Here is a 55,819-nt window from a genome sequence, read left to right as displayed (position 1 = left end):
CGGCATCCTCGAAGCCACCCGGGCCGCCGACGGCGACCTGCTGCTGTTCGGCGCCGGTGCGTGGGGCGCGGTCAGCGACTTCATGGGCGCGCTGCGTCTGAAGGTCGGCAAGGACCGCGGCTTGGTCGAGAACAGCTGGAAACCGCTGTGGGTCACCGACTTCCCGATGTTCGAGCACGACGCCGAAGCCGGCCGCTTCGTGGCCCTACATCACCCGTTCACGGCGCCGAAGGTCGACGACGAGGCCGCGCTCAAGGCCGATCCGCACAACGCCGTCAGCCGCGGTTACGACATGGTGCTCAACGGCGCCGAGATCGGCGGCGGCTCGATCCGTATCCATCGCCCGGACATGCAGAACGCGGTGTTCGAGTTGCTGGGCATCGGTCCGGAAGAGGCCGAGGCCAAGTTCGGCTTCCTGCTCAAGGCGCTCAAGCTCGGCGCCCCGCCGCATGGCGGCATCGCCTTCGGCATCGACCGTATCGCCGCGTTGATGGCTGGTACCGAGTCGATTCGCGACGTGATCGCCTTCCCCAAGACCACCAGCGCGCAGGACCTGATGACCGACGCGCCGTCGCCGGTGTCGGCGGCGCAACTGGACGAACTGCACGTCCGCGTCGCGCCCAGCGCCTCGGACGACTGAGCGCGTCGGCAAAACGTGCGGCTTGCCGGGCCGGAGCGGCGTTCGCTCCGGCCGCGCGGCGCGCTTGCGTGGCCGTGGTGCATGACGCGTTCACGCAAACCCTACGTTCGACGCAGTAAGCTGCGGGCTGTTTTCGTCCGGCTCCGAATCTACGCATGTCCGACCACCTCATTCTGCTGCACGGCCTGTGGATGCGCGGCATCGCGCTGGTCATGCTGCGGCGTCGCTTCGAGAGCGAGGGCTTCGAGGTCGACGTGTTCGACTACCTGAGCGTGGCCGCGCCGCTGGAACGCACCCTGGAGCGTCTGCGCAAGCAGCTGCGCGAGACCGAGGGCACGGTGCACGTGGTCGGGCACAGCCTCGGCGGCCTGGTCGCGCTGCGCGCTTGTCGCGGGCAGGACGATCTGCCGCCCGGCCGCATCGTCTGCATGGGCTCGCCGCTCAACGGCAGCGCCTCGGCGCAGCGGCTGGCCGAGGCCGGCGGCGCGTGGATGCTGGGGCACAGCAAGGAGCTGCTCGAACACGGCCTGCAGCGCTGGGACGGCAAGCGCGAGGTCGGCGTCATCGCCGGTTCCAAGCCGGTCGGGCTGGGCGCGGCGCTGGGTTCGCTGGAAGGCGACCACGACGGCAGCGTGGCGGTCAGCGAAACGCGCCTGCCGGGCATTCGCGACCACTGCGTGGTCACGGCCAGCCACAGCGGCCTGATCTTCTCCGCCGAGGCTGCGGCGCAGGCCGTGCGGTTCCTGCGCCAGGGGCGCTTCCGGCACCAGTCCGAGACTGTCGATGCCGAATCGGTTTCATGATCGCCCGGCGCCTGCATTAGAATTGCGCCTTTCGATTTCTTGACGGAAACAGCACATGGCCGGACATTCCAAATGGGCCAACATCCAGCACCGCAAGGGCAAGCAGGACGCCGCGCGCGGCAAGGTCTTCACCAAGCTGGTGCGTGAGATCACCGTGGCCGCGCGCATGGGCGGCGGCGATCCGGACGCCAACCCGCGTCTGCGCCTGGCGATGGACAAGGCTGTGGCCGTGTCCATGCCCAAGGAAAACATCGAGCGCGCCATCAAGAAGGCGACCGGCGAGCTGGAAGGCGTCGAGTACGAGGAGATCCGCTACGAGGGCTACGCCCCGCACGGCGTCGCGGTGCTGGTCGAGTGCATGACCGACAACCGCAACCGCACCGTGGCCGAGGTGCGTCACGCGTTCTCCAAGTTCGGCGGCAACCTGGGCACGGAAGGCTCCGTGGCCTACATGTTCAAGCGTCTGGGCGTGCTTTCCTTCGCGCCCGGCGCGGACGAGGACAAGGTCACCGAGATCGCCATCGAGGCCGGCGCCGAGGACGTGGTCGCGTTCGACGACGGTGCGCTGGAAGTGCTGACCGACGCGGACAGCTTCCAGGCGGTCAAGGACGCGATGGTCGCCGCCGGCCTGGAGCCGGACGACGCCGAGATCACCCAGCGCGCCGACGTCGAAGTGGCGCTGGAAGGCGAGGACGCGCAGACCGTCGCTAAGCTGCTGGACTACCTCGAAGACCTGGACGACAGCCAGAACGTCTACTCCAACGCCGATCTGCCGGCCGACGCGTATGCGTAAGCCCGGGATTCGGGATTCGGGATGCTGCGGGATTCGGATCGGCGAGTCCGCGCGAGTTATCCGGTGGTTGCCGAACCGTGCCCGTTCCTTCCCGCTGACCTGAGGCCATGTTGTAATGCCTCCTGCCCGCACCGAATCTCCAATCCCGAATCCCGAATCCCGGTCCGTACGCATCCTGGGCATCGATCCGGGCAGCCAGCGCACCGGCGTCGGCATCATCGACGTCGATGCCCAGGGCCGCAGCGTGCATGTGTTCCACGACACGCTGACGGTGCTCGGCGAGGGCGGTTTCCCGCAGCGCCTGAAACGCATCTATGACGGACTGTGTGCCATCATCGCCGAGCATCGGCCCGGCGAAGTGGCCATCGAGCGCGTGTTCATGGCGCGCAACGCCGACTCGGCATTGAAACTGGGGCAGGCGCGCGGCGCGGCGATCTGCGCTGCCGTCAGTCAGGGGATGGACGTGCACGAATACGCAGCATCGGAAGTGAAGCAGGCCGTGGTCGGTGGTGGTCGCGCCGACAAGACGCAGGTACAGCACATGGTCGGCGTGCTGCTGGGCCTGAAAGGCCCGATCCAGGCCGACGCCGGCGACGCGCTGGCGATCGCGCTGACGCATGCGCACACCCGCGCCAGCACCGCACGCGTGGGCATTCCGCGCAGCGCGTGGAGACGGCGTCGATGATCGGGCGACTGCGCGGCATCCTGGTGTCCAAGCAGCCGCCGTGGCTGCTGGTGGACGTGGGCGGCGTCGGCTACGACGTGGAAGCGCCGATGTCCACGATCTACGATCTTCCGGCTACGGGCCAGGAAGTCACCCTGCTGACCCATCACGCGGTGAAGGACGACAGCGTGGTGCTGTACGGTTTCCTGCACACGTCCGAGCGTGAGCTGTTCCGCAGCCTGCTGAAGGTCAGCGGCATCGGCGCGAAGATCGCGCTGGCGGTGCTGTCGGGCGTGTCCGCCGACCAGTTCGCGCGCCTGGTGCAGGCCGGCGACGTGACCGCGCTGACCAAGATTCCCGGTATCGGAAAGAAGACCGCCGAGCGCATGATCGTCGAGCTGCGCGACCGCGTGGACGGTCTGGCCGCGACCGGCGCGACCCGCATCGGCGGCAGCGCGCCCACGCCGCAGGATGCGCAGTCCGAAGCCGTCATCGCCCTGCAGCAGCTTGGCTACAAGCCCGCCGAGGCCACGCGCCTGGCGCAGAAGGCGGCGGCCGAAGGCGACGACGCCGAAACCATCATTCGCAAGGCATTGCGCGCCGCCCTCGGCGGTTGAGCAACGGAAACGACATGAGCGAGCAACCGCAACAACCCCTTCCGCCCTCCGGCGAGCATCTGCACGGCAGCATTCCGGCATTGGTCCTCGGCGCCATCGGCGTGGTGTTCGGCGACATCGGCACCAGTCCGCTGTACACGATGCAGGAAGTGTTCCTGCCCGAGTACGGGCTCAAGCCCATGCACAGCACGGTGCTGGGCGTGCTGTCGCTGGTGACCTGGGGTCTCATCACCGTGGTGGCGGTCAAGTACGTCAGCCTGGTGATGCGCGCGGACAACCGCGGCGAGGGTGGCATCATGGCGCTGATGACGATGGCGCAACGCGCGGTCGGCACCGGTTCGACGCGGATGCGCCGTATCGTCATGCTGATGGCGCTGCTGGGCGCGGCGCTGTTCTTCGGCGATGGCGTCATCACGCCGTCGATCTCGGTGCTGTCGGCGGTCGAGGGTCTGGAAGTCGTCGCGCCGCATCTGGAGCACTGGGTGGTGCCGTTGGCGGTGCTGGTGCTGCTGGGCCTGTTCTGGTTGCAGCGGCACGGCACGGCGAAGGTCGGCGCGCTGTTCGGACCGATCTGCGTGCTGTGGTTCGCCGCGTTGGCCACGATCGGCGTGTGGAACATCATCCAGGCGCCGGAAGTGCTGTTCGCGCTGAATCCGGTGCATGCCGTGCACTTCTTCAGGGAGCATGGCGTGGCGGCCTTCATCGCGCTGGGCGCGGTGGTGCTGTGCGTGACCGGCGCCGAGGCGCTGTACACCGACATGGGTCATTTCGGGCGCAAGCCGATCCGTCTGGCCTGGTTCTTCTTCGTGATGCCGGCGCTGCTGCTGAACTACTACGGACAGGGCGGTCTGCTGCTGCACCATCCCGATGCCATCAGCAATCCGTTCTATCACGCGGTGCCGGACTGGGCGCGCTATCCGATGATCGGTCTGGCCACGGCGGCGGCGGTGATCGCCTCGCAGGCGGTGATCTCCGGCGCGTTCTCGGTGACGCGTCAGGCGATCCAGCTCGGCTTCGTGCCGCGCATGCAGGTGGTGCACACCTCGCCCGACGCCATCGGTCACATCTTCCTGCCGTGGGTGAACCGCCTGCTGATGGTGGCGGTGATCCTAACCGTGGTCGCGTTCGGCTCGTCCAAGGCGCTGGGCGGCGCCTACGGCATCGCCGTGACCGGCACCATGGCCATCGACACGATCCTGGTGATGATGGTGGCCAAGCGGCTGTGGAACTGGAATTGGCTGGTGGTGCTGCCGGTCGGTCTGGCGTTGCTGACGGTGGACCTGGCGTTCTTCGGCGCCAACACGCTGAAGATTCCCGACGGCGGCTGGTTCCCGCTGGTGATGGGCCTGTGCCTGTTCACCGTGATGACCACCTGGCGCCGCGGTCGCGAGCTGGTGGTGCGCGAGATCAAGCAGGGCGGTCTGGCGCTGCAGCCGTTCATCGAGAACATCGCCGAGCACCCGCCGACCCGCGTGCCGGGCACGGCGATCTTCCTCACCGCCAACCAGAGCTCGGTGCCGCATGCGCTGCTGCACAATCTCAAGCACAACAAGGTGCTGCACGAGCGCAATGTGCTGCTGACGGCGGAGACGCTGGAGACGCCCGTGGCCGACGCCGACGAGCGCATCGAGATCACGGCGCTGGGCGGCGATTTCTTCCTGCTGACCCTGCGCTTCGGCTTCGCCGAGGACCCGGATATTCCGCAGTCGCTGGCACTGTGCGGACGGCGCGGTCTGGACTTCGACATGATGGACACCACGTTCTTCCTGTCGCGCGAGACCATCGTCGCCGATACCCGCCGTCCGGGCATGGCGCTGTGGCGCGACAAGCTGTTCGCGTTCCTGTCGCGCAACGCGTTGCCGGCCACGGCGTTCTTCCAGATTCCGGGCAATCGCCTGATCGAGCTCGGCGCGCAGGTGGAGATCTGAAAGGCCGGGAATCGGGAGCGAGGCATCGGGAATGGCAAAAAGCCAAAGCGTCGCCTTAGGGCGGTTCCTCCGATTCCCGACGCCCGGTTCCCCATTCACGGCGCTGCAGGCGCCATAATGACGCCATGACCGACACCCGCGTACTCGCCAACGACGCCACGCCCGAGGATGCCGCGATCGAGGCCTCGATCCGTCCGCAGCGGCTGGACGACTACCTCGGCCAGAAGCCCGTCCGCGAACAGCTGGCGATCTACATCGAGGCGGCGCGCCGGCGTCAGGAAGCGCTCGACCACGTGCTGATCTTCGGCCCGCCGGGCCTGGGCAAGACCACGCTGTCGCACGTCATCGCCAACGAACTCGGCGTCAACGTGCGCTCGACCTCGGGGCCGGTGCTGGAACGTGCTGGCGACCTGGCCGCGCTGCTGACCAACCTGGAGCGCGGCGACGTGTTGTTCGTCGACGAGATTCATCGCCTTTCGCCCGTGGTCGAGGAAGTGCTGTACCCGGCGATGGAGGACTTCCAGATCGACATCATGATCGGCGAGGGTCCGGCCGCGCGTTCGATCAAGCTGGATCTGCCGCCGTTCACCCTGATCGGCGCCACCACCCGCGCCGGTCTGCTGACCGGCCCGCTGCGCGACCGCTTCGGCATCATCCAGCGGCTGGAGTTCTACAACGCCGAGGAACTGCTGGCGATCGTGCGGCGCTCGGCGCGCATCCTGGACATCGAGTGCGACGTCGAGGGCGCGCGCGAGATCGCCCGGCGTGCGCGCGGCACGCCGCGCATCGCCAACCGGCTGCTGCGCCGGGTACGCGACTTCGCCCAGGTGCGCAGCGGCGGCGTCATCACCCACGAGGCCGCCAGCGCGGCGATGGACATGCTGCGCGTGGACGCCGAGGGCTTCGACGATCTCGACCGCCGCCTGCTGCGCATGATCATCGAGAACTTCGACGGCGGTCCGGTCGGCGTGGAGTCGCTGGCCGCGGCGCTGAGCGAGGACCGCGGCACGCTCGAGGACGTGGTCGAGCCGTACCTGATTCAGCAGGGCTTCCTGGTGCGCACCGCACGCGGCCGCATGGCCAGCGCACGCGCTTGGCGGCATCTGGGCCTGCAGCCGCCACCGACCGCCTCGCACGCGACCGACCTGTTCGTGGACGGGCAGGGTAGCTAGGAATCCAGGCTCCGGCCGGTCCTATCGTTCACTTCGGTCTGCAATATCCGTATGTATTGCGAGGTCGTCTCACGCATCACACCTTTCATGCGTTGTGATCGTGTTCGGCGATACAAACGAGTCTCGCTTGCCTGACTCACACCCATAGGAGCCATGATGGCCATGCTCGACAAGCTGATGGAATCAGCGATAACGGATACGGACGTACTTCGCGCGTTGAACGCGCAAGGCGACAATTTTGCTTGCCCTCGCGATGTGGACTTTCTGCTGCGAGCTCCTTCCAAAGAGAAGGCTGTCCTGGTTTCGGGATTCATCAACGACTATCAGTTCGGCGTCGCCACGTTGTTGGACGAGGATGGGCAATACAGTGTCAGAGTGGTGATCAACACGTCCATTCAGCAACATGCCATGCTTTCCATGTCCGGCTTCATGGGCTGCATTGGCGAGCTGTTCGGCCTGGAGTACGACGGTTGGGGCTGTACGCCGCAAGTGCGTTCCTAGCCAGCGTGCCCAACCAATAGGCTCAGCAAGCCAACACTTCGCGACATGGAGTGATCGGGGTCAAATGCATCCCTCGGCATCCGCCGCAAAGGTCGGGTAGGATGACCCGGATCACGCAACCAGCCCGCACGCATGTCGGAAAACACGTCGAGTGAGGCCCCGTTCAGGTGGCCGATACGAGTCTATTGGGAAGATACGGACGCAGGGGGCGTGGTGTACCACGCCGGCTACCTGCGGTTTCTCGAACGCGCACGCAGTGAGTGGCTGCGCGCGCGAGGGGTCGATCAGCAGCGTCTGCGCGATGCGACCGGCATCGGTTTCGTGGTGCGTGACATGCAGATCGGCTTCGTGTCGCCGGCGCGTCTGGACGATGAACTTGACGTGTTGGTGGAGATCGAACGACTGCGGGCGGCCAGCATGGCCTTCGCGCAGACGATTCATCGCCAGGACGGCAAACTTTTGGTGCGCGCCACCGTGCGCGCGGCCTGCGTGAACCTGGACGACATGCGTCCGTGCCCCATTCCCGAAGACCTATTGGCAAGGATTTCCTGACCGATGAACGGCGATCTCAACATCCTCGACCTGGTCCTGCACGCCAGCCTGCCGGTGAAATTGGTGCTGGGCGTGCTGCTGGTGTTCTCGTTTCTGTCCTGGGTCATCATCGTGCGCAAGTACACGCTGATGAATCAGGCCGTCAGCAACGCCGACGCCTTCGAGGAGCGCTTCTGGTCCGGCGTCGATCTGGCTGCGCTGTACCGCGAAGTCGGCACCGAGGACGAACCCGGCCGCGGCCTGGTCAACGTGTTCGGCGCGGGCTTCCGCGAATTCGCACGCCAACGCCAGCGCAAGGGGCGCGATCCGCGCACCACGCTGGAGGCATCCGAGCGCGCCATGCGCGTGGCCGGCACGCGCGAGATCGAGCGCCTTGAGCAGAACCTCGAATTCCTCGCCAACGTCGGCTCGATCAGCCCGTACGTCGGCCTGTTCGGTACCGTGTGGGGCATCATGGTCGCCTTCCAGGGCCTGGCCAACGTCAAGGAAGCGACCATCGCGATGGTCGCGCCGGGCATTTCCGAAGCGCTGGTCGCCACCGCGATGGGCCTGTTCGCGGCCATTCCGGCGGTGTGGGCCTACAACCGCTACGCCAACCGGGTCGAGCGCATCGCCACGCGCTACGAGACGTTCCAGGAAGAATTTTCCTCCATCCTGCAGCGCCAGACCCTGACCGACGAGGGCGTCTGATCCCATGCGCCCCTCGATGCGACGCCACAAGCGCCACAAGCTCAAGGCCGAAATCAACGTCGTGCCCTACATCGACGTGATGCTGGTGCTACTGATCATCTTCATGGTCACCGCGCCGCTGCTGCGCCTGGGCGTGGACATCAAGCTGCCGCAGGCCGCCGCCAAGTCGCTGCAGGACGAGAAGCAGCCGGTGCTGGTCAGTCTGGACAAAGACGGCAACATGTTCCTGACGCTGGGCGCGGGCAAGCGCGAGCCGGTCGACGCGCAGACGCTGGTGACCAAGGTCAGTGCCTTCGTGCGCAACAACCCGAACGTCTCGGTCATGTTCGGCGGCGACGAGCGCGTCGACTACGGCAAGATCATGCAGGCCATGGTGCTGCTGCAGCAGGCCGGCGTGCCCAACATCGGTCTGATGACGCAGCCGCCTGCTGCGCCGGATGCCTCGCATGGACGTCGCTGATCGCCAAGCCACGACCTGGGGCGTCGTCTTCGCGGCCCTGCTGCATCTGGGCATCGTGGCGTTCCTGCTGCTGGCGACGATTTCCTGCAACACCTGGGAGCAGGCGATCGACAGCCTGGGCCTGCCCAAGTCGTGGAATCCGGTCACCTGCGAGCGTCCGATCGAGCTGTCCGGCCCGGTGATCCAGGCCACACTGCTGGGACCGACCGGCGCGCCGCTGCCGGCGCCGTCCAAGGTCAAGGCGCCGCCGAAGCCCAAGATCGCGCCGCCCAAGGTCGAGCAGCCGAAGGTCGACCAGGACAAGCCGAAGGTGGCGCCGGTCAAGACGCTGCCGCCGCCGCCGAAGAATCCCGACGTGCGCGACCAGCAGAAGGTCGTGGCACAGTCGACCGAGAAAGCCGATCAGGCCAAGCGCGAGCAGCGCGAGCGCGAAAAGCAGCGCATGTCCGAGCTGGACGCGCAGCAGCAGTCCGAGATCGACAAGCTGTTCAAGCAGATGGACGCCGCCGGCAAGCAGAGTCAGCAGGCGGACCGTCAGGCCCAGCGCATGGCGCAGCGCGACGACCTGAAGAAGGCCAAGAGCAAGGACGCCTCCGATGCGCCGCCCAACACGCCGCAGGCCGATCAGGCGCAGACCGGTACGGCAGGACAGGACAGCGGGTTGCTGGGACAGTACCAGGCCGCCATTCAGAATGCCGTCACACAGGCGTGGCTGCGACCCGATAACATCCCAGCGGGTACGACCTGCAAGATCGATATCGTGCAAATCATCGGCGGGCAGGTGATCAGCGCCAACGTGGAGCCGAGCTGTCCGTTCGATGCCGCGGCCCGGCGCTCGGTCGAAAATGCCGTGATGCGGGCTTCGCCTCTGCCGTATCGCGGGTTCGAGAAAGTGTTCGCACGCCGACTCACGCTTCACTTCATGGTCAACGAATGATGCCCAACTTCCGTGTCACGCTCGCTCTCGCGTTCGCCCTGCTCGGGGCGCTGGCGTTCTCGCCGGCGCAGGCCCAGACCCAGGGACTGAACATCAATATCGTCAACGGCACCAAGTCGGCGATTCCCATCGCGGTGGTGCCCTTCGGCAGCGAAACGGTCGGTCCGCCGCCGACCACCAAGGTCAGCGACGTGGTGCAGATGGATCTGGCCCGTTCGGGCAAGTTCCGCACCCTGGACAAGGGCGACGTGGTGGAATTTCCCACCCGCGGCAACGAGATCAAGTTTCCGACCTGGAGCCTGCTGAAGCAGGACTACATCGTGGTCGGCCACGTCAAGAACGCCGACGGCGGCCAGTACCAGATCGGTTTCGAGCTGTGGAACGTCAACACCAAACAGCAACTGCTGCAGCTGTCCTACACCGCGCCGGCCAGCAAGCTTCGCGACATCGCGCACCAGATCGCCGATCAGATCTACCAGAAGATCACCGGCGTGCGCGGCGCCTTCTTCACCCGCATCGCCTACGTCACCGCGGTCGGCACCGGCAAGAACATCCGCTATTCGCTGATCGTCGCCGATTCGGACGGCTACAACCCGCAGGTCGTGGTGCGTTCGCGCGAATCGCTGCTGTCGCCGACCTGGTCGCCGGACGGCAACGAACTGGCCTACGTCTCGTTCGAGAGCGGCAACTCGGCCATCTACATCCAGAACTTGTCCACGGGCGCGCGCCGGCTGGTGTCCGCCCGCAAGGGCATCAACGGCGCGCCGGCGTTCTCGCCGGACGGGACCAAGCTGGCGGTGTCCCTGTCCTATGTCGGCAATCCGGAGATCTTCGTGATCGACCTTGCCTCCGGCAAGGAGACCCGGCTGACCCATAACTACGGCATCGATACCGAGCCGGTGTGGGTGCCCAACAGCAACAACATCATCTTTACCTCCGACCGCTCGGGTAAACCGCAGTTATACGAGGTGAGCGCGGACGGGGGTACCCCCACTCGCGTGACCTTCCAGGGCGATTACAATGCCGACGCTTCCGTGAGCTATGACGGCAAACAGATCGCCATGGTGCAGGGAAGTGGGAACGTGTATCGTATTGCGGTGATGGACCGCAGCCTCGGCGGGCAGGAGCATTTCGTTTCTCCTGGCAATTTCGACGAGTCGCCGAGTTTCGCTCCCAACGGAAGTATGCTGCTGTATGCCGCTACGGAAGGATTGCGCGGCGTGTTGTACTCGGTTTCCGCGGACGGCAAGGTAAGACAGCGACTCGTGCTCTCCGATGGCGATGTGCGCGAACCTTCCTGGGGCCCGTACCGGAAACCGTGACCACTCCAACAAGCCGGATCAACGGCGTGTAGTACAAAAGACTGTCGGAAACCCTAGAGTAAAAGGAAAAGCCATGAACAAGAGCGTTCGCACCACCCTCGTCACGCTGTTGTGCGTTGTCGGCATGGCGGCGTGCAGCAAGAAGCAGGAGGTCAAGCCGACTCCGCCGCCGCCGCCGCCGCAGGAACAACCGGCACCGCCTCCGCAGCCGACCGGTTTCACCCCGGCCGACCTGGACACCGATGCCTGCCTGCGTCAGCGCGTGGTGTACTTCGATTTCGACAAGAGCGAAATCAAGCCGGAGTTCCAGCAGATCATGGCGTGCCACGCCAAGTACCTGCAGGATCGCCCGATGGCGCACGTGCGTCTGGCCGGCAACACCGACGAGCGCGGTACCCGCGAGTACAACCTCGGCCTCGGCGAGCGCCGTGGCAATGCGGTGGCCGCTGCGCTGGAAGCCAACGGTGCTTCGGCGGACCAGATCACGGTGGTCAGCTACGGTGAAGAGCGTCCGACCTGCCGCGAGCACAACGAGGCTTGCTGGTCGAAGAACCGTCGTGTCGAGATCGAATACACGGCCAAGTGATGAAGTACCGATCGGCACGTAACCTACCTGCCGGTCACGGCAAGGCGGCTGCAGTTGCAGCCGCCTTGCTGCTGCTGATCGCCGGCATTTTTCCGGCCCAGGCCCAGCGCCTGAGTCTGTCCGAGCGCATCACGCGTCTGGAGCAGGCCCAGCAGAAGCAGGATTCCGATCAGGGCGGCACCATGCTGGTCAACCAGGTGCAGGCCTTGCAGAGCCAGGTGCAGCAATTGCAGGGACAGATCGAGGAACTGCAGCACCAGATCAAAGAGATGCAGCAGACCGGCAAGGATCAGTACGTCGATCTCGATGCCCGTCTGCGCACGCTCGAAGGCGGCGATGCACCCGCACAGGGTTCCTCGGCGCCGTCGCCGGCTACCGGCGCGGCCGCTGCTGCAGGCACAGCCGCGGGCAGCGCCGCCGCAGGCGCCACGCCATCGGCGTCCGCCAAGCCGCCGTCCACCGCGTCCGCGGCGGGCAATCCGGCACCGGCCAGTAGCGCCAGCACGGCGGGCCAGGCCAATCCGCAGGCTGCACAGGATGCCTACAATCAGGCGTTCACGGCGCTTCGCAACGGGCAGTTCGTGCAGTCTTCGCGGCAGTTCCGCGACTTCATCCAGACTTACCCGAACAGCGCGTTGACGCCCAATGCCTACTACTGGCTGGGCGAGTCCTACTACACCGTGCAGAACTACGACATCGCCTTGCAGACCTTCCAGATGCTGCTGAAGTTGTATCCGGACAGCGAGAAGGCTCCGGGTGCGATGCTGAAGGTCGGCTACTGCCAGGACGCGCTCAAGCACGAGGGCGAGGCGCAGAAGACGCTGCAGACGGTGATGCAGAAATACCCCGGCAGTTCGGTGGCCAAGCTGGCGCAGCAGCGCCTGCAGGACATCCAGCTGCAACAAGCGAACTGACGTCCCATGAGCGAGCAGGTGACCGGCGCGGCCCGGGATTCCTCCAGTGCCGCCGAACGGCTGCGCGTGTGCGAGATCTTCCATTCCATCCAGGGCGAAGCCGACGCGGTCGGCTGGCCCACCGTGTTCGTGCGCCTGACCGGCTGCCCGCTGCGCTGCGTGTGGTGCGACACCGAATACTCGTTCCAGGGCGGCGAGTGGCACGATATCGATGATCTGGTTGCCCAGGTCGGTGCCTTCGACACCCGGCATGTGTGCGTGACGGGCGGCGAACCGCTGGCGCAGAAGCGCTGCCTGCGTCTGCTCGAACGACTGTGCGATGCCGGCCACGAGGTGTCGCTGGAAACCTCGGGCGCTCTCGACGTGTCCGAGGTCGATCCGCGCGTGCGCAAGGTGATGGATCTGAAGGCGCCGGGCTCCGGCGAATCCGCGCGCAATCTGTGGTCGAACCTGGCGCACCTGCAGGCGCACGATCAGATCAAGATCGTCATCGCCGACCGTGCCGATTACGAATGGGCCTGCGATGTCCTGCGCGAACATGCGCTGCAGCAGCGCTGCATGGTGCTGTTCTCGCCCGTGCACCTGAAGTTGACGCCGCGCCAACTTGCCGAATGGATACTCGCCGACCGCCTGCCGGTACGGTTGCAGACGCAGATGCACAAGCAGCTCTGGGGCGAGACGCCGGGGCACTGAGCGACGCTTTCCCGGCATACGGGTGCACGAGCGCGTGCAAAGCCCGATAATGGGCGGCTAGACGCGCACATGTGGAACCCCCGATGACCGAACAGACCTCTTCCCAACCCAAGGCCGTGGTGCTGGTTTCCGGCGGCATGGATTCGGCCGTGGTGGTCGCCATGGCGCGCGCGAAGGGTTTCGAGGTATATGCGCTGAGCGTGGCTTACGGTCAGCGTCATGACTCCGAGCTGCAGGCCGCGGCTCGCGTCTGCGCCATGTTGGGCGCGCGGGCGCACAAGGTGGTCGACGTCGACCTGCGCAGCATCGGCGGCTCCGCCCTGACCGACGACATCGACGTGCCCGAAGAGGGTGGCGAAGGTATCCCCGTCACCTACGTACCGGCGCGCAACACCATCATGTTGTCGGTCGCGCTGGGCTGGGCCGAGGTGCTGGGCGCCAGCGACATCTTCTGTGGCGTCAACGCAGTCGACTACTCCGGTTATCCGGACTGCCGACCGGCCTTCATCGAGAGCTTCCAGCAGTTGGCGCAGGTTGCCACGCGCGCCGGCGTGGAAGGCTCGCCCATGCGCATCCACGCACCGTTGATGGCCATGGGCAAGGCCGACATCGTTCGTGCCGGCCTCGAGCTGGGCGTGGATTTCGCGCAGACCGTCAGCTGCTATCAGGCCGATGCCGAAGGCCGCGCCTGCGGCCACTGCGACGCCTGCCGCCTGCGCGCGCAGGGATTCGCCGAGGCCGGCGTCGACGATCCCACGCACTACCGTTGACCCGCGCAAGCAGGTAGAATCGCCGGTTCCACGCGGCAGTCGCCGCGTGCGCAGCGCGCGTATCCGATGGGTCGTTAGCTCAGTTGGTAGAGCACCGGACTTTTAATCCGATGGTCGTGAGTTCGAGTCTCACACGACCCACCATCCCCCTCCGATGACATGATGCCGATCTCGCCGCCAGCGGGGTCGCAGGCGTGCGGGCATGTGCGGGCGATACGTGGTCAAGGCATCGCTTCGGTGACATGATGACGGCGTTCGCGCATGACTGGCTGGCGTCCATCCGAACGCTCGTCGAGCGGTACGCCACGTTCGGTCTCGCGCATCCAAGGAGGAGGACATGACCATGCGACGTCTGCTGTTGATCCCGATGCTCATCCTGGCGAGCGCCTCCGCGCTGGCGTCATCCACGATCCGTTTCGGCAGTCGCCTGGTTTCGGTCGGCGACACCGAGGGCATGGTGCTCAAGGTGGCCGGCAGGCCGGACAGTCGCGAGCCAGTCGAGAACAAGTACGGCGCGCTGCTGGGTTATCGCCTGGAGTACGACCTGGACAACAAGACCGTGTTGATCACGGTGCTGCAGGGCCGGGTGACGGATATCCAGGAAATCTATCGCTGACCGGCCATGCACGGGGCGCGCCCGCCCGGGACGCAGTCATTCGGTGAAGGCGAGCTCGCGATCGATGCCGCCAGCGGGCGTCTGCTGCGAAACGAGTCCGGAGACGGAAGGAAGCCCGACGCGGCTGTCGCGGTGCTCCACCAGAAGTTGGTAGCGCAGGGCGAGCTTGGCGGCTTCCTGTTCCAGATCGTGGTCGCCGCAGCGGCGGCATTGCTCGGCCAGGCGAAGCCACATGGCGGCCTGCTGGCGGGCGCGTTCGGAGATGGCGGGGCTGGACATGCGTGCCTGCTCGCAAGGGGAGAATGGCGCGCAGTGTGCACGCTGCGGATTGCAGGAACTTGCCGGCCGCATGACACCGGGATGAAGGCGGTTCCAATGACCGCCGTCGAGCGTGCACGTGCGAAGCGCGTGAACCTCGGAGCCGAGGACTCCGATCACGCGCGCGTCCCGCGGCCTATCAGGCGTGCCCGAGCTGCTGCGAAGCGACCACGGCCTCGACGCGGTTGCGCACGTTCAGCGCACGGAAGATCGCTGCCAGATGAATCTTCACGGTGCCTTCGCTGATGCCGAGCTCGCGTGCGATCACCTTGTTCGGACTGCCCCGGGAAAGCAGGCGCAGCACGTCCATCTGGCGGTCGGTCAGCAGTTCGGCGAGCTGTTCTTCCTGCGATCCGTCGATGGCCTCGCTGCTGTCGAAGCTGAAGCGTTCGCCGTCGTTGGAGGCCTGATTCAGCGCCATCGGCGGGATGTAGGTGCCGCCGGACAGCACCAGGCGGATCGCCGACAGCATCACGTCCGGCGAGTACGCCTTCGGGATGAACCCGTGCGCGCCGCTGTCGATGAGCTTGTGGATCAGTCCGCTGTCCTCGCAGCCGGACAGGATCAGCACTCGCATGCGCGGCTGCATGCGCAGCGCTTCGGTGATGTGCCGGCAGTCGCGGGCGCCGGGCATGGACAGGTCGATGAGAGCGATGTCGGGCGGCGGCGACTCACGCAGAATGGCGTAGAGTTCGTCCACCGTCGTAGCGACGACAAACTCGTTGTCCGGACCGAGTTCGGACAATTTGAGCCTGACGCCTTCGACCACGAGCCTGTGGTCGTCTGCGATCAGTACGCGCATCACGCTTCTCCGTGTGACTGGCCTTGATTCTGCGCCTCCGTGGAGGGGACGGCAAGGTGCGTGGCCTATGTCATCGGACATAGGCAAAGTGGCCGCTCAGGCCTCCGGCGTCGGCTCGACGCTCTTGCGACGCGTGCGCAGCAGGGTGATCACCGCCTCGCGCAGCGGTTCGGCGGCGACCGGCTTGAACAGGATAGGCACGCCGGATTGCAGCGCCGGTCGCAGCCGGTTGCGTTCGGTCTCGCCGGTTACCAGCAGTCGCGCGAAGGGCGGATTGTCGGGTCGGGCGCCGTAATGCTCGGCCAGCGCGTAGAGCGTCTCGATGCCGTTGCGACCGGCGCCCAGGTGAAGGTCCGAGATGACGATGTCGGGCACTTCGCTGCGGCTGGCCTGTTCGAGGGCGCGCTCGCAATCGGTGGCCATGCGCACCTTGCAGCCCCAGGTGCGCAGTAGGTCGTGCATGCCGGCCAGGATGGCCTGGTCGTCGTCGATGACCATCACCCGCACATCCTTGAGTTCCTTGGCCTGGTTCGTGCGCGGCAGTGCGCGCGGCTGTCGCGGCGCGTGCTGCGGGTTGCGGCTTTTGCTGCGACCGCGGCGGACCATCAGCGAAAACAGCGTGCCCCGGCCGGGGTGCGACTGAAGCTCGATCTCGGTGCCGAGCAGTTCCGCCAGACGCTGCACCGTGGACAGGCCGAGACCGAGTCCGCGCTGGCTGCCGGATTGGGCGGGCACATCGGCCTGTTCGTGCTGCTCGGAATCGACGCGATAGAACTCCTCGAAGATGTGCGCCTGGTGCTCTTGCGGAATGCCGATGCCGGTGTCGCGCACATCGATGCGGATGCGATCGCCGCGCACGCGCGCGCCGACCAGCACGCCACCCTCGCGCGTGTAGCGCAGCGCGTTGCTGACCAGATTGTTGAGGATGCGCGCAAGCATGGTCCGGTCGCTGTGGACCCAGGCGGGAGTGGGGCGTGTGACCAGGCGCAGTTCCTGTTTCTCGGCCTGCATGCGGAAGTTGCGGCTGACTTCCTGGAACAGTTCGTCCAGCGGGAAGTCGCGCAGTTCCGGCTGCATCGCGCCGGCCTCCAGGCGTGACAGGTCGAGCAGTTCGCTGAACAGGCGGTCCAGCGATTCGATGCATTGCTGCACGTGGGAGATGCGGTCCAGTCGTTCCGGGCTGGTTTCCTGCTCGGCCAGCGACGAAGAAAACAGGGTCAGCGCGTACAGCGGCTGGCGCAGGTCGTGGGTCGCGCTGGCGAGGAAGCGTGCCTTGGCCTTGCTGGCTTGTTCCAGCGCATCGTTCTTGCGCGCCAGTTCCTTGGTCGCGATCTCGATGCGGCGCTCCATGTCGCGGTGCAGGGTGTGCAGGCTGGCCGCGGCCTTGTTGAAGCCGCGTTGCAGTTCGCCGATCTCGGAGTCGTCGGTCACCTCGACGGACAGGGCGTGATCGAAGCGCCCCAGGCCGCCCATGGCCACGGACAGGCGCCGCAACGGTGCGCTGATCCAGCGCGCCTGCTGCCAGCTCAGCAGGATCGCCAGCAAGATCGCGACGCTCAGCCAGAGCAGGGTGTCCAGCACGTCGGTGTACTGTCGAAGCAGGGAGGTTTCGGTATCGATCTGCACCAGCAGTGTGCCGATCTCATGCTCGGCGTCGGTGCCGATGCTGCGGCGAAGATCCGTGAGCGAGGCGCCGGCGGGAACCGGACTCTTCGAGGCGGCGAGGACATGCCCGTCGTGATCGAGAATGCGGACCTGGTCGACGTGCGGCAGATGGCCGATGGCGCGTACCAGGCGCCGCAGTTCGGACAGGTTGCCGTTGCGCAGCGGCTGTGCAGCGTCGGCGGCGACCTGCAGCATGTACGCGTCGACCGTGTTGCGCGTCACGTCCTTGAGCGTGTGGATCTGGTGCCGCGTCAGCAGGATCGCCAGGAACATGGTGGAGACCACCGAAGGCACCAAGGCCACCAGAACCAGGCGCTGAACCAGCGACGTGCGCCGCCACCATTGGCTGAGTCGAGAAGGTGCACGTTCGGGCATGCTTCCGCCCCCTGTTCCGGTGGCGCATCGGTGACTCGATTGTAGCGCCTGTTCCGAAAGACTGTCGCCGGGGTCAGCGGGAGTCGTCGGCGTCGCTGTGGCCGCCGTGCCGTTGGCGTCGCCGGATCAGCACCGGAAGTACCGCGAGCAGGGCCAGCGCGCCCAGCGGCAGCAACATGTGCGGGTCCAGCAGCAGTTGCCAGCCCATGGTCCGGCCGGCGGCTAGATTGCGACCGAGGTCCGCGCCGATGGCGGTCTCGAAGATCAGCATGATCGAGCCGCCGAGAAAGCTGCTCAGCAGGAACAGCCACATCGGGCAGCGCAGCCAGGCCAGCGTCACGGTGACGGCGCCGAACGGGAAGACCGGAACGAAGCGCAGGAAAAACGTGTAGTTGACCGGATGCTGCGCATAGCCGTGACGCAGTCGTTCCACCAGGCCCGGCGCGGGCTTGCGTCCGCAGCCGAAGGCGTAGCGACTGGCCAGGAACAGCAGCAGCGAGCCGAGCAGCAAGCCGAGCGCCGACAGCAGGGTGCCTTCGACTTCGCCGAACACCAGGCCGCCGGCGATGATGACCAGCAGGCTGCCGGGTACGCCGGTCGAGGTGACCAGGGTCAGCAGACCGACGTAGGCCAGGCGCGACAGCCACGGATGCGCCTGCACCGCATCCAGCAGCACGGCGTGTTCCTGCGCCAGCCGGTCCGGCGCCAGATAGCTGCCCATGCCGCCCGCCAGCAGCACCACGCCGGTGGTGAGCAGCAGCAGGAGAGGCAGCATGGCGCGCAGACGTTTCACGGCGGCGGTGTCCGTTCGATTCCGGCTAGGCAGTCTACGGCGATCGAGCGTAACGAAACGTAGTCGCGTCCACATGCCGCAGGCGCGTGCGGGGCGTCCGTCGGCGGGCGCTGTCGCTCACGCACGGCGGGCGAACACCGTGATTTCTTCGCGGTCGTGGTACAGCTGCCGCGCGCGCACGTCGAGCGGCGCGTCCACCTGTTCGTGCAGCAGACCGAGGCACAATTGGACTTCGGCGTAACGCTTCTTCATCGGTAGCTTGAGGTTGAACACGGCCTGCCGGCACCAGCCCTGTCGCAGCCATTCCGCCATGCGTGCGGCGACGCGACGCGGTTGTTCGACCATGTCGCAGACCAGCCAGTCGACGGGTTTCGGCGGCTGATAGCGGAAGCCGTCCTCGCGCAGATGCTCGACCAGGCCCGATTCCATCAGCGCCGCGTTCATCGGTCCGTTGTCGATGGCGCTGACACGGATCGAGCGGCGCACCAGCTGCCAGGTCCAGCCGCCGGGCGCCGCGCCGAGGTCGACGCCGCGCATGCCTGGTTGCAGCCAGTCCTCGCGCTCGCGCGCATCGAGCAGCACCAGGAAGGCTTCCTCCAGCTTCAGCGTCGAGCGGCTGGGTGCGCCGCGCGGGAAGCGCAGGCGCGGAATGCCGCCGGGCCAGGGCGCGGCGGTGCGCATGTCGGTGGCGCAGACCAGCGCCTGCGTCGGCGACAGCAGGGCCACATGCAGCCGATCGTGCGAAGTGCGGTCGATGCGCCCAAGGCGTTTCAGGCCGCCCAACAGCGCGCCGTTGAGGCCGCGGCACAGCGCGCTGAGTTCGCGTCCGGCGTCGCTGTCGGCCGACTCCACCCAGGCTTCGGCCCAGCGCCGCGGGTCCTCGGCGATCAGCGGCAGCAGTACCGAGAGCCGGTCCTCGCGCGGCAGGGCCTCGATGCGGCCGATGCCGTGCATCAGCTGACGGGCGAAGATCAGCGGTTCGCGACCGACCGCGGCGGCGATGCGGCCGGCGGCTTCGGCATCCAGCGCGACGAATTCGACGAAGCCCTCGCCCGGCTTGGCGCGTGCATAGCCGCCACCGCCGAAGCCGCTGTCCAGCGCGCTCAGCTCCTGCGCGCATTCGGCCTCGAAGCCGGGTCGACACCAGGCCAGCAGGCGATGGCGCGCGTCGGCGCTCACCGGCCCTTGCGGGCCCAGGTGTCGCGCAGGCCGACGGTGCGGTTGAACACCGGGCGCTGCGGGCGGTGATCGTGACGGTCGGCGACGAAGTAGCCGGTGCGCTCGAACTGCCAGTGCGCCTCGGGTTCGGCGTCGGCCGCGGCCGGCTCGATGTAGCCCTGCACGACGCGCTTGGCCTCGGGGTTCAGGTAGTCCTTCAAGGTCTTGCCGTCGCGTTCGTCGCCCGGGTTCTCGACCTCGAACAGGCGATCGTACAGACGCACCTCGGCGGCCACCGCGTGCATGGCGCTGACCCAGTGGATGGTGCCCTTGACCTTGCGGTCGGTGGCGTTGCCGCCGGGGCGCGTTTCCGGGTCCAGCGTGCATCGCAGTTCGGTCACTTCGCCGGCGTCGTTCTTCACGACTTCATCGCAGCGGATGATGCCGATGCCGCGCAGTCGGACCTCGCCTTCGGGAATCAGGCGCTTGAAGCCCTTCGGCGGCACCTCGGCGAAGTCCTCGCGCTCGATCCACACTTCGCGCGAGAACGGCAGGTCGCGCTTGCCGAGGCTCTCGTCCTTCGGGTGGTTGGGGAATTCGACGGTTTCCTGGTGACCCTCGGGCAGATTGGTGAGCACCAGCTTCAGCGGGTCGAGCACGGCCATGCGGCGCGGCGCGTGCGCATCCAGCTCGTCGCGCACGCAGGCTTCCAGCACGCCGAAGTCGATGTTGCTGTTCTGCTTGCTCACGCCCATGCGCTCCCAGAACGCGCGCATGGCGGCGGCGGGGAAGCCGCGCCGGCGGGCGCCGGACAGCGTCGGCATGCGCGGATCGTCCCAGCCGTCGACCAGACCTTCGGTGACCAGTTGGGTGAGCTTGCGCTTGCTCATCACGGTGTAGGTGAGGTTGCCGCGCGCAAACTCGATCTGGCGCGGCTTGCTCGGCGCCGTCGGGATGCCGGCCTCGACCAGCGGCTGCCACAGCTCGGGGTGGCCGGCCAGGTCGACGTGGTCGACGAACCAGTCGTACAGCGGGCGATGGTCCTCGAATTCCAGCGTGCAGAACGAGTGCGTGATGCCTTCCAGCGCGTCCGACAGGCAGTGCGCGAAGTCGTACATCGGGTAGATCGGCCAGGCGTCGCCGGTGTTCTGGTGGGTCTGCTTGCGGATGCGGTAGATGGCCGGGTCGCGCAGGTTCATGTTGCCGGAGGCCATGTCGATCTTCGCGCGCAGGGTCTTGGCGCCGTCGGCGAACTCGCCCGCGCGCATGCGCTGGAACAGATCCAGGTTCTCTTCCACCGAGCGCCCGCGGAACGGCGAATCCTTGCCCGGTTCGGTCAGCGTGCCGCGGTAGGCGCGCACCTCGTCGGCGTTCAGATCGTCGACGTAGGCCTTGCCGTCGCGGATCAGCTTCTCGGCGGCGCGGTAGAACACCTCGAAGTAGTCCGAGGCGTGGCGCAGCTCGGCCCACTCGAAGCCCAGCCAGTGCACGTCGTCCTGGATGCCCTGCACGTACTCGGGCAGTTCCTTGCCCGGGTTGGTGTCGTCCAGGCGCAGGTTGCAGCGGCCGTCGAATTCGGCGGCGATGCCGAAATCCAGGCAGATCGCCTTGGCGTGGCCGATGTGCAGGTGACCGTTCGGCTCCGGCGGAAACCGCGTGCGGACCGACGGCTGGCGGCCGGACTCGACGTCCTCGCGCACGATCTGGCGGATGAAATGCTGTACGGGGGCGGTATCGCTCGCCATCGGCGTTCACTCGTCGCAATGCTGCAAAGCTGCACAGTTTAGCGCAGGTGCGTGGCCTTCAGGACAGCGGTCGGATGGCGCTTCGGAACAGTTGCAGCGCGGGCGCGGCGCGAGTAGCGTGAGGCCATGCGCACTGTCTACCACGCCGAATCCACGATCGACGCGCACCTGGTCAAGGACGCGCTCGAGCACGAGGAGATTCCCGCCTTCGTCGCCGGCGAGCACCTGATCGGCGGTGTCGGCCAGCTGCCCGCGCGCGATTTCATCAGCGTGGCGGTACCCGATTCCTGCGTCGAACGGGCCGCGCCGATCGTCAAGCGCGTCGAGACCCAGCTCAGCGAGGCGCGACAAAGCGCCGCCGAGGATCCCGACTGGGGCGACCAGTCGCTGCCCGCGGCCACCTGATCGCTGCGGCTCTGGCATCATGCGGGTCCGTTCCGCCGGACCGTTTCGACGATGCATGCATTGAACGCGCTGATTCGCGACATCCCCGATTTTCCCAAGCCGGGCATCGTCTTCAAGGACATCACGCCGCTGCTGGCCGATGCGGCCGGCCTGGCGCAGTGCACCGAGGCGCTGGCCGAACCCTGGCGCGGCGCCGGTGTGCAGGCGGTGTGCGGCATCGAGGCGCGCGGCTTCATCTTCGGCGCGGCGCTGGCGCAGGCGTTGGGCGCGGGCTTCGTGCCGGTGCGCAAACCGGGCAAGTTGCCGGCCGACACCGTGGGCGTCGACTACGCGCTGGAATACGGCAGTGACCGGCTCGAAGTGCACCGCGACGCGGTGCGTCCGGGCGAGCGCGTGCTGCTGGTCGACGACGTGCTGGCCACCGGCGGCACGCTGGAAGCGAGTGCCGAGCTGATGCGCACGCTGGGCGCCGAGCTGTGCGGCGCGTCGGTGGTGATCGAACTGGCGTTTCTGCAAGGGCGCGGACGCTGGACCTCGGACGCGCCGCTGCACAGCCTCTTGCGCTACGACTGAGCGCGCGGGTCGCTCAGTCGAGGTCGGCGCCGAGCGCGGCGTGCTGCTCGGCGTCGAGCTGTACGCGCACCGGATAATGGTCGTGCGTGCAGCTCAGGAACACGGGCGCGCCGTCCTTCCAGGCCGCACGCATCGCCTCGTCGAGTTCAAAGCGCATGAAATGCACGGCCGAGGTCTTCTCCTCGTTGCTGCGTTCCAGATCTTCGTCGGCGATGGCCTTGACCGGCGGCAGATCGCCGACCTGCAGCGCGATGTCGTGCTCGACGTTGCGCAGCTTCGCCAGCTCGCGCTTGCGTACCTCGGGATCGGAATACTCGATCAGCATCGTCGCCTTGAGGTTGCCGCCATCCGGAATCAGCGGGTTGTAGGCGCCGAGCTCGTCCTCGATGCCGGTGGCCTCGAAGATGCGCTCCACGCGCAGCATTTCCTGAATCTGGTACTGGATCGTCAGGCGATCCTCGAAGATCAGGGTCAGGTGCTCGCCCAGGTGCACCTTGCGCGGCTTCTTGTGCGCGATCACGCGGGCGCGGAAATCGCTGCGTTTGGCGGCGTAGGTTTCCAGGGTGAACAGGTCGTCTCGGGTCAGTGGTTTCATGGTTGGAACATGCGTTATCGAATGAGGGCGTTCAAAGCCCGTAGGCCTTGCGCAGCAGGCTGATTGGATGCTCGTTGCCGGGCTTGTCGTCGATCCCGTGGGCGATGTGCTCGCCGGCCATCGGGCAGTCGCTGGTGAAGTGTTGGGCTTCGGACTGCTTCACGCGCTTCTCCACCGGGCGCGCGATCTTGCGCGCGATGGCGTAGGTTTCGCGTTTCACGCCGTAGGTGCCGTCGTGGCCCGAGCAGCGCTCGATGGTGATGACTTCGGTGTCCGGCACCAGCTGCAGGATGTCGCGGGTCTTGGGCCCGATCTTCTGTACGCGCTGATGGCAAGCGACCTGCCAGGCGACCTTGCCCAGCGGTTGCTTGAAGTCGGTGGCGAGCTTGTCGTCCTTGTGGCGTTCGGCCAGGTATTCAAACGGATCGAAGAAGTGGTCGCGTACCCGCGCCACGTCCTCGTCGTCGGGGAACATCAGCGGCAGTTCCTGCTTGAACATCAGCACGCAGGAGGGCACGGCGGCGGTCAGGTCCCAGCCTTCGCGCACCATCTTCGCCAGCACCGGAATGTTCTCTTCCTTGTACTTGCGCACGGTGTCGAGATCGCCCAGCTCGAACTTGGGCATGCCGCAGCAGCTTTCGCGTTCGACCATGCGCACCGGCACCTGGTTGTGCTCGAGCACCTTGACCAGATCCTCGACCGCCGACGGCATCGAGTGATCGCAGTAGCAGGTCGCGAATACGGCGACCTTGCCACGGGTGCGTCCGGCCGGCTGTGCTTCGCCGTGGCCGTCGAGATGCTTCAGGCGCTGGCGCGCGGTCGGCGTGTGGTAGGCCGGCACGCGCGCGTCGGGATGCACGCCGAGCGTCTTCTCCAGCAGCTTGCGCATCGGCTTGGAGCGGTTGGCGGCGTTGATGGTCTGCACCACGACCGGAATCGAGGCCAGCTTGCCGACGGTACGGGTGTTGGACAGCACTTTGGCCTTCAGCGGCGCGCCGTCGCGGCGGAACTGCACGGCCTTGGCGCGCAGCATCAGGTGCGGGAAATCGACGTTCCATTCGTGCGGCGGCACGTACGGACACTTGGTCAGGTAGCACAGGTCACACAGGTAGCACTGCTCGGTGACCTTGGCGTAGTCGGCCTTGTCCACGCCGTCGACTTCCATGGTTTCGGATTCGTCGATCAGATCGAACAGGGTCGGGAAGGCGTGGCACAGGCTGACGCAGCGACGGCAGCCGTGGCAGATGTCGAAGACGCGTTCGAGTTCGGCGTCGAGCGCCTGTTGATCCCAGAATGCATCGTTGAGCCAATCCAGCGGATGCCGGGTGGGTGCTTCCAGACTGCCTTCTCGGGACATGCGGATCTCCTCGATCATGCACGGTGTGTTCGGGACATGCCGACGGATGTCGGCGAGCCAAGCGCGGGAATCGCGCACGCTCCGTGCGGGAGCGTGCGCGATGCGACGAAGCGTCTTACTGCAGCTCGTCCAGCGCCTTCTGGAAGCGGTTGGCGTGCGAACGCTCGGCCTTGGCCAGGGTCTCGAACCAGTCCGCGATCTCGTCGTGACCTTCCTCGCGGGCGTCCTTGGCCATGCCCGGGTACATGTCGGTGTACTCGTGGGTCTCGCCGGCGATGGCGGACTTCAGGTTGGCCTCGGTGCCGCCGAACGGCAGGCCGGTGGCCGGATCGCCGACTTCTTCCAGGTACTCCAGGTGACCATGCGCGTGGCCGGTCTCGCCTTCCGCGGTGGAGCGGAACACGGCGGACACGTCGTTGTAGCCTTCGACATCGGCCTTGGATGCGAAGTACAGGTAGCGGCGGTTGGCCATGGATTCGCCGGCAAACGCGTCCTTCAGATTCTGCTCGGTCTTGGAGCCTTTCAGATTGCTCATGATTACCTCGTGGCTTCGGCTGGGAGGTGGAGACATGGCGGCAGGTGTGACATGCCGCCCCTGCGGCCCAGCCTAGCGTGCGGCTGAGCCTTGTTTGAAATTGATTGTTTCGATGAACTTGATAGCTCTTGGCTATCGCGGGTATTGGCGCCGGTTGCGCCGCACCAGCCAGATCACCAGCACGGCGACGGCGGCCAGGACGATCAGCAGGCCGACGAACACCCAGGTCACGATGCGCATCAGCGCGTGCATGTCGGGACCGTTTCCGATAAGCAGGGTGTCGATGCGCCGATGGCCGTTGGTTCCATCGATGTGCAGCATCAGCGTGCGCACCTGTTCGCCGTGACCGAACTGGTAGGTCAGCGTGGTCTGCCACGGGTTGCTGTTCTGCTTGGTGACGTTGGCGCCGACGAGTTCGGGGTTCGGCGTTTCGGCGAGCATGGCGGCAAGCGTGTCGAGGGTCTTTTCGGAGGGTTCGCGTTGCTTGTCGAAATGCGCGCGTGCGGCTTCGGTGTGACCGGCGCGCAGGTCCGTGAACAGCGCGTGCACCAGCGCAAGATCGCCATTGGGCGTGATGCGCTCGGCGAGTTTCTGCATCGAGCAGGCGCTCAGGGTGCAGACCAGCAGCGTGGCGAGAAGCAGCGGCAGGCGTGGAGGTGTCTTCATGACGTCAATGCTCCGTGGTAGACCGGGTTCGCGACAGCTGGGCCGAGGCGTGCGCATCCAGCAGTGCCGGAGGCAGCCGCCGGAACACGTCGGCCAGGCGCTTGAGGAAACCGTCCATCGCCGAACTCTTACGCCAGATCATGGCCACCCGACGGTGCGGCGGGTGGCCGCCGAATTCGATCAGTCGCATGTTCTCCACCCGTGCGACCGGAGGATTCACTGCCAACGTCGGCAGCAGGGTGATGCCGACGTTGGCCGCCACCATCTGCCGCAGCGTTTCCAGGCTGGTGGCGCGGAAGCCGGTGCGCTCGCCAGCGCCGGCCAGTTGGCAGACTTCCAGCGCCTGATCGCGCAGGCAGTGACCGTCCTCGAGCAGGAGCAGGCTTTCCTCGGCCAGATCGTCCAGGCGCAGGCGCTTGCGCTCGGCCAGGGCGTGCTGCTCGGGTACCGCCAGCAGGAACGGCTCCTCGAACAGGAATTCGACGTGCAGGCTTTCCTCGTGGATCGGCAGCGCCAGGATGCCGGCGTCGAGCTTGCCCTCGCGCAGCCGCTCAAGCACGACTTCGGTCTTCTCCTCCACCAACAGCAGTTCGAGCCGCGGGAACGCCTCGCGCAGCATCGGGATCACGTGCGGCAGCAGATAGGGCCCGAGCGTTGGGAAAATGCCGAGGCGCACGGTGCCGGATTCGGGATCGCGCGTACGGCGGGCGATGGCGCGGATCTGCTCGGCCTCGTTCAGCACGTCGCGGGCGCGGGCGGCGATCTCGCGGCCGACGTCGGTGAGCAGCACCTTGCGCGGCGTGCGTTCGACCAGGGTGACGCCGAGTTCGTCCTCGAGCTTGCGGATCTGGGTCGACAGCGTGGGCTGGCTGACGAAGCAGGCTTCGGCCGCGCGTCCGAAATGGCAGTGCTCGGCCAGGGCGACGAGGTAGTGCAGGTCTCGCAGGTTCATACGGGTTCCCGGCGGCCTATCGATAGTTTTTTGCTATGAATATCATGTTAACAATCAATTTGAAGAATGCAAGCTTGGCCCCTATCCTTGTCCGAGACGACGCTCGGATCGAGCGTCCCTTTCCCCTGAAACCCATCATCCTTTCATGGAGTTGCACATGCTTACCGTTGGTGACAAGTTCCCCCAGTTCAGTCTCAAGGCCACCGTGTCGACCGAAAGTCTCGACAAGGCCTTCGCCACCATCGACAACGGCACCTACCAAGGCAAGTGGACCTGCGTGTTCTTCTATCCGAAGGACTTCACGTTCGTCTGCCCGACCGAGATCAAGGGCTTCGGCGACCTCAACGAGCAATTCGCCGATCGCGATTGCCAGGTGCTGGCCGCCAGCACCGACAGCGAGTTCGTGCATCTGGCGTGGCGCAAGGATCACAACGATCTGAAGGATCTGCCGTTCCCGATGCTGGCCGACATCAACAAGGACCTCAGCCGCGCGCTGGGCATTCTCGACGACGAGGGCGTGGCCCGTCGCGCCGCGTTCCTGGTCGATCCGGAAGGCGTGATCCGCTTCGTCTACGTCACCGAAGGCAGCGTCGGCCGCAACCCGGCCGAGGTGTTGCGCGTGCTCGACGCGTTGCAGACCGACGAGCTGTGCCCGTGCAACTGGCAGTCGGGCGAAGACACGCTCAAGGCCGCCTGAGCCTCCGACCCGCGCGCTCGTCCCGGGCGCGCGGGTTCGATTCAACCCATCCTCGAACCTGTACGCACGCGTGGCCGCGTCCGCGCCGGCGTGCCCTGTCCGAACGGAGATCATCCATGTCCCTCGCAGAGCTGAAATCGCAACTGCCCGAGTACGCCAAGGACCTGCGCCTGAACCTGGAATCGGTGCTGGGCGAGAACGGCGCGCCAGGCCTGACCCAGTCGCAGATCGCGGTGATCGCGCTGGCTTCGGCCATCGCTTCGCGCCATGTGCCGTTCACTGCCTCGATGGCCGCCTGGGCCAGCGAGCATGCCGATGAAGACGCCCTGCGCGGCGCTCGCGCCGCGGCCGCCATCATGGGCATGAACAACATCTACTACCGCTTCCTGCATCTGGTCGGCAACGACGAGTACGCGACCCTGCGCGCCGGGTTGCGCATGAACGTGATGTCGAATCCGGGCGGCAGCAAGATCGACTTCGAGCTGGCCTCGCTGGCGGTGTCCGCGATCAACGGCTGCGGCGCGTGTTTGGAATCGCACGAGAAGACGCTGCGCAAGCACGAGGTCGGCGCTCAGGCCATCCAGAGCACGGCGCGTATCGCCGCCGTGGTGCATGGCGTGGCCGTGGCGCTGGAGCAGGCCGAGGCGGCTGCACCGCCGCAGGCCGCGGCCGCCGCCTAGGCCGAAGGTCGTACGACAGGCTGCGAAAAGCCGGCGCAAGCCGGCTTTTTCGTGGTCGCAAGACGGCGCTGTGTCTTTCGGCACGTGTTCCCGTCGGCATCCACCGCGTAGCGTGCGTCGTTGCATCCCACGATCCGGAGTTCACGATCATGCAACGTTTTGCCCGCACGCTCGCGCTCACTGCGCTGGCGGCCTGCTGCACCTCCGCCTTCGCGGCCGGCGCCGACATGAAACCGCCGCTGGAGCGCCTGCCCGGCTGGGCGGTGCCCGAGGCCTACACGCTGGACCTGCGCGTCGATCCGGCGCAGACCCGCTTCGCCGGCGTCACCACGATCCGTGTCGACCTGAAGAAGGCGGCCGACCACGTGTGGATGCACGGCAAGGACCTGAAGGTGTCCAAGGTGCGCGTGATCGACGCCAAGGGCGTCGCCCATGACGCGACCTACGTCGACGCCGCGCCGAAACAGGGCGTGGTGCGCATCGACTTCGGCACCACCCTGCAGCCGCAGGAACTGAAGCTGGTGTTCGATTACACGGCGCCGTTCAACAACCAGTTGCAGGGGCTGTACAAGGTCACCCGCGACGGACGCCCGTACGCGATGACGCAGATGGAGCCGATCAGCGCGCGCTACGCCTTCCCGAGCTTCGACGAACCCGGCTTCAAGACGCCGTACAAGATCGTCCTGACCGTGCCCAACGACGAAGTTGCCGTCGCCAACACCGCCATCGCCAAGTCCAGCAAGGACGGCAAGGGCTGGAAGACGCTGGACTTCAAGACCACGCAGCCGCTGCCGACCTACCTGGTCGCCTTCGCGGTCGGTCCGTGGGACGTGGTGTCGGGCGGCGAGATCAAGGCCAACGCGTGGCGCAAGGAGCCTATCCGCCTGCGCGGTATCGCCCCGCACGGCGAGGGTTCGCGCATCCACATCGCGCTGGGCGAGACGCCGATCATCATCCAGACCCTGGAGCAGTACTACGGTTTCGGCTACCCGTTCGGCAAGCTCGACCTGCTGGCCGCGCCGGACTTCTCCGCCGGCGCGATGGAGAACGCGGGTCTGGTCACCTTCCGCGACTGGCTGATGCTGATGGACAAGGATTCGCCGTCCGACGCCGTGCGCAATTCCTTCAACGTGCAGGCGCACGAACTGGCGCATCAGTGGACCGGCGACACGGTGACGCTGGACTGGTGGAACGACATCTGGCTGAACGAGGCGTTCGCCACCTGGATGCAGCAGAAGGTCACCGCCAAGGTGCATCCGGAATACCGCGCCGACCTGGATCGCGTCAGCCGCGCCGAGGGCGCGATGGGCAACGACAGCCTGGTCAGCGCGCGCAAGATCCGTCAGCCGATCACCGGCAACGGCGACATTCAGACCGCGTTCGACGGCATCACCTACCAGAAGGGTGCGGCGGTGATCGGCATGTTCGAGCACTACGTCGGCGTCGACACCTTCCGCAAGGGCATGCGCGCCTACATCCAGGCGCACAAGTTCGGCAACGCCAAGACCAGCGATCTGGTCGACGCGATCGCCAAGGCGGCCGGCAAGGGCGATGCGTTCAAGCATGCCTTCAACAGCTTCCTCGACCAGTCCGGCGTGCCGATGGTCTCCACGCGCCTGGACTGCAGCGGCAAGCATCCGGTGCTGCATCTGAGCCAGGACCGCTACCTGCCGCTGGGTTCGAGCGGTGATCCGAACCGTCTCTGGGGGGTTCCCGTCTGCGTGCGCACCGGCGCGGGCAAGGCCGCCGTGCAATGCCAGATGCTCGACAGCAAGACGGCCACCATGCAACTGTCCGGCGGGCAGTGCCCGGCCTGGTACATGCCCAACGCCGACGCGCGCGGCTACTACCGCTTCAGCATGGACAAGACCGACCTGGCCAAGCTCAGCGCGCACCTCGACGGACTGAACGACGCCGAGAAACTGGCCTACGCCGATGCCGTCGACGCCGCCTTCCGCCGCGGCGACATCGACGCCTCCGCGGCGATGGAAGCCGTGCGCCGGCTGGCGCCGGAGAAGACCCGACAAGTGGCCCTGGCGCCGCTCGATACCTTCGAGTGGATCTGGGTTCACGAGGCGCAGACCGACGCCCAGCGGGCCGCGCTGCGCAAGCTGGCCGCCGACGCCTATCTGCCGCGACTGCAGAAGCTGGGCTACGTCAAGCGCAAGGGCGAATCCTCGGACGATGCGCTGACGCGCCGTTCGCTGGCCGGTTTCCTTGGGCTGGACGTAAAGCTGCCTGCCGTGCGCGAAGCGTTGATGAAACAGGCCGACGCGGCGCTCAAGAAGGGGGCGGATGGCCGTCTGAATCTGGATGCCGCGAACCCCGATTTGCTGGCGGCCGATCTGTCGGTGGCGGTGGAGGAGAAGGGCGAACCGGTGGTCGGCACGCTGATCGCCGAACTGGATCGCACCACCGATCCCGCGCGTCGCAACGCCATGCTGGCGGCGCTCACGCATGCGCAGGGCGCGCAGGCCGAGCGGGTCTGGAACTACTCGCTCAGCCCACAGGTGAAGGTCGGTGAGATGGCGCGTCTGCTGTACGGCACCCGCGACACGCGCGCCGGCCGCGATGCGCTGTGGACCTGGTTCAAGGGGCACTACGATCCGCTGGTCAAGCGCACCGGTACCTTCGCCAGCGGCTACGTGCCCAATCTGGCGGGCGGTGGCGGCTGCTCGATGGAGGAAGCCGATCGTCTGCAGGCCTTTTTCCAGCCTCGCCTCGGCGATCTTCCCGGCGCCGATCGCGGCCTGGCGCAGACCACCGAGTCGATCAAGCTGTGCGCAGCGTTGAAGAAAGCGCAGAACCCGGACGCGATCACGCGCTGATCGCTCCGCGTTCGTGGACAGGCAGCGGGCGGCTTCGGCCGCTCGTTGTCGTATGTGTGCAGGCTCCGTTCCTGCGGCACATGGCGATGCACTGACGCCGCTACGGCGACGCTGTCGAAGTTTCGCTCGTGGATGCGGTCGCCATGACTGCGCGCGCGTCCAGACTGTGCGCGTCGATGAAGCGCAGCGCATCGTGCAGGGTCGGCGCCTTGGAGCGGAACGGATGGGACAGCGACAGCAGCAGACCGGCATGGCTGACGCCGCTGTACACATGCGCCTGCACCTGCTCGCCGTGTTCGCGCAACGCCGCGGCCAGCGACAGCGCGTTGTCCGGCGCCACCACCCCGTCGTCGCCACCCTGCAGCAGCAGCATCGGCGGTTCGTTGCCGTCCACGAAGGCCACCGGTTGCGAGCGCATCTGCTGGGCATGCGTGGCGCCGAAGAGGTCGATGTAGACCTGCTCGCGCAGCGGCAGGAAATCGTACGGACCGGCCAGGCCGATGAAGCCGCGCAACTGCCGCGGTCGCATGCCGACGCGGTGCAGCCAGGTTTCGTCGGTGGCCAGCAGCGCGCCGATGTGCGCGCCCGCGGAATGCCCCATCAGGAAAAGATCGTCCGGATCGCCGCCGTAGTCGGCGGCGTGCGCATGCGTCCAGGCCACGGCCCGCGCCGCATCGTGCATGAAGCCGTCCAGCTTCACCTGCGGGAACTTGCGGTAATCGGGCACCACGACGACCAGTCCCTGGCGCGCCAGCCTCTTGCCGGCCCAGCGGTACCACTGCCGTTTGCCGTCCTGCCATGCGCCGCCATAGAAGAACACCACCACGGGGGCATGTGTTGCGTCAACGGGACGGTAGACGTCGAGCGCGAGGCGGTGCGCGCGGTCGAACACGATGCAGCGATGCACGCGCACGTCGCGGCGCGGCGTGACGCCGTTCAAGGCGGAGAAAAAGGTGGCCTCGCAGGCGCTCAGGCACAGCGGCAGGAGTCCGGCGAGCAGCAGACGCGTCAGCGTTCGCAGGCGGGGAGAAGGCATCGTTGCACGTTCCTTGGGTCGAGATCGGTACACTCTTCGATCTACGGTCGCGGTCCAGGCATAGATGCAACGGAGCGGATCGGGTTCATCTTCGAGCAGGGTGCATGCATGGTCTCAACGACGCCGGTACGCGAACTTCTGGTTGGCGCCGCCGCTTGCGGGGTCGAGCGCGGCGAGGCCGAGTTGCTGCTGATGCATGCCCTCGGCGTCGACCGCGCCTGGCTGTTCGCGCATGCGACCGATCCTGTGGACGTGTCCACGGCGCAGGCCTTCGAGGCGCTGCTGCAGCGGCGCGCCCAGGGCGAGCCCGTGGCCTACATGCTCGGACGGCGCGGATTCTGGAATCTCGATCTGGAGGTCACTCCGGCGACCTTGATTCCGCGTCCGGAAACCGAACGACTGGTCGAACTGGCGCTGCAGCGCATGCCCGAGGGGGTACCCGTACAGGTGGCCGATCTCGGCACCGGCAGCGGCGCGATCGCTCTGGCCCTGGCATCCGAACGACCGCAGGCCCGCGTGACAGCCGTCGATCTTTCCATGCAGGCGCTGCAGGTCGCGCGGCGCAACGCCGTGGCGCACGATCTCCCGCAGGTCGAGTTCCTGCACGGCGACTGGTACCAGCCGCTGGCCGGTCGCACGTTCGATCTGATCGTCTCCAATCCGCCCTACATCGAACGCGACGACATCCATGTCCGGCAGGGCGATCTGCGCTTCGAGCCGCTCGATGCCCTGGTGTCTGGTGCCGATGGCCTCGACGCCATCCGTACCCTGATCGCCGGTGCGGCGCGGCATCTTCGCGATGGCGGGTGGCTGCTGTTCGAGCACGGCTGGAATCAGGGCGAGGCCGCTCGGCGTCTGCTCGTCGACGCCGGATTCGCGGACGCGTTCACCGCACGCGACCTGGAAGCGCGCGAGCGGGTCAGCGGTGCGCGGCGAACGGCGGCGTCGATCTCAGGGACATTATGACCCGAGCCGTGATCTTCCTATACTCGGTCGCAGCGGGAGCAGGTGCGTGTCTGCGTGAGCGGAAGGGTTCCCTGTGGCGAGTGACGAGCGCGAACTGATGAACTTCATCATTGCCGAATCCGGAAAGGACCATCATGCATCGCATTCACTTCATATCCGGTCTGCCGCGTTCCGGCTCGACGCTGCTCTCGGCCTTGTTGCGGCAGAACCCGCGATTCACGGCCGGTATGAGCGGTCCGGTTGCGGGGCTGCTGGGCACGATGCTCGGAGAAATGAGCGGGCGCAACGAATTCTCCGTGTTCATCGACGACGAACAGCGCCGTCGCGTACTCAAGGGCGTGGTCGAGAATTTCTACGCCGACCGTGACGAGGCCGTGATCTTCGACACCAGCCGAGCCTGGTGCGCGCGCATGAACGTGATCGCAGAACTGTTTCCGCAATCGAAGGTGATCGCCTGCGTACGGCACATGCCGTGGGTCATCGACAGCATCGAGCGTCTGGTCCAGAAGAACACCTTCCAGCCGTCGTCGATCTTCAACTACACGGTCGGCGGCACGGTATACACGCGTGCCGATGGCGTGGCCAAGGGCGACGGCATGGTCGGTTACGCCTACAACGCGCTGAAGGAAGCCTTCTTCGGTGCGCACGCCAGCCAACTGATGCTGGTGCAGTACGAGACGCTGGTGAGCGATCCGGGCAAGGCGATGGCGGCGATCTACGACTTCATCGGCGAAGCGGCTTTCCAGCACGATTTCGAGCACATCGAATTCGATGCCGAAGCTTTCGACATCAAGGCGGGTACGCCGGGGCTGCACACGGTGCGTCCGAAGGTCGGCGCGGTCGAGCGCCGGACGGTGCTGCCGCCGGATGTGTTCAATCGCTTCGAGAACGACGCCTTCTGGCGCAATCCGGAATTGAACATCCACGGGGTTCCGATCGTGTAACGAGCGGGCCCGAAGCCGTTCGCGTCCGCTCCTGCCGGCGGGTCGGTGCGGCAACGAGTTCATCTGTACGTTGGGGGTGGCCATGCGGCGCGCCGGGAGGCGACGCTATCGTGGCACGGCGCGGCGGGCCACCATTACCACGGCAACAGCGGCATGCTGCAGGCGCGCTACAGCTGGTAAGCGGCCGCACGTGGGAAACGGAAAAGGCCCGCCATCGCGCGGGCCTTTTTCCTGGGCCGCGATGGCATGCTTCAGCCGTTGGCCGTGGTGCGTTGCGCCAGCTGGGGGAAGCGCGCCAGGATGGCGCGGCGCATCGACGGGAGGTCGAGTCCGGCCATGCTCAGCACTTCCTCGCGGCTGCCGTGTTCGAGGAACTTGTCGGGCAGTCCGAGGTGCAGGATCGGCAGAACGATGCCATGCGCGGCCAGGCATTCGGCCACGCCGGAACCGGCGCCGCCGGCGACGGCATTGTCCTCGAACGTGACGATGGCCTCGTGGGTCTTCGCCAGTTCCAGAATCATCGCTTCGTCGAGCGGCTTCACGAAACGCATGTTGACCAGCGTCGCGTCCAGTTCGGCGGCCAGTTCGGCGGCCGGGGCCAGCATCGCGCCGAACGAGAGCAGGGCCAGACCGTGACCGCGCCGGCGCAGCTCGGCCTTGCCGATGGGCAGGGTTTCGAGATCCGCGTGGATCACCACGCCGGGGCCGTTGCCGCGCGGATAGCGCACCGCGGCGGGACCTTGGTGCTTGAAGCCGGTGCTGAGCATGGCGCGGCATTCGTTCTCGTCGGCCGGCGCCATCACCACCATGTTCGGCAGGCAGCGCAGGTAGCTGAGGTCGAAGCTGCCCGAGTGCGTGTCGCCGTCGGGGCCGACCACGCCGCCGCGGTCGACCGCGAACAGCACGTCGAGGTTCTGCAGCGCCACGTCGTGGATGGCCTGGTCATAGGCGCGCTGCAGGAAGGTGGAGTAGATCGCCACCACCGGCTTGGCGTCCTCGCAAGCCATGCCGGCGGCCAGCGTTACCGCATGCTGTTCGGCGATGGCGACGTCGAAGTAGCGCTGCGGATATTCGCGCGAGAAGCGCACCAGGCCGGAACCTTCGCGCATGGCCGGGGTGATGCCATACAGGCGCTCGTCGGCGGCGGCCATGTCGCACAGCCAGTCGCCGAAGACCTGGGTGTAGGTGATCTTGCCGGCGGCCTTCTTGACCACGCCGGCCTGCGGGTCGAATGGGCCGACGGCGTGGTAGTCGATCTGCGCGTTCTCGGCCGGCGCGTAGCCCTTGCCCTTGGTGGTGATGACGTGCAGCAGCTGTGGGCCGGGCAGATCCTTGACCGTCTTCATGGCCGCGACCAGCGCATCCATGTCGTGACCGTCGATCGGGCCGGTGTAGTGGAAGCCCAGTTCCTCGAACAGCGTCGAGGGCATGAACATGCCTTTGGCGTGTTCCTCCCAGCGCTTGAAGAAGCGGCCCATGAACGATTGTCGCGGAATCGCGCGCTTGGCGCGTTCGCGCCAGCTGTTGAGGGTGCGGTTGGCGAGCAGGCGCGCCAGCATCTTGGTCAGCGCACCGACGTTCTCGCTGATCGACATGCCGTTGTCGTTGAGCACGACCAGCATCTCGGGTTCGACATCGCCGCCGTGGTTCATGGCCTCGAAGGCCATGCCGGCGGTCATCGCGCCGTCGCCGATCACGGCGACGATCTTGCGCATGTCGCCGCGGCGCTGGTTGGCGATGGCCATGCCCAGCGCGGCCGAAATCGAGGTCGAGGAGTGGCCGACGCCGAAGGTGTCGTACTCGCTTTCCTCGCGGCGCGGGAACGGCGCCAGACCGTCCTTCTTCTTGATCGTGGTGATGCGGTCGCGGCGGCCGGTCAGAATCTTGTGCGGGTAGCACTGGTGGCCGACGTCCCAGACCAGGCGATCGTGCGGCGTGTCGAACAGCCAGTGCAGGGCGACGGTCAGCTCGACCACGCCCAGGCCGGCACCGAAGTGGCCGCCGGAGCTGGCGACCGATTCGATCAGGTAGGCGCGCAGTTCGTCGGCGACGTCCTGCAGTTGCGCTTCCGAGAGTTGGCGCAGGTCGGCCGGGCTCTCGATGCGGGCCAGAAGGGGGTAGCGAGCAGCGTCGATCATCGTCGTATTTTCGCACCAACGGTGCCGTCTGTCCCGTGCCGCGCGCAAACGCCGCGTTCAGGGACATCCTGAATCGTGCGGCGGGCATTTTCGGGGCGTGGCGAGGGCGTTTCCGGGCGCGGCTGCGCGCCGATCAGCAGGCCCGGCGCTTGCGCGGCAGGTGGCTGACCAGGAACTGCATCTGATCGGCCAGGATGTTGCGATTGGACAGGATCAGGTGCTCGACCCAGCTGGGCCGGTACGGCACGGCCAGCAGCGGCATGTGCGCCTGCTGCGGGGTGCGGTTGCCCTTGCGCAGGTTGCAGTGGGTGCAGGCGCTGACCACGTTCTCCCAGATGTCGCGGCCGCCGCGCGAGACCGGCATGACATGGTCGCGGGTCAGCGCGCTGCGCGCGAAGCGTTCGCCGCAATACAGGCACAGGTACTTGTCACGGGCGAACAGGGCGTTGTTGGTCAGGGCCGGCGAAGGCGCGATGCCGCTGGCCCGGCAGTGGCCGGTGCTGGCGACGATCGGATGCAGCTGCAGCGTGGTCTGCGCGCCGGTCAGGCGATTGGTGCCGCCGTGCACGGTGAGGCAGGGATCGCCGAGGGTCCAGGCCACGGCGTCGCGAACGTAGAGACAAACGGCGTCCTGCCAGCTGATCCAGTCGAGAATCCGACCGCCGGCATCCAGCGCCAGCACCCGCGTGGAGTGCAGGTCGTGCATGTTCGAATCTTCCGTCAGCATCTGCGTATCGATCCCTCGTGGTGGGGCGAGATAAGCGTTCCTGCCGGGGGGCGTGCCTTTCGCGCGGCCCCGATTCCTGCTTTTTCCCGAGCATAGCGGAAAAAACCCGTTTTTTAACCTTTTGCGCAGGTGCCGGGCGGATTTCAGCCTACTACCCGAATGTGGCGATGGTCTTACTGCCCGGGCGGTGCGCTGGTATGATCAGGGATTGACCAAAAACCGTCGTTGCGTTCCCGAGGACCCCGGAGGGGCGGTCCGGCGCGGCGGTAGCGAGGAATGATCAACGTGAGCGAAGTTCTTTTCTACGAGCGTCCGGTGCCGCTCAACCGCGAATCCCACAAGGATCTGCGTATCAAGCCGATGGCCGACATGTCTTTCACGGCCAAGACCCATTCGGTGCCGCTGGCCAGCATCGAGTTTCCGTCGGCGGCCCATCACTATCCGATCCTGTTCGGCGGCAACAGTGTCGAGGACGCCAATCCGATCGCGCTGCTGGGCGTGCGCCAGCACGAGAATCTGATGGTCAACGAGGACGGCTTGTGGGATCGCAGCACCTACATCCCCGCGTTCGTGCGTCGTTACCCGTTCGTGCTGGCCGAGAAATCCGAGGACGGCGAGGGCGACGATTTCGCGGTGTTCCTCGATGAGTCCTACGAGGGCTTCAACAACGAGGAAGGCGAGCGTCTGTTCAACGAGGACGGCAGCGACACCGACACCCTCAAGCAGGCGGTCGGTTTCCTCGGCGAGTTCCAGCAGCACATCAATCGCACCAAGGCGTTCATGAAGCGCGTGCGCGAGCTGGACCTGCTGGTTGCCCGCAACATCGAAATCAAGATGCCGGACAAGAACACGGTGCTGAACGGCCTGTTCGTGATCGACGAAGAGAAGCTGCACAAGCTCGACGCCGAGACCATCCACGGTCTGCTTCAGGACGGTTCGCTGGGCTGGATCCACGCGCACCTGTTCTCGCTGTCGAACCTCGACGGCATCATCCAGCGTCTGCATGCGCGCTTCACGCCGGAGGAGCGTCAGCGCTTCGTCGAGCGCATGCGCGAGGAGACGGTCGAGAACGCGTAACGCGTTCCACGCCGAACCCGACCGGTTGCCGGTGTCGGCACCGCGCTCGAGCAACGCCCGTCCAGCGATGGACGGGCGTTCTGCTTTCTGCGGGCGCGAATCTCAGGACAGCGGCATGGCCATGCGCACCAGATCGACGTCGAAGCCGGCGGCCTCGTACATCTTGCGTGCGCGTTCGTTGCCCGGGAATACGGCCAGCGTGATCATGTGGCAGTGATGTTCGTGCGCCCACTCGCGGCTGTGGTCGAGCAGTGCCCGGCCGATGCCGCGGCCTTCCTGTTTTGGCGACACGGCCAGATCGGAAATGTGGCAGTTGGTGCGGCCGTTGAAGAAGTCCTGCGTCTTCTGCAGATGCACGAAACCCAGCCGCCGACCGCTTTCGCGGTCCTCGGCCACGAACATGAAGCTGTTGGCGGGCGAGTCTTCCAGGTGTTCGGAGAGATCCTTGCGGATGCCTTCGATGCACTCGTTGCGCCGTCGCCATGCGGGCAGCGTGAAATCCACAAAGCGCGGGACCAGGCCGATGATGAAGTCATCGTCGTCGGGTCGGGCCAGACGGATCAGGAAGGGCGAATCGCTCATGACAGCTCGCGGGTACGGCGCTCGAGGCGCGGGTGTGCAGTTCTACACCTTCGCGGCGACGCCGGAAAGTGCGTTCGGTACCGCTCTCGTGTCGCCAGTCGGCGCGCGTGAGCTAGCGCACGACGGGCAGACCGGCGAGACCGGACTGCATCGCCGCCAGATGCGTGTGCGTGCGCGGCAGGATGCGCTGGAAGTAGAAGCGCGCGGTGTCGCGTTTCTCGCTGCGCGTTTCCGCATCCAGCGACGAGGCGTCGAGCGTCGCCACGGTGCGCGCCCATAGCCACGCCAGCACGATGTAGCCGGAGTAGAACAGGTAGTCCACCGCGGCCGCGCCGATCTCGTCGGGATCGTCCTGGGCGCGTTTGCCGAGTTCCTGGGTCAGGTCGCTCCAGGTCTTGGTGTGCACGGCAAGCGGGCCGACGAAGGTACCTAGCGCTTCGTCCCCCGCATGCTGTTGGCAGAACGCGGCGATGTCGCCGAGCACGTGTTTCAGGCCCGCGCCCTGCAACTGCATGACCTTGCGTCCGAGCAGGTCCAGGGCCTGGATGCCGGTGGTGCCTTCGTACAGCGTGGTGATGCGCGCATCGCGGGCGAACTGTTCGATGCCGTGCTCGGCGATGTAGCCGTGACCGCCGTAGGTCTGCAGCGCGTGGTAGGTGCACTCGACGGCCGCTTCGGTCAGCAGCGCCTTGCAGATCGGAATCAGGAAACCCAGTACCTCGCCGGCGCGGGCGCGTTCGTCGGCGTCCTCGCTACGTTCCTCGATGTCGCTCTGCAGCGCCGCGTACAGCGCCAGCGCGCGGCCGCCCTCGGCGAAGGCGCGCTGGGTCAGCAGCATGCGGCGCACATCGGGATGCACGATGATCGGATCGGCGGCCTTGTCCGGCGCCACCGCGCCCGAAAGCGCGCGCATCTGCAGACGTTCGCGGCAGTAGGCGAGGCTGTTCTGGTAGGCGCGCTCGATCAGCGACAGGCCCTGGATGCCCACCGCCAGGCGCGCGGCGTTCATCATGGTGAACATGGCCATCAGGCCCTTGTGCGGCTGGCCGATCAGGTAGCCCTCGGCGCCGTCGAAGTTCATCACGCAGGTGGCCGAACCCTTCAGGCCCATCTTGTGCTCGATGGCGCCGCAGGCAGCGGCGTTGCGCTCGCCCATCGCACCGTCGCGGTCGACCTTGAACTTGGGCACGATGAACATCGAGATGCCGCGGCTGCCGGCCGGCGCGTTGGGCAGTCGCGCCAGCACCAGATGCACGATGTTCTCGGTGAAGTCGTGCTCGCCGGCGGTGATGAAGATCTTGGTGCCGGTGATGCGGTAGGTGCCGTTCTCGCCCGGTTCCGCGCGCGTCTTCAGCAGACCCAGGTCGGAGCCGGCCTGCGGCTCGGTCAGACACATCGTGCCGGTCCAGCGGCCTTCGACGATGGGCTTCAGGAACGCTTCGCGCTGCCAGTCCTCGCCATGCGCCAGCAGCGCATCGGTGGCGCCCTGCGACAGCAGCGGGTAGGTGCCCCAGGCCAGATTGGCCGAATCGATCATTTCCTTGACCAGCGCGCCAATGCTGTGCGGCAGCCCCTGGCCGCCGTAGGTCTCGGGCGCGGTCAGGCCGGCCCAGCCGCCGTCCACGTATTGTGCGTAGGCCTCGCGAAACCCCTGCGGCGTGCGCACGGACGCGGTGTCGCGATCGAAGTGGCAGCCTTCGGCATCGCCCTTCTGGTTCAGCGGAGCCAGCACCTGCTCGTTGAAGCGTGCGGCTTCGTTCAGTACGGCGTCGATCAATTCCCGACTCAGCGCCTCGCCGCCGGGAAGACGCGCCAGCACGGCGTCGCCGCCGAGCAGGTCGTAGAAGGCAAAGCGCATGTCGTCGAGCGGAGCGGCGTAGAGCGTCATATCGAATCCTGGTGGTGCGGCGCGCGTGGTTTAGCGCCAGGTGTTGGCGATGCCCGGTACCGGCGACAGCCAGGTGTCGCCGCTCTTCACCTTAAACGTGCGGGGCTTCTTGTCCTGCTCCGGCGTGCCGGTCGCGGTGCCCTCGAGTTGGTAGCGGACGGCGTTGCCGGCGAGCAGCCTGGCCGCGGTCGGCGAGGGCGTGATGCGTACGTCGGCGACGTCGACCGACAGCGCCGGAATGTCGAGATCGATGGCCTGGTCGATGCGGCCCGCGTCGGCGCCGTGCAGCTTCATGTCCAGATTCACCGCGCGGAACTTCACGCCGTCGTAGCTGTTGTTCTGGATGCGCAATTGCATGCGCCACTGGCCGTCGGCGCCGACGTGCAGCTGCTGGATGCTGACCAGCGGAGGAAACACGCTCTTGCGCGTGGGTCCGCAGGCGCTCAGGGCGACGATCGCGACGATCAGGGTTGCCACGCTCAGAACGCGTTTCATGCCAGCCTCCAAACGAATGTTCGAATTTCGATTCTAACGCCCGCCGGCGCGGATGCCACCCTTGCGACATCGCGGCCTTGCAATCGTTCGTGCGCAGGGCATGATGCTCCTTTTGCGCGAAGACCTCTCCATGCCACGACGCATCGCCGCCCGCCGTTCGCCGATCCACGGCAATGGCGTGTTCGCCACCGCCCCCATCGCCAAGGGCGAGACCGTCATCCAGTACAAGGGTCGCCTGATCACGCACGCCCAGGCCGATCGTCAGTACGGCGACGGTGCCGACACCGGCCACACGTTCCTGTTCACGCTGAACGACAAGTACATCCTCGACGCCAACTTCGACGGCAACAACGCGCGCTGGATCAACCACAGCTGCGACCCGAACTGCGAGGCGACCATCGAGGAAGCCGCGGACGGCAATCCGAAGCACGACAAGGTGCTGATCGAAGCGCTGCGCGACATCGCGCCGGGCGAGGAACTGACCTACAACTACGGCATCGTGCTCGAAGTGCCGCACACGGCGAAGATGAAGAAGCTGTGGGCCTGCCGCTGCGGCGCGTCCAACTGCACGGGCACCCTGCTGCAGCCCAAGCGCTGAACGAACGGTCGCGCCATGGCTTGAATCGGCGCGTGCACGCACCCAGTTCGGGAGCATGAGCCGAGCATTCGTCAAGGAATCCGATACGCCGGCCGGCAGCGAATTGCCGGAACGGCCGATCAGTCCGCATCCCAATTACGTCACGCCCTCCGGACTGGCGCAGTTGCGCGCAGGCCTGGACGAGGCGCAGGCGCGCAAGCAAGCGCTGGCGGCCGAAGGCGATGACATGGAGGCCAAGGCGGAGCTGAAGGCGCTCGAACGCGACCTCCGTTGGCTGGAGTCGCGGGTGGGCAGTGCGCGCGTGGTCGATCTGGACGGCCAGCCGCGCGACCGCGTGGCGTTCGGCGCGAGCGTGCGCGTGGCCGACGACGAAGGCGAACACACCTACCGCATCGTCGGCGAGGACGAAGCCGGTGCGGATCGCTACCTGGTCAGCTACGTGTCACCGCTGGCCAAGGCGTTGCTGGGTGCGAAAGTCGGCGATGAAGTGGTGTGGAAACGCCCGGCGGGCGATCGCACCATCGAAGTGTTGAGTATCGATTACCCCGCCTGAGCACCGAGGCCGGTTCCGTTTCCTCGCCCGGATCGAGATGCCCCTCCGGAGATGTTCCGGATCGGTGCTGTACGCATGCGCGAAGTGCGTGGATCGCCAGAGATCGATGATGCGGTGATGGCCGCAAGGCCGACCAGCGCGACGCCGACGGGTGAGGGGCTTCCGCCTCTGTTCGTCGATCGTCCATCATCCAGATGGGCGCTTGCACGCGCCTGTTCCTGACGACAACGGACCGGAACGCGGACGTTCCGGTCCGGATGGGGTGCATGGTCGAGCGTCAGTGGCCGGTGACGCGGTAGCCCAGATGCAGGTCGATGCGATCGCCTGCCTTGAGTTGCGCGATGGACGGCGGCGGGAAATGCACGACCAGAGGCATGCCCAGGGAGGTCACTTTGACGATGCCGGTCTTGTGATCGACCGACGTCACGGTACCGGGCATGGTGTGTTCACCCATCATCGGCGTTTTGTCCATCATGTTCTTGCCGGCCTGCATGCCCGGTCCGGATGCCGCGGGTGCGCTTGCCTGCGCGGCAAGCGCCAGCGACATGGCCGTGAACAGGGTCAGAGCGATCAGGGAAAGATGCTTGCGCATGATTCATACCTCCTTGCGTGTAGCTGTCGGATGGGTTCCCACCGTAGCGCGGCGCGGCTGTAGCTGCGCCAACGATGCGTATGGCGCGGTACTCAAACGGCCTCCGCGTGCGGCCGCCAGGCGTCGCTGAGCCGCTTCTGCACGGGTGCCGGAACGGCTTCGTAGTGGCTCATCTCCATCGCGTAGCGGCCTTGGCCGCCGGTCATCGATTTCAGTTCGGTCTGGTAGTCGGTCAGTTCGGCCAGCGGAACCTGCGCCTTGATGACCAGCTCGCCGCTGCGCAACGCGTCGGTGCCGAGGATGCGCGCCCTGCGCGAGGCCAGGCTGCCGGTGACGTCGCCGACGCTGGCCTCGGGAATCGACACGTCCAGGTTGACGATCGGTTCGAGCACCAGCGGCCCGGCCTTGCTCACGGCGTCGAGGAAGGCCTTGCGTCCGGCGGTGACGAAGGCGATCTCCTTGGAATCGACCGGGTGGTGCTTGCCGTCGAGCACGGTCACGCGCACGTCCTGTATCGGATAGCCGGCGGTCGCGCCACTTTCCATCGCCTGCAGCACGCCTTTCTCCACGGCCGGCAGGTACTGGCCGGGAATGGTGCCGCCCTTGACCTGGTCGACGAACGCGAAACCCGCGCCGCGCGGCAGCGGTTCGACGCGCAGCAGCACCTCGCCGAATTGTCCGGCGCCGCCGGTCTGCTTCTTGTGGCGGTGATGGCCTTCGGCCGGACCCTGGATCGTCTCGCGGTAGGCGATGCGCGGCGCATGCGTTTTCACGTCGACGCCGTAGCGCTGCTTCATCCGTTCCAGCGCGACCTTCAGGTGCAGGTCGCCGAGGCCGCGCAGCACGGTTTCGTTGAGTTCCTTGTGATGCTCGACCTGCAGGCAGGGGTCTTCCTCGCACAGCCGCTGCAGGGCCTGCGACAGCTTCTGCTCCTGACCCTTGCGCGCCGGTTCCAGCGCCAGCGCGAACATCGGCTGAGGGAAATCCAGCGGCGCCAGGTGGATGTGCTGATCGGCCTGGGCGTCGTGCAGCACGGCGTCGAAATGGATCGCGTCGACCTTGGCCACGGCGGCGATCTCGCCCGGGCCGGCTTCGTCGATCTCGATGTGTTCCTTGCCTTGCAGGCGGAACAGATGGCCGACCTTGAACGGCTTGCGGCCGTCGTCGACGAACAACTGCGAATCCTTGCGCACCGTGCCCTGATGCACGCGGAACACGCTGAGCTTGCCGACGAAGGGATCGTTGACGATCTTGAACACGTCGGCCAGCACGTGGCGTTCGGGATCGGCCACGGTCAGCACCGGCTCGCTGCGACCGTCTTCGTCGCGCATGAACGGCGGCGGATTGCTCTCGGCGGGGCTGGGCAGCAGACGCACGGTCAGGTCGAGCAGTTCCCGCACGCCGGCGCCAGTGCGCGCGGAGACGAAGCAGATCGGCACCAGGTGCGCTTCGCGCAGGCATTGCTCGAAGGCATCGTGCAGTTCCTCGCGGCTCAGGTCGTCTTCGCCGGCGTCGAGGTAGTGCTCCATCACCTTCTCGTTGATTTCCACGACCTGGTCGATCATCTGCCGATGCGCCTCGGCCAGCGAGGAAAAGTCGGTGTTGCCGGTGTCGTGGAAGAAGCAGTCCAGCACCTCGGTAGCGCCGTTCGCCGGCAGGTTGACCGGCAGGCATTCGGGGCCGAAGCGCTCGCGCAGTTCGTCCACCAGCGCCGCCAGCGTCGCGCCGTCGACGCGGTCGATGCCGTTGACGACGAGCAGACGCGCCAGCCTGCGCTGGCCGGCGTAGTGCATCAGACGCTGGGTGCCGTGCTCGATGCCGGCGGCGGCGTTGACGACCACGGCCATGGTCTCGACCGCGTTCATGGCCGACAGCGTGGGGCCACGGAAATCGGCGTAGCCGGGAGTGTCGATCAGCTGGATGCGGCAGCCATCGTGTTCAAGGCTGGCGATGGCGGTATCGATGGAATGTTGGTGCTCGCGTTCGAGCGGATCGTGATCGGACACGGTGTCGCCGCGCTCGATCGTGCCTGCCGAGGAAAGGGCTGCGCCGGCATGCAGCAGGGCTTCCAAAAGGGTGGTCTTGCCGGCGCCGGCGTGGCCGGCCAGGGCGAGGTTGCGGATGGGTGCTTGGTGGTGGGACATGACCTGCCTCCCGTGAGGGGTGGTGGGTGTCCTGGTGCGTGCCGATGCAGGTGTCGCGGGTGGTTGCGGATGCGGGTCGCGAACGCATCGGTGAAGTCGAGCGAACGGCTCGTCGGGACCGGGGGCGTGCACGCCGGGCATGCAGCGACCGGTCCGGGCGCTCGAACTGCCGATCAGCGCGGAAGACCCAGAAGATCGGCAGCGCGCCGTCCGAAACCGGCTCAGACACGCTGTCTGCGCCGCGCCACGGATGTGCTGTGAATCTTCTGGGCATCATGACACCTGCACTGGGACGCGTCAGGGCATCCCTGGAGGCCGTCATGGTCGTCCGCTCGGGAACGCTGGCCGCCGGAGCGCGGTGCGCTGGGCGGGCGGTCATGGCGGGGAAGACAAGCCTTGTCCTTTTGCCGGCCGAGGTCAAGCTGCCCTGCGCAACGCGCGAGTCCGCCACGCGTTGACAGGGCCGATTTCGCAGTTAAGAGGCAATTCAAAGCGGGTACGGAGAATGCGAGTCGCACAACCGATAGAGGAGTCGTGCCATGAAACGTCTCGTTACCACCCTGACGCTCGTTGCCACCATCGCCACCAGCACGGCCGCGCTGGCCGACCCGCCCTGGGCGCGTCACGGCTACGGCGGCGAGACCTACATCGACTACGCCCGCGTGATGTCCGTGCAGCCGCTGTATCGGAGCGCCTACCGTCCGCAGCAGGTCTGCCGCGACGTGCCGGTCGGTCAGGAGGTCTATCGCGACAACGGCCATCAGGCGGCGGGCACGCTGCTCGGCGCCGTCATCGGCGGCGTGCTGGGCAACACCATCGGCAAGGGCGACGGCCGCCGGGCCGCGACCGTGGCCGGCGCGGTGGTTGGCGGCGCCATCGGCAACCGCGCCACGGCCGGCAGCGGTCGCGAGGACGTGCGCACCGCCTATGCCGAACGCTGCCGTACCCGGTCGGTCTACGCGGGCGATCGCGTGATCGGTTACGACGTCACCTACCGCTATCGCGGCGACGTCTATCGCACCCGCATGGATCACGATCCGGGCCGCCGTCTGCGCGTGCGCGTGGACGACAGCGTGCGTCCCGCGGAGTAAGCGCGCGAAGGTGCGGGAACTACGGGTACCGCGCGCACTCGAAATGCATGCCACTGGCGCGGCCGGCCTTGTCCGGCCGCGCTGTTTTACGGCTGCGCTCCGCCGCGCGGGGCGCAGCCGCAGCCAGGTACTGCCGCGCAAACCCGGCCGCTGCTAAGGTGACACGCACCGTCGGAAATCGTCACGCCGGCACGCACCGGAAACCTTCGGAACGATGATGTCAGGCAAGAACATGCAATGTGCGTTGGCGCTTGTGCGGGTCTCCGCAGGGAGCGGCGCGCGCGCATGAAGTGGCTGGGCTACGTGCATACGCCGATTGCGGAGCATCACCGCTGGACGGTGCATTCGCGGCGTTCGATCTCGACCGGGCAGGGCAGCTTCAATCGCACCACGCGGCTGATGCTGCACCAGATGCGCTGGCGCAAGCCGCCGCGGCAGTACGGGCTCAGCGTCACAGCCTGGACGCTGTCGATCATCGTGCACCTGGTGTTCGCGGCGGCGATGCTGCTGGTGCGTCCGCCGCACTATAACCCGCCGGAGCCGGAAGGCCAGGACAACGCGATCCAGGTGCGCTTCATCGACGCCACGCCGCCGCCTCCACCGCCGCCGCCGGCCGTGCCGGTGCGCCGGCAGACGCCGGTGAAGCCGCGTGTCGCGCACCGCAAGCCGAGCGCGCCGTCGCGCGCGCCGGACCTGGCGCCGATCGCGGTGCCGGCACCGTCGCGACCGAAGGTCGACGTGCAGATCGCGCAGACCCCACCGAGCATCGACGAGAAGCCGCAGCCGCTGCCGCAGGTGCAGCCGGTGCCGAAGCCGCCAGCGTCGCCGCCGAAGCCGGAAGCGCCGGCAATTGCGGTGCCGCCGCCGCAGAAGGTGGTGATGGAGCCGTCGAAGATGGCGCTGCCGCCGCCGAAAGTGACCCTGCAGTCGCAGACGTCGGTGCCGTCGCCGTCGGTCATGGATCAGCCGATCCAGATCGCGCAGGCCAAGCCGGTCCAGGGCGCGCCGAAACTGGAGGTGCAGAGCGATCAGGTCGCACCGGTCGCGGTGCAGCCGGTGCAGGCGCCGCCGGCGGCCGAACCGCAGCCGCAGCCGCAGATCGACGTCGGCAAAGTGCTGCCGCGCCAGCAGCTCGAATCCGCGCCCGCGCAGAAGATTCAGGTCGAGACCACCACCGTGGTGCAGCAGACGCCGCAGACCGTGGTCGCCGCGCCCACACCGGAAACGCCGCCCGAGGCGATGCCGGCGGCGCCGGTGCAGGCCCCCGACGTGCACATCGACATGAACGCCGCACAGACGCCGAAGATCGACGTGCCGCCGTCCGCACTGCAACCGCAGCCGCAGATCGAGACGGCGCCGCCGGTGCGCGCCGCGGTCAGCGAGGTCGCTCCCGCGCAGGCCACTTCGGTCGCGCCCGCGCGGCCGAGCACCGTGGCCGCGCCGCGTCCGGACGCGTCATGGGCGCAGCAGTCCGACCGTTTCAGCAAGAATCCGCCGCAGCCCGGTCACGGCAAGGCTGCGCAGCGGCAGGCCGGCAAGGGCAGCCCGAACGGCGTGCCCGAGTTCATCCAGCGCGAGCCGCAGGGCAATTCCGACGTGATGACGCGCCGCTATCACGGCCTGGACTACAAGCCGACCATCTTCGACAAGTACTGGGCGCCGGACAATCAGGACGCGCTGACGGCCTGGTTGCAGAAACTGGTGGACGCGCTGAGCTTCAAGAAGACCTTCGATCTGGGCCGCNGTCATGGCGGGGAAGACAAGCCTTGTCCTTTTGCCGGCCGAGGTCAAGCTGCCCTGCGCAACGCGCGAGTCCGCCACGCGTTGACAGGGCCGATTTCGCAGTTAAGAGGCAATTCAAAGCGGGTACGGAGAATGCGAGTCGCACAACCGATAGAGGAGTCGTGCCATGAAACGTCTCGTTACCACCCTGACGCTCGTTGCCACCATCGCCACCAGCACGGCCGCGCTGGCCGACCCGCCCTGGGCGCGTCACGGCTACGGCGGCGAGACCTACATCGACTACGCCCGCGTGATGTCCGTGCAGCCGCTGTATCGGAGCGCCTACCGTCCGCAGCAGGTCTGCCGCGACGTGCCGGTCGGTCAGGAGGTCTATCGCGACAACGGCCATCAGGCGGCGGGCACGCTGCTCGGCGCCGTCATCGGCGGCGTGCTGGGCAACACCATCGGCAAGGGCGACGGCCGCCGGGCCGCGACCGTGGCCGGCGCGGTGGTTGGCGGCGCCATCGGCAACCGCGCCACGGCCGGCAGCGGTCGCGAGGACGTGCGCACCGCCTATGCCGAACGCTGCCGTACCCGGTCGGTCTACGCGGGCGATCGCGTGATCGGTTACGACGTCACCTACCGCTATCGCGGCGACGTCTATCGCACCCGCATGGATCACGATCCGGGCCGCCGTCTGCGCGTGCGCGTGGACGACAGCGTGCGTCCCGCGGAGTAAGCGCGCGAAGGTGCGGGAACTACGGGTACCGCGCGCACTCGAAATGCATGCCACTGGCGCGGCCGGCCTTGTCCGGCCGCGCTGTTTTACGGCTGCGCTCCGCCGCGCGGGGCGCAGCCGCAGCCAGGTACTGCCGCGCAAACCCGGCCGCTGCTAAGGTGACACGCACCGTCGGAAATCGTCACGCCGGCACGCACCGGAAACCTTCGGAACGATGATGTCAGGCAAGAACATGCAATGTGCGTTGGCGCTTGTGCGGGTCTCCGCAGGGAGCGGCGCGCGCGCATGAAGTGGCTGGGCTACGTGCATACGCCGATTGCGGAGCATCACCGCTGGACGGTGCATTCGCGGCGTTCGATCTCGACCGGGCAGGGCAGCTTCAATCGCACCACGCGGCTGATGCTGCACCAGATGCGCTGGCGCAAGCCGCCGCGGCAGTACGGGCTCAGCGTCACAGCCTGGACGCTGTCGATCATCGTGCACCTGGTGTTCGCGGCGGCGATGCTGCTGGTGCGTCCGCCGCACTATAACCCGCCGGAGCCGGAAGGCCAGGACAACGCGATCCAGGTGCGCTTCATCGACGCCACGCCGCCGCCTCCACCGCCGCCGCCGGCCGTGCCGGTGCGCCGGCAGACGCCGGTGAAGCCGCGTGTCGCGCACCGCAAGCCGAGCGCGCCGTCGCGCGCGCCGGACCTGGCGCCGATCGCGGTGCCGGCACCGTCGCGACCGAAGGTCGACGTGCAGATCGCGCAGACCCCACCGAGCATCGACGAGAAGCCGCAGCCGCTGCCGCAGGTGCAGCCGGTGCCGAAGCCGCCAGCGTCGCCGCCGAAGCCGGAAGCGCCGGCAATTGCGGTGCCGCCGCCGCAGAAGGTGGTGATGGAGCCGTCGAAGATGGCGCTGCCGCCGCCGAAAGTGACCCTGCAGTCGCAGACGTCGGTGCCGTCGCCGTCGGTCATGGATCAGCCGATCCAGATCGCGCAGGCCAAGCCGGTCCAGGGCGCGCCGAAACTGGAGGTGCAGAGCGATCAGGTCGCACCGGTCGCGGTGCAGCCGGTGCAGGCGCCGCCGGCGGCCGAACCGCAGCCGCAGCCGCAGATCGACGTCGGCAAAGTGCTGCCGCGCCAGCAGCTCGAATCCGCGCCCGCGCAGAAGATTCAGGTCGAGACCACCACCGTGGTGCAGCAGACGCCGCAGACCGTGGTCGCCGCGCCCACACCGGAAACGCCGCCCGAGGCGATGCCGGCGGCGCCGGTGCAGGCCCCCGACGTGCACATCGACATGAACGCCGCACAGACGCCGAAGATCGACGTGCCGCCGTCCGCACTGCAACCGCAGCCGCAGATCGAGACGGCGCCGCCGGTGCGCGCCGCGGTCAGCGAGGTCGCTCCCGCGCAGGCCACTTCGGTCGCGCCCGCGCGGCCGAGCACCGTGGCCGCGCCGCGTCCGGACGCGTCATGGGCGCAGCAGTCCGACCGTTTCAGCAAGAATCCGCCGCAGCCCGGTCACGGCAAGGCTGCGCAGCGGCAGGCCGGCAAGGGCAGCCCGAACGGCGTGCCCGAGTTCATCCAGCGCGAGCCGCAGGGCAATTCCGACGTGATGACGCGCCGCTATCACGGCCTGGACTACAAGCCGACCATCTTCGACAAGTACTGGGCGCCGGACAATCAGGACGCGCTGACGGCCTGGTTGCAGAAACTGGTGGACGCGCTGAGCTTCAAGAAGACCTTCGATCTGGGCCGCGGTGTGCGCATCCACTGCGGCGGTTGGCTGCTCGGTTTCGGCTGCGGTGGCGATCCGCCCGCGGGGCCGTCCGCGAAGAGCGACGATCCGCGCTTGAACATGGCGCCGGCGCAGCCGCTGGTGCCGGGCCTGGGCGCATCGTCGTCGGCGCCGGCCGCGCCGGTGTCGCTGCCCAAGTCCTCGTCGGAATCGGTCGAGTGCGAGACTGCGCGCGTTTCCGGCGGCGTGCTGCCGCCGGGTTGCGCCGCGCCCAAGGGCGCGCGCAGCCACAACTGGTGAGCATGGCTGCGCGGCGTTACAGCTTGCGCAGCAGTTCCGGCATCAGCGGCAGCTGACGCACGCGCACCGTGGTCGCGGCGGACACGGCGCTGGCCAGCGCCGGTGCGGTCGAGGGCATGGCCACGATGCTGGCGCCGGTCGGCGCGCTGTCCGATGCCACGATGATGACTTCGACTTCGCGCGGCAGCTGCGCCATGCGCGCCAGCGGGTAGTCGCGCAGGTTGCTTTGCACGATGCGGCCGTCGCGCATCTGGATGGTCTGGCCCAGCGCCGTGGAGATGCCGTCGACGGTGGCGCCGACCGCCTGGGCCTTCAGCCCGAGCGGATTGATCACGCGGCCCACGTCGATCGCGCACACGGCGCGATGGACGATGACTTTCTCGCCGCGCACGGACACCTCGAAGGCATGCGCGCAGTAGGCGCCGTCGATGTGGTGGAAGGCGATGCCCAGGCCGTGGCCGTTGGTGCGCCGCCGGTTCCAGTCGATGCGCGCGGCGACGCGCTGCAGCACGTTGGCCAGGCGGCCGGTGTCGATCGCTCCGTTGGCAGTGGCTCCGGGCAGCACGTGCGGTTCGCCGAGCAGTTCCATGCGCAGTTCGAGCGGATCCTTGCGCACGGTGTGCGCGATTTCGTCGAGGAACATCTGCGTGGCGAAGGCGTCGACCACGTCGTGCCCGCCGCGGCTGGGACCGCGTGGCAGGGGGCTGTCGAGTTCGTACCAGGTGGAGCTGAAATTCGCGATCAGGCCCGCGGGCAGGGCGTCGGGGCGGGCCTCGGACGTCCACAGCCGATCCGCGGGCACGTCGCGTCCGGCCAGGGCCGAGGCGCTGGCCTTGCGCACGTTCCAGCCGACGATGCGCTTGCGGCGGTCGAGCACGGCCTGCATGCGGTGCAGCGCGCCGGGACGGTAGAAGTCGTTGCGCAGGTCCTGGTCGCGGGTCCACACCAGCTTGATCGCGGTGCCGGCGGCCTTGGCCAGCAGTACGGCCTCGGTGAGGAAGTCGTGATCGAGCCGGCGCCCGAAGCCGCCGCCGGCGCGCGGCACTTGCACGTCGATGCGCTCGGCGTTCATCCCGGTCAGTCGCTGCACAATGGTCAGCGCTTCCTGCGGCGACTGCGTCGGCGTCACCACGCGGATGCGGTCGGTGTCGATGCGCACCAGGCAATTCATCGGTTCGGCGGTGGCGTGGGCGACGAACGGCTGCACGTACATCGCCTCGACGTGATGCGGCGCATGCTTGGCGATCTCGGCGAAATCGCCGTCTTCGCGCACGTGGCGAGTCGGTTCGGCCTGACTTTGCAGCAGATCGCGCGCGCGCTGTTCGAGGTCGGCGGTGGAGGCGTCGGCCTGCTTGCCGGGCTTCCAGGAAAGTTTCAGCGCGTCGCGTCCGCGTAGTGCCGCCCAGGTGTCGTCGGCCAGCACTGCGACGCCGTTGGCGATCGGCGTGCTGCCCAGTGGCTGACCGGCCTCGGGCTGGAACTGCAGCACGCGGCGTACGCCGGGAATCGCCAGTGCGCTCTGGGTGTCGATGCTGTCCAGCGTGCCGCCGGGCCAGGGGCAGTGCAGGACCACGGCGGTCAGCGCCTCGGCCATGTACTGGTCGAGCGCGAACTTTTCCTCGCCACGCACCATCGCTTCGGCGTCGACGTCGCCGGCCGGGCGGCCGATCAGTCGGAAGTCGTCGGGCGTCTTCAACGGCGGCGCGGTTTGCGGCGGCGCCTGACGCAGCGCGGACTTGACCAGCGACCCGTAGTCGAAGCGGCGACCGTTCGGCGCGATCACGGCGCCGTTCTCGCAGCGCAGATTGGCGGCGGCGACACCGCTGGCCTGCGCCGCGGCCTGCACCAGCAGCCAGCGCGCCAGCGCACCGGCCTCGCGCAGATCTTCCCAGGCGGCGGGGATGCTGCTGCCGTCGCCGCTGCGCTGGTGGCCGTAGCGCCAGCGCAGGTTGTCGTTGCCGCTGACCAGGTCGGGACCCAGCGAAATCACCTCGACCCGGGTCCAGTCCGCATCGAGTTCGTCGGCGATGATGCGCGGTAGCGAAGTGTGCGTGCCTTCGCCGCAGTCCGGGTCGCGCGCGCCGAGGATCACGCGGCCGTCCGGTTCGATGCGCACGTACGGTCCCAGGCGGGTGAGGTCGTCGCCGAGCAGCGCCAGCGGCGTGTCGGCATCGGCGGCGCGGGCACGGCCGACGCCGACGATGAGCGCGCCGGTGGCGCCGGCCAGGACCTGCAGGAAACGACGTCGGGTCAGCGGCAGTCGAACGCTCATTTCGAGCCCTTCGCGGCCTGCAGCTGCGCGGCGGCGCGATGGATGGCGCGGCGGATGCGCGGCTGGCTGCCGCAGCGGCACAGGTTCGGCAGCGCGTCGATGTCGGCGTCGCTCGGCGCGGGCTTGCGGCGCAGCAGGTCGGCGGCGGCCATCAGCCAGCCCGGCTGGCAGTAGCCGCAGAGGATCGCGTCCTCGTCGATCCAGGCCTGCTGCAGCGCATGCAGGCTGCCGTCGGGGCCGGCCAGGCCTTCCACCGTGGTCACTTCGCTACCGGCCAGGGTATCCATGCTGCGGGCGCAGGCGAGTGCGCGCTTGCCGTCGATCAGCACGGTGCAGGCGCCGCACACGGTGCTGTCGCAGCCGTACTTGGTGCCGGTCAGCTGCAGCACGTCGCGCAGGTACCACAGCAGCGGCATCGAAGGGTCGCCGGTATGCAGGTACGACTCGCCATTGATGCGCAGTTCGATGCCGTTGCGCGGTGGAACCCGCGTGATGGTGTCGGGTGGCGTCTGGACAGGTTGCGCTTGCACGATGGAGGGCGTCCTCTGGGCGTCGGAAAATGATTGTCGCAGAGCGTATCCGGTCAGCGGCTGAACCAGCGGCGCCACAGCACAAACACGGGCACGCCGGCGGCGATGATCAGCAGTCCGATGCCGACGCTGACCGGCCGCGTGATCACCAGGATGGCGACGATCACCATCACCGTGGCAATGAACAGCAGCGGGGTCAACGGGTACAGCGGGGTGCGGTAGGCGCTGGCGTTGCCGGCGTGCGTGTGGCGGTACCAGAACAGGGTCGCCACGGCGGCGGCATAGCCCAGCCAGTCGCCGACGGTCGAATAGTCCAGTAGCTGGTTGTAGGTGCCGGACAGGGTCAGCAGCACGGCCCACGCGGCGACCACGGCCAGGGCGCGGTTCGGCACGTGCCAGCGCGGATGCAGGCGCGCCACCGAACGGAAGAACACGCCGTCGGCACCCATCACCTGGAACACGCGCGCGCTGCCGATCATCGCGATGTTGCAGTAGCCGAAGGTGGAGATGGCGATGCCGGCGGCGATCAGGCGGCGGCCGTTGTCGCCGAACACGCGCGCCATCACGTCGGCGGCGGGGGTGTCGCTAGCGGCCAGTCCGGCGTGGCCGAGCGCGCTCATGTAGGCGATGTTGACCAGCACGTAGCAGCCCAGCACCAGCAGCATGCCCAGACCCAGCGCGCGCGGCAGGTTGCGCGCCGGTTCGCGGATCTCGCCAGCGATGTTGTTGACGTAGGCGAAGCCGCCGTAGGAGAACAGCACCGGCAGCAGCGCGCCGGCCAGCGCCCAGCGCGGCAGTGCCGCCTGCGCCGGGTCGCCGACGAAGGCCGCGCCGAGGTGGCCATTGCCGGCCCAGGCCAGGCCGATCACCACCAGGATCGCCACCGCCAGCAGCTTCAACACCGTGAACAGGTTCTGCACCAGCGCGCCGGCGCGGATGCCGAAGGCGTTGATGCCGCCCAGCAGCACGATGGCGCCGACGCCGATCGGCTTGACCAGGGTTTCCGGCAGGCCGACGGCGACGCAGGTGTAGCGCGCGAAGATCATGCCGACGGCGGCGATGCTGCCGGAGTAGTTGACCAGCAGCATGGTCCAGCCGAACAGGAACGCCGGCAGGCTGCCGAAGGCTTCGCGCAGGTACACGTAGCTGCCGCCGGCCTGCGGGCGGCGCGCGCCGAGTTCGGCGAAGCACAGCGCGCCGGCCAGGGTCAGCAGGCCGCCGACGATCCACAAGGCGAGCAGATCGACGCCCGAGTGCGTGCGCTGCGCGACGGTCGACGGATTGACGAAGATGCCGCCGCCGATCACGCCGCCGACCACCATCATCGCCGCCGACCAGGCGCCGAGGCGTCGAACGTAACCGGGCGCTGTCGCGTCCTGCTGCATGGATGGGTTCTCCGCGAACGATCCGCACAGCATGCGGTGTGCCGCATGGGCAGGCAACTGTCGCTGTCTTCGGCGTTTTGAAGACCTGCGTTACCGACACGTTCTCCGGTCGTCATTCCCGCGGAATGTAGGCATCCGGGGGCTTCCGCGTGCGTTGCAAAGAGAAAGTCACTGGGTCCCGGCTTTCGCCGGGATGACGTGAGAGGGAAGGCTTGCGAGGTTCCGGTGCGGGGCGATCAGAGGTTCAGGTGGCCCTCGACCACCACGACGCAGCGGCCGCCTACGGCGACACGTCCCTCGGCATCGACGTGGACTTCCACGATGCCGTCCCGGCCCACTTCGCGGCCCTGGCTGGCGGTGTAGCGGCGGCCGTAGCCGTCCAGTCCGCCTTCGGCATGCAGGTAGGCGGCGATGGCCGCGTTGGCGCTGCCGGTGACCGGGTCTTCCGGAATGCCGTCGGCCGGGCAGAAGGCGCGTACGGCCATGTCGGTCTTACCGTCGCGTTCGCGTCCGAACACGCAGGCGCCGACCGCTCCGATCTGCAGGCACAGCGCCGCCAGTGCGTTCATGTCCGGCTGCAACGCGCGCACCGTCGCCGCGTCGGCCAGATCGCAAGTCAGCCAGAGCGGGCCGTTGTCGATCCGCTGGGGCGGACGCGCGGCCGTCGTGCCGAGTGCGGCGCAGAGCACGTCGGCCTGCGCGGCGGGCAGGGTCTGCAGGCGCGCCGGCGGTGCCTGCACGCGGATGGTCCGCTGCGCATCGTCGCCCTCGACCTGCACCGGCAGCAGCCCGGCGGCGCATTCCTGCACCAGTGCCCCGCGCGTCGCCTCCACGCGCCCGCAGGTCAGTGCGACGAAGGCGCTGCCGACGCTGGGATGCCCGGCGAAGGGCAACTCCTGGCGCGGCGTGAAGATGCGCACGCGGTAGTCCGCCTCGGGCGTCGTCGGCGGCAGCAGGAACGTGGTCTCGGAGAAATTGGTCCAGGTGGCGATGCGCTGCATGGCGGCCGCGTCGAGGTCGTCGGCGTCGACGATCACGGCCAGCGGGTTGCCGTACAGGGCGCGGTCGGTGAAGACGTCGATCTCGAAGTAGCGTCGCGAAGGCATGGCGGAGCGGTCCGTGGTCGGGTGGCCTACAATACACGCGGCCACCGTTTCGTCATGTCCGCTGCCCGGTTCGGACATGGAAAAACGCTATAACCGGGGCGATTGCGTTTTGTCGCGCAACGGGCACACTGGCCGGATGCCCTTTCCCCACAGCATGTTGTCCAACCCGTGAACCAGACCGTTTCCACGTTGCCTGCCGACGCCCCCTGGGTGGTGATGAAGTTCGGCGGCACCAGCGTCGCCAGCGTCGAGCGCTGGCGCAACATCCGCGAGCTGGCCGCCGCGCGCCGCGCCGAGGGCGTGCGCGTGTTATTGGTGGTGTCGGCCCTGGCCGGCGTGACCGATGCGCTGAAAGCGCTCTGCGCCGAGGACGATGCATCGGCGCGCACGCAGGCCGCCGATGCGATTGC

The 55,819-nt window shown here is 67.2% G+C and carries 55 protein-coding genes and 1 tRNA gene (2 of these 56 cut by a window edge); 33 read left to right on the top strand and 23 right to left on the bottom strand.

The features are described from left to right. The 19 genes from aspS to LF63_RS12130 all read left to right on the top strand — a co-directional run. On the top strand, positions 1-640 hold the end of the coding sequence (gene aspS, locus LF63_RS12220; RefSeq protein WP_043102180.1) for an aspartate--tRNA ligase. Its footprint begins 1,130 nt before the window's first position; the window shows 640 of its 1,770 coding nt (coding positions 1,131-1,770); its start codon lies off the left edge, out of view; it ends in the stop codon at positions 638-640. Between the two features lie 155 nt (positions 641-795). After that, on the top strand, positions 796-1,443 hold the full coding sequence (locus tag LF63_RS12215; RefSeq protein ID WP_043102178.1) for an alpha/beta fold hydrolase: 648 nt from the start codon (positions 796-798) through the stop codon (positions 1,441-1,443). A gap of 55 nt (positions 1,444-1,498) precedes the next feature. Further along, positions 1,499-2,236 carry a YebC/PmpR family DNA-binding transcriptional regulator gene (locus LF63_RS12210; protein WP_043102177.1) on the top strand — a complete coding sequence of 246 codons (738 nt, stop codon included), beginning with the start codon at positions 1,499-1,501 and terminating at the stop codon, positions 2,234-2,236. A 115-nt stretch (positions 2,237-2,351) separates the two neighbouring features. Beyond that, positions 2,352-2,921 (top strand): crossover junction endodeoxyribonuclease RuvC, encoded by a 570-nt coding sequence (gene ruvC / locus LF63_RS12205; RefSeq protein ID WP_052395046.1) that lies wholly within the window; start codon positions 2,352-2,354, stop codon positions 2,919-2,921. Next, entirely contained in the window at positions 2,918-3,517 is a 600-nt protein-coding gene (ruvA, locus tag LF63_RS12200; RefSeq protein ID WP_043102175.1) for a Holliday junction branch migration protein RuvA, read from the top strand. The genes ruvC and ruvA overlap by 4 nt, the downstream gene beginning before the upstream one ends. 14 nt (positions 3,518-3,531) lie before the next feature. Further along, positions 3,532-5,445, top strand: a complete 1,914-nt coding sequence (locus tag LF63_RS12195) for a potassium transporter Kup (protein WP_081945206.1) — start codon at positions 3,532-3,534, stop codon at positions 5,443-5,445. A 125-nt stretch (positions 5,446-5,570) separates the two neighbouring features. Then, positions 5,571-6,617 (top strand): Holliday junction branch migration DNA helicase RuvB, encoded by a 1,047-nt coding sequence (ruvB, locus tag LF63_RS12190; RefSeq protein ID WP_043102174.1) that lies wholly within the window; start codon positions 5,571-5,573, stop codon positions 6,615-6,617. Between the two features lie 162 nt (positions 6,618-6,779). Next, positions 6,780-7,118: a ribonuclease E inhibitor RraB gene (locus LF63_RS12185; protein ID WP_161782348.1), complete on the top strand. Its 339-nt coding sequence runs from the start codon at positions 6,780-6,782 to the stop codon at positions 7,116-7,118. Positions 7,119-7,250: 132 nt separating this feature from the next. Continuing rightward, positions 7,251-7,670 carry a tol-pal system-associated acyl-CoA thioesterase gene (gene ybgC, locus LF63_RS12180; protein WP_043102173.1) on the top strand — a complete coding sequence of 140 codons (420 nt, stop codon included), beginning with the start codon at positions 7,251-7,253 and terminating at the stop codon, positions 7,668-7,670. A gap of 3 nt (positions 7,671-7,673) precedes the next feature. Beyond that, on the top strand, positions 7,674-8,360 hold the full coding sequence (gene tolQ, locus LF63_RS12175) for a protein TolQ (protein ID WP_043102172.1): 687 nt from the start codon (positions 7,674-7,676) through the stop codon (positions 8,358-8,360). 4 nt (positions 8,361-8,364) lie between these two features. Further along, the gene (gene tolR / locus LF63_RS12170; protein WP_043102171.1) at positions 8,365-8,820 is read left to right on the top strand and encodes a protein TolR; all 456 of its coding nucleotides are present in this window, start codon (positions 8,365-8,367) and stop codon (positions 8,818-8,820) included. Further along, positions 8,807-9,757, top strand: a complete 951-nt coding sequence (locus LF63_RS12165; protein WP_043102169.1) for a cell envelope integrity TolA family protein — start codon at positions 8,807-8,809, stop codon at positions 9,755-9,757. The genes tolR and LF63_RS12165 overlap by 14 nt, the downstream gene beginning before the upstream one ends. Beyond that, entirely contained in the window at positions 9,757-11,079 is a 1,323-nt protein-coding gene (gene tolB, locus LF63_RS12160) for a Tol-Pal system beta propeller repeat protein TolB (RefSeq protein WP_043102168.1), read from the top strand. The genes LF63_RS12165 and tolB overlap by 1 nt, the downstream gene beginning before the upstream one ends. A gap of 73 nt (positions 11,080-11,152) precedes the next feature. Further along, positions 11,153-11,665, top strand: a complete 513-nt coding sequence (gene pal / locus LF63_RS12155) for a peptidoglycan-associated lipoprotein Pal (RefSeq protein ID WP_043102165.1) — start codon at positions 11,153-11,155, stop codon at positions 11,663-11,665. A 65-nt stretch (positions 11,666-11,730) separates the two neighbouring features. Then, entirely contained in the window at positions 11,731-12,579 is an 849-nt protein-coding gene (ybgF, locus tag LF63_RS12150; protein ID WP_043102163.1) for a tol-pal system protein YbgF, read from the top strand. A gap of 6 nt (positions 12,580-12,585) precedes the next feature. Then, positions 12,586-13,272, top strand: a complete 687-nt coding sequence (gene queE, locus LF63_RS12145; RefSeq protein WP_043102160.1) for a 7-carboxy-7-deazaguanine synthase QueE — start codon at positions 12,586-12,588, stop codon at positions 13,270-13,272. Between the two features lie 83 nt (positions 13,273-13,355). After that, positions 13,356-14,042, top strand: a complete 687-nt coding sequence (gene queC, locus LF63_RS12140; protein WP_043102158.1) for a 7-cyano-7-deazaguanine synthase QueC — start codon at positions 13,356-13,358, stop codon at positions 14,040-14,042. Positions 14,043-14,110: 68 nt separating this feature from the next. Further along, positions 14,111-14,186 (top strand) — tRNA-Lys (locus tag LF63_RS12135). Positions 14,187-14,379: 193 nt separating this feature from the next. Further along, positions 14,380-14,658 (top strand): hypothetical protein, encoded by a 279-nt coding sequence (locus tag LF63_RS12130; protein ID WP_052395039.1) that lies wholly within the window; start codon positions 14,380-14,382, stop codon positions 14,656-14,658. 36 nt (positions 14,659-14,694) lie between these two features. On the opposite strand, the gene LF63_RS12125 is transcribed toward LF63_RS12130, so the two are convergent. From LF63_RS12125 to LF63_RS12100, 6 genes are all read right to left on the bottom strand, one after another. Then, positions 14,695-14,937 (bottom strand): hypothetical protein, encoded by a 243-nt coding sequence (locus LF63_RS12125; RefSeq protein WP_043102156.1) that lies wholly within the window; start codon positions 14,935-14,937, stop codon positions 14,695-14,697. 178 nt (positions 14,938-15,115) lie between these two features. Beyond that, a complete protein-coding gene (locus LF63_RS12120; protein WP_043102153.1) occupies positions 15,116-15,778 on the bottom strand; it encodes a LuxR C-terminal-related transcriptional regulator in 663 nt (220 codons plus the stop codon). A 96-nt stretch (positions 15,779-15,874) separates the two neighbouring features. Further along, a complete protein-coding gene (locus LF63_RS12115; protein ID WP_043102151.1) occupies positions 15,875-17,818 on the bottom strand; it encodes an ATP-binding response regulator in 1,944 nt (647 codons plus the stop codon). A gap of 73 nt (positions 17,819-17,891) precedes the next feature. Next, positions 17,892-18,611, bottom strand: coding sequence for a TVP38/TMEM64 family protein (locus LF63_RS12110; protein WP_043102150.1), 720 nt, complete (start codon positions 18,609-18,611; stop codon positions 17,892-17,894). A gap of 117 nt (positions 18,612-18,728) precedes the next feature. Then, entirely contained in the window at positions 18,729-19,790 is a 1,062-nt protein-coding gene (rlmM, locus tag LF63_RS12105; RefSeq protein ID WP_043102149.1) for a 23S rRNA (cytidine(2498)-2'-O)-methyltransferase RlmM, read from the bottom strand. Then, positions 19,787-21,514 carry a glutamine--tRNA ligase/YqeY domain fusion protein gene (locus tag LF63_RS12100; RefSeq protein WP_043102147.1) on the bottom strand — a complete coding sequence of 576 codons (1,728 nt, stop codon included), beginning with the start codon at positions 21,512-21,514 and terminating at the stop codon, positions 19,787-19,789. Before LF63_RS12100 ends, rlmM begins: the two co-directional genes overlap by 4 nt. A 126-nt stretch (positions 21,515-21,640) precedes the next feature. On the opposite strand from LF63_RS12100, the gene LF63_RS12095 reads away from it, so the two are divergent. Together LF63_RS12095 and LF63_RS12090 are read left to right on the top strand one after the other, a co-directional pair. Continuing rightward, positions 21,641-21,919: a putative signal transducing protein gene (locus LF63_RS12095; RefSeq protein ID WP_043102146.1), complete on the top strand. Its 279-nt coding sequence runs from the start codon at positions 21,641-21,643 to the stop codon at positions 21,917-21,919. Between the two features lie 51 nt (positions 21,920-21,970). Further along, positions 21,971-22,492, top strand: coding sequence for an adenine phosphoribosyltransferase (locus tag LF63_RS12090; protein ID WP_043102144.1), 522 nt, complete (start codon positions 21,971-21,973; stop codon positions 22,490-22,492). Positions 22,493-22,505: 13 nt separating this feature from the next. Here LF63_RS12090 and LF63_RS12085 read toward each other — a convergent pair whose 3' ends face one another. The 5 genes from LF63_RS12085 to oxyR all read right to left on the bottom strand — a co-directional run bounded on the left by LF63_RS12085 (position 22,506) and on the right by oxyR (position 26,597). Next, complete coding sequence (locus LF63_RS12085; RefSeq protein WP_043102142.1) at positions 22,506-23,087, bottom strand: DUF3501 family protein; 582 nt, start codon at positions 23,085-23,087, stop codon at positions 22,506-22,508. 31 nt (positions 23,088-23,118) lie between these two features. After that, positions 23,119-24,444, bottom strand: a complete 1,326-nt coding sequence (locus LF63_RS12080; protein ID WP_152569324.1) for a heterodisulfide reductase-related iron-sulfur binding cluster — start codon at positions 24,442-24,444, stop codon at positions 23,119-23,121. Positions 24,445-24,559: 115 nt separating this feature from the next. After that, the gene (locus LF63_RS12075) at positions 24,560-24,979 is read right to left on the bottom strand and encodes a rubrerythrin family protein (protein WP_043102137.1); all 420 of its coding nucleotides are present in this window, start codon (positions 24,977-24,979) and stop codon (positions 24,560-24,562) included. 132 nt (positions 24,980-25,111) lie between these two features. Then, the gene (locus LF63_RS12070; RefSeq protein ID WP_043102135.1) at positions 25,112-25,645 is read right to left on the bottom strand and encodes a hypothetical protein; all 534 of its coding nucleotides are present in this window, start codon (positions 25,643-25,645) and stop codon (positions 25,112-25,114) included. Between the two features lie 4 nt (positions 25,646-25,649). Beyond that, entirely contained in the window at positions 25,650-26,597 is a 948-nt protein-coding gene (oxyR, locus tag LF63_RS12065; protein ID WP_043102133.1) for a DNA-binding transcriptional regulator OxyR, read from the bottom strand. Positions 26,598-26,754: 157 nt separating this feature from the next. Between oxyR and LF63_RS12060 the strand changes: the two genes are divergently transcribed. From LF63_RS12060 to LF63_RS12050, 3 genes are all read left to right on the top strand, one after another. Beyond that, on the top strand, positions 26,755-27,294 hold the full coding sequence (locus LF63_RS12060; protein ID WP_043103822.1) for a peroxiredoxin: 540 nt from the start codon (positions 26,755-26,757) through the stop codon (positions 27,292-27,294). A 116-nt stretch (positions 27,295-27,410) separates the two neighbouring features. Next, positions 27,411-27,974, top strand: a complete 564-nt coding sequence (gene ahpD, locus LF63_RS12055; RefSeq protein WP_043102132.1) for an alkylhydroperoxidase, AhpD family — start codon at positions 27,411-27,413, stop codon at positions 27,972-27,974. 149 nt (positions 27,975-28,123) lie between these two features. Continuing rightward, on the top strand, positions 28,124-30,802 hold the full coding sequence (locus LF63_RS12050) for a M1 family metallopeptidase (protein ID WP_043102130.1): 2,679 nt from the start codon (positions 28,124-28,126) through the stop codon (positions 30,800-30,802). A gap of 100 nt (positions 30,803-30,902) precedes the next feature. On the opposite strand, the gene LF63_RS12045 is transcribed toward LF63_RS12050, so the two are convergent. After that, positions 30,903-31,838, bottom strand: coding sequence for an alpha/beta hydrolase (locus LF63_RS12045; protein ID WP_043102127.1), 936 nt, complete (start codon positions 31,836-31,838; stop codon positions 30,903-30,905). A gap of 108 nt (positions 31,839-31,946) precedes the next feature. Between LF63_RS12045 and prmC the strand changes: the two genes are divergently transcribed. Both prmC and LF63_RS12035 read left to right on the top strand, forming a co-directional pair. Further along, complete coding sequence (gene prmC, locus LF63_RS12040) at positions 31,947-32,804, top strand: peptide chain release factor N(5)-glutamine methyltransferase (RefSeq protein ID WP_043102124.1); 858 nt, start codon at positions 31,947-31,949, stop codon at positions 32,802-32,804. A gap of 134 nt (positions 32,805-32,938) precedes the next feature. After that, positions 32,939-33,748 (top strand): sulfotransferase family protein, encoded by an 810-nt coding sequence (locus LF63_RS12035; protein WP_043102122.1) that lies wholly within the window; start codon positions 32,939-32,941, stop codon positions 33,746-33,748. Between the two features lie 251 nt (positions 33,749-33,999). On the opposite strand, the gene dxs is transcribed toward LF63_RS12035, so the two are convergent. Both dxs and LF63_RS12025 read right to left on the bottom strand, forming a co-directional pair. After that, on the bottom strand, positions 34,000-35,886 hold the full coding sequence (dxs, locus tag LF63_RS12030; protein WP_043102119.1) for a 1-deoxy-D-xylulose-5-phosphate synthase: 1,887 nt from the start codon (positions 35,884-35,886) through the stop codon (positions 34,000-34,002). 133 nt (positions 35,887-36,019) lie between these two features. Next, positions 36,020-36,613, bottom strand: a complete 594-nt coding sequence (locus tag LF63_RS12025) for an HNH endonuclease (protein ID WP_043102117.1) — start codon at positions 36,611-36,613, stop codon at positions 36,020-36,022. 276 nt (positions 36,614-36,889) lie between these two features. On the opposite strand from LF63_RS12025, the gene LF63_RS12020 reads away from it, so the two are divergent. Then, a complete protein-coding gene (locus tag LF63_RS12020) occupies positions 36,890-37,690 on the top strand; it encodes a SapC family protein (protein ID WP_184655099.1) in 801 nt (266 codons plus the stop codon). 102 nt (positions 37,691-37,792) lie between these two features. Here LF63_RS12020 and LF63_RS12015 read toward each other — a convergent pair whose 3' ends face one another. The 3 genes from LF63_RS12015 to LF63_RS12005 all read right to left on the bottom strand — a co-directional run bounded on the left by LF63_RS12015 (position 37,793) and on the right by LF63_RS12005 (position 40,655). Next, positions 37,793-38,272: a GNAT family N-acetyltransferase gene (locus LF63_RS12015; protein WP_043102114.1), complete on the bottom strand. Its 480-nt coding sequence runs from the start codon at positions 38,270-38,272 to the stop codon at positions 37,793-37,795. Between the two features lie 112 nt (positions 38,273-38,384). After that, positions 38,385-40,160, bottom strand: a complete 1,776-nt coding sequence (locus tag LF63_RS12010) for an acyl-CoA dehydrogenase C-terminal domain-containing protein (protein WP_043102109.1) — start codon at positions 40,158-40,160, stop codon at positions 38,385-38,387. Between the two features lie 30 nt (positions 40,161-40,190). Further along, positions 40,191-40,655 carry a hypothetical protein gene (locus tag LF63_RS12005; RefSeq protein ID WP_043102107.1) on the bottom strand — a complete coding sequence of 155 codons (465 nt, stop codon included), beginning with the start codon at positions 40,653-40,655 and terminating at the stop codon, positions 40,191-40,193. 130 nt (positions 40,656-40,785) lie between these two features. Between LF63_RS12005 and LF63_RS12000 the strand changes: the two genes are divergently transcribed. Together LF63_RS12000 and LF63_RS11995 are read left to right on the top strand one after the other, a co-directional pair. Next, positions 40,786-41,253, top strand: a complete 468-nt coding sequence (locus LF63_RS12000) for an SET domain-containing protein (RefSeq protein ID WP_043102104.1) — start codon at positions 40,786-40,788, stop codon at positions 41,251-41,253. A gap of 55 nt (positions 41,254-41,308) precedes the next feature. Beyond that, positions 41,309-41,806 (top strand): GreA/GreB family elongation factor, encoded by a 498-nt coding sequence (locus tag LF63_RS11995; RefSeq protein WP_043102103.1) that lies wholly within the window; start codon positions 41,309-41,311, stop codon positions 41,804-41,806. A 277-nt stretch (positions 41,807-42,083) separates the two neighbouring features. Here LF63_RS11995 and LF63_RS16325 read toward each other — a convergent pair whose 3' ends face one another. Together LF63_RS16325 and fusA are read right to left on the bottom strand one after the other, a co-directional pair. Further along, a complete protein-coding gene (locus LF63_RS16325) occupies positions 42,084-42,398 on the bottom strand; it encodes a hypothetical protein (RefSeq protein WP_043102100.1) in 315 nt (104 codons plus the stop codon). A 92-nt stretch (positions 42,399-42,490) separates the two neighbouring features. After that, positions 42,491-44,542, bottom strand: a complete 2,052-nt coding sequence (gene fusA / locus LF63_RS11985; RefSeq protein WP_043102098.1) for an elongation factor G — start codon at positions 44,540-44,542, stop codon at positions 42,491-42,493. Between the two features lie 539 nt (positions 44,543-45,081). Between fusA and LF63_RS11975 the strand changes: the two genes are divergently transcribed. The 3 genes from LF63_RS11975 to LF63_RS15315 all read left to right on the top strand — a co-directional run bounded on the left by LF63_RS11975 (position 45,082) and on the right by LF63_RS15315 (position 50,116). Beyond that, entirely contained in the window at positions 45,082-45,633 is a 552-nt protein-coding gene (locus LF63_RS11975) for a glycine zipper 2TM domain-containing protein (protein WP_043102088.1), read from the top strand. A 1,909-nt stretch (positions 45,634-47,542) separates the two neighbouring features. Beyond that, on the top strand, positions 47,543-48,094 hold the full coding sequence (locus LF63_RS11955) for a glycine zipper 2TM domain-containing protein (protein WP_043102088.1): 552 nt from the start codon (positions 47,543-47,545) through the stop codon (positions 48,092-48,094). 285 nt (positions 48,095-48,379) lie between these two features. Next, complete coding sequence (locus tag LF63_RS15315; RefSeq protein ID WP_052395032.1) at positions 48,380-50,116, top strand: hypothetical protein; 1,737 nt, start codon at positions 48,380-48,382, stop codon at positions 50,114-50,116. A 16-nt stretch (positions 50,117-50,132) separates the two neighbouring features. Here the strand turns inward: LF63_RS15315 and LF63_RS11945 are convergent, their stop codons facing one another. From LF63_RS11945 to LF63_RS11930, 4 genes are all read right to left on the bottom strand, one after another. Then, on the bottom strand, positions 50,133-52,388 hold the full coding sequence (locus tag LF63_RS11945) for a xanthine dehydrogenase family protein molybdopterin-binding subunit (RefSeq protein ID WP_043102087.1): 2,256 nt from the start codon (positions 52,386-52,388) through the stop codon (positions 50,133-50,135). Beyond that, positions 52,385-52,921 carry a (2Fe-2S)-binding protein gene (locus LF63_RS11940; protein WP_043103816.1) on the bottom strand — a complete coding sequence of 179 codons (537 nt, stop codon included), beginning with the start codon at positions 52,919-52,921 and terminating at the stop codon, positions 52,385-52,387. The genes LF63_RS11945 and LF63_RS11940 overlap by 4 nt, the downstream gene beginning before the upstream one ends. A 50-nt stretch (positions 52,922-52,971) precedes the next feature. Further along, a complete protein-coding gene (locus LF63_RS11935) occupies positions 52,972-54,303 on the bottom strand; it encodes an amino acid permease (protein WP_043103814.1) in 1,332 nt (443 codons plus the stop codon). Between the two features lie 236 nt (positions 54,304-54,539). Further along, the gene (locus LF63_RS11930; protein WP_043102084.1) at positions 54,540-55,409 is read right to left on the bottom strand and encodes a PhzF family phenazine biosynthesis protein; all 870 of its coding nucleotides are present in this window, start codon (positions 55,407-55,409) and stop codon (positions 54,540-54,542) included. A gap of 216 nt (positions 55,410-55,625) precedes the next feature. On the opposite strand from LF63_RS11930, the gene LF63_RS11925 reads away from it, so the two are divergent. Further along, positions 55,626-55,819 carry the 5' end (the start) of a bifunctional aspartate kinase/diaminopimelate decarboxylase gene (locus tag LF63_RS11925; RefSeq protein ID WP_043103812.1) on the top strand. Its footprint extends 2,362 nt past the window's final position, so 194 of the gene's 2,556 nt are visible here — the first part of the coding sequence; the start codon lies at positions 55,626-55,628; its stop codon lies beyond the right edge, outside the window.

This window comes from Oleiagrimonas soli, from assembly GCF_000761445.1.
Taxonomy (GTDB): Bacteria; Pseudomonadota; Gammaproteobacteria; order Xanthomonadales; family Rhodanobacteraceae; genus Oleiagrimonas; species Oleiagrimonas soli.
The sequence above is the reverse complement of the archived record's forward strand: the minus strand, read 5'-3'. Positions and strand labels throughout refer to the sequence as shown.

Coding starts and splice junctions, on each gene's coding strand:
- LF63_RS12085 (WP_043102142.1), bottom strand. CDS start 23,087: ATGAAACCACTGACCCGAGACGACCTGTTCACCCTGGAAACCTACGCC.
- LF63_RS12075 (WP_043102137.1), bottom strand. CDS start 24,979: ATGAGCAATCTGAAAGGCTCCAAGACCGAGCAGAATCTGAAGGACGCG.
- LF63_RS12115 (WP_043102151.1), bottom strand. CDS start 17,818: ATGCCCGAACGTGCACCTTCTCGACTCAGCCAATGGTGGCGGCGCACG.
- ruvC (WP_052395046.1), top strand. CDS start 2,352: ATGCCTCCTGCCCGCACCGAATCTCCAATCCCGAATCCCGAATCCCGG.
- LF63_RS12095 (WP_043102146.1), top strand. CDS start 21,641: ATGCGCACTGTCTACCACGCCGAATCCACGATCGACGCGCACCTGGTC.
- fusA (WP_043102098.1), bottom strand. CDS start 44,542: ATGTCCCACCACCAAGCACCCATCCGCAACCTCGCCCTGGCCGGCCAC.
- LF63_RS12130 (WP_052395039.1), top strand. CDS start 14,380: ATGACCATGCGACGTCTGCTGTTGATCCCGATGCTCATCCTGGCGAGC.
- LF63_RS12000 (WP_043102104.1), top strand. CDS start 40,786: ATGCCACGACGCATCGCCGCCCGCCGTTCGCCGATCCACGGCAATGGC.
- queC (WP_043102158.1), top strand. CDS start 13,356: ATGACCGAACAGACCTCTTCCCAACCCAAGGCCGTGGTGCTGGTTTCC.
- LF63_RS12125 (WP_043102156.1), bottom strand. CDS start 14,937: ATGTCCAGCCCCGCCATCTCCGAACGCGCCCGCCAGCAGGCCGCCATG.
- LF63_RS11975 (WP_043102088.1), top strand. CDS start 45,082: ATGAAACGTCTCGTTACCACCCTGACGCTCGTTGCCACCATCGCCACC.
- tolB (WP_043102168.1), top strand. CDS start 9,757: ATGCCCAACTTCCGTGTCACGCTCGCTCTCGCGTTCGCCCTGCTCGGG.
- LF63_RS12015 (WP_043102114.1), bottom strand. CDS start 38,272: ATGAGCGATTCGCCCTTCCTGATCCGTCTGGCCCGACCCGACGACGAT.
- ahpD (WP_043102132.1), top strand. CDS start 27,411: ATGTCCCTCGCAGAGCTGAAATCGCAACTGCCCGAGTACGCCAAGGAC.
- LF63_RS11945 (WP_043102087.1), bottom strand. CDS start 52,388: ATGAGCGTTCGACTGCCGCTGACCCGACGTCGTTTCCTGCAGGTCCTG.
- LF63_RS11995 (WP_043102103.1), top strand. CDS start 41,309: ATGAGCCGAGCATTCGTCAAGGAATCCGATACGCCGGCCGGCAGCGAA.
- LF63_RS12120 (WP_043102153.1), bottom strand. CDS start 15,778: ATGCGCGTACTGATCGCAGACGACCACAGGCTCGTGGTCGAAGGCGTC.
- dxs (WP_043102119.1), bottom strand. CDS start 35,886: ATGATCGACGCTGCTCGCTACCCCCTTCTGGCCCGCATCGAGAGCCCG.
- LF63_RS12035 (WP_043102122.1), top strand. CDS start 32,939: ATGCATCGCATTCACTTCATATCCGGTCTGCCGCGTTCCGGCTCGACG.
- LF63_RS12025 (WP_043102117.1), bottom strand. CDS start 36,613: ATGCTGACGGAAGATTCGAACATGCACGACCTGCACTCCACGCGGGTG.
- LF63_RS12060 (WP_043103822.1), top strand. CDS start 26,755: ATGCTTACCGTTGGTGACAAGTTCCCCCAGTTCAGTCTCAAGGCCACC.
- tolR (WP_043102171.1), top strand. CDS start 8,365: ATGCGCCCCTCGATGCGACGCCACAAGCGCCACAAGCTCAAGGCCGAA.
- LF63_RS11955 (WP_043102088.1), top strand. CDS start 47,543: ATGAAACGTCTCGTTACCACCCTGACGCTCGTTGCCACCATCGCCACC.
- LF63_RS16325 (WP_043102100.1), bottom strand. CDS start 42,398: ATGCGCAAGCATCTTTCCCTGATCGCTCTGACCCTGTTCACGGCCATG.
- LF63_RS12100 (WP_043102147.1), bottom strand. CDS start 21,514: ATGGCGAGCGATACCGCCCCCGTACAGCATTTCATCCGCCAGATCGTG.
- oxyR (WP_043102133.1), bottom strand. CDS start 26,597: ATGAACCTGCGAGACCTGCACTACCTCGTCGCCCTGGCCGAGCACTGC.
- LF63_RS12070 (WP_043102135.1), bottom strand. CDS start 25,645: ATGAAGACACCTCCACGCCTGCCGCTGCTTCTCGCCACGCTGCTGGTC.
- LF63_RS12165 (WP_043102169.1), top strand. CDS start 8,807: ATGGACGTCGCTGATCGCCAAGCCACGACCTGGGGCGTCGTCTTCGCG.
- LF63_RS15315 (WP_052395032.1), top strand. CDS start 48,380: ATGAAGTGGCTGGGCTACGTGCATACGCCGATTGCGGAGCATCACCGC.
- LF63_RS12050 (WP_043102130.1), top strand. CDS start 28,124: ATGCAACGTTTTGCCCGCACGCTCGCGCTCACTGCGCTGGCGGCCTGC.
- LF63_RS12210 (WP_043102177.1), top strand. CDS start 1,499: ATGGCCGGACATTCCAAATGGGCCAACATCCAGCACCGCAAGGGCAAG.
- LF63_RS12005 (WP_043102107.1), bottom strand. CDS start 40,655: ATGAAACGCGTTCTGAGCGTGGCAACCCTGATCGTCGCGATCGTCGCC.
- LF63_RS11930 (WP_043102084.1), bottom strand. CDS start 55,409: ATGCCTTCGCGACGCTACTTCGAGATCGACGTCTTCACCGACCGCGCC.
- pal (WP_043102165.1), top strand. CDS start 11,153: ATGAACAAGAGCGTTCGCACCACCCTCGTCACGCTGTTGTGCGTTGTC.
- LF63_RS12020 (WP_184655099.1), top strand. CDS start 36,890: ATGATCAACGTGAGCGAAGTTCTTTTCTACGAGCGTCCGGTGCCGCTC.
- LF63_RS12010 (WP_043102109.1), bottom strand. CDS start 40,160: ATGACGCTCTACGCCGCTCCGCTCGACGACATGCGCTTTGCCTTCTAC.
- ruvA (WP_043102175.1), top strand. CDS start 2,918: ATGATCGGGCGACTGCGCGGCATCCTGGTGTCCAAGCAGCCGCCGTGG.
- LF63_RS12045 (WP_043102127.1), bottom strand. CDS start 31,838: ATGCCTTCTCCCCGCCTGCGAACGCTGACGCGTCTGCTGCTCGCCGGA.
- queE (WP_043102160.1), top strand. CDS start 12,586: ATGAGCGAGCAGGTGACCGGCGCGGCCCGGGATTCCTCCAGTGCCGCC.
- LF63_RS11935 (WP_043103814.1), bottom strand. CDS start 54,303: ATGCAGCAGGACGCGACAGCGCCCGGTTACGTTCGACGCCTCGGCGCC.
- LF63_RS12215 (WP_043102178.1), top strand. CDS start 796: ATGTCCGACCACCTCATTCTGCTGCACGGCCTGTGGATGCGCGGCATC.
- ruvB (WP_043102174.1), top strand. CDS start 5,571: ATGACCGACACCCGCGTACTCGCCAACGACGCCACGCCCGAGGATGCC.
- LF63_RS12185 (WP_161782348.1), top strand. CDS start 6,780: ATGCTCGACAAGCTGATGGAATCAGCGATAACGGATACGGACGTACTT.
- tolQ (WP_043102172.1), top strand. CDS start 7,674: ATGAACGGCGATCTCAACATCCTCGACCTGGTCCTGCACGCCAGCCTG.
- LF63_RS12090 (WP_043102144.1), top strand. CDS start 21,971: ATGCATGCATTGAACGCGCTGATTCGCGACATCCCCGATTTTCCCAAG.
- LF63_RS12080 (WP_152569324.1), bottom strand. CDS start 24,444: ATGTCCCGAGAAGGCAGTCTGGAAGCACCCACCCGGCATCCGCTGGAT.
- LF63_RS12195 (WP_081945206.1), top strand. CDS start 3,532: ATGAGCGAGCAACCGCAACAACCCCTTCCGCCCTCCGGCGAGCATCTG.
- prmC (WP_043102124.1), top strand. CDS start 31,947: ATGGTCTCAACGACGCCGGTACGCGAACTTCTGGTTGGCGCCGCCGCT.
- ybgC (WP_043102173.1), top strand. CDS start 7,251: ATGTCGGAAAACACGTCGAGTGAGGCCCCGTTCAGGTGGCCGATACGA.